Annotated in this window: 54 protein-coding genes (2 of these 54 running past the window's edge); 42 read left to right on the top strand and 12 right to left on the bottom strand. The window is 71.2% G+C overall.

All coding sequences use genetic code 11. The features are described 5' to 3' along the window. From AB0436_RS10295 to AB0436_RS10325, 7 genes are all read left to right on the top strand, one after another. Positions 1–544 carry the end of a sugar transferase gene (locus tag AB0436_RS10295; protein ID WP_366467306.1) on the top strand. 998 nt of this gene lie to the left of the window's left edge, so only the last 544 of its 1,542 coding nucleotides appear in the window; its start codon lies beyond the left edge, outside the window; its stop codon occupies positions 542–544. A gap of 95 nt (positions 545–639) precedes the next feature. Continuing rightward, on the top strand, positions 640–1,920 hold the full coding sequence (locus AB0436_RS10300; RefSeq protein WP_366467497.1) for an O-antigen ligase family protein: 1,281 nt from the start codon (positions 640–642) through the stop codon (positions 1,918–1,920). After that, positions 1,917–3,602 carry a lipid II flippase MurJ gene (locus AB0436_RS10305; RefSeq protein ID WP_366467307.1) on the top strand — a complete coding sequence of 562 codons (1,686 nt, stop codon included), beginning with the start codon at positions 1,917–1,919 and terminating at the stop codon, positions 3,600–3,602. The genes AB0436_RS10300 and AB0436_RS10305 overlap by 4 nt, the downstream gene beginning before the upstream one ends. After that, the gene (locus tag AB0436_RS10310; protein ID WP_366467308.1) at positions 3,592–4,365 is read left to right on the top strand and encodes a polysaccharide deacetylase family protein; all 774 of its coding nucleotides are present in this window, start codon (positions 3,592–3,594) and stop codon (positions 4,363–4,365) included. Before AB0436_RS10305 ends, AB0436_RS10310 begins: the two co-directional genes overlap by 11 nt. Continuing rightward, complete coding sequence (locus AB0436_RS10315; RefSeq protein WP_366467309.1) at positions 4,362–5,576, top strand: glycosyltransferase; 1,215 nt, start codon at positions 4,362–4,364, stop codon at positions 5,574–5,576. Before AB0436_RS10310 ends, AB0436_RS10315 begins: the two co-directional genes overlap by 4 nt. An 8-nt stretch (positions 5,577–5,584) precedes the next feature. After that, positions 5,585–6,370 carry a lipopolysaccharide biosynthesis protein gene (locus tag AB0436_RS10320; protein WP_366467310.1) on the top strand — a complete coding sequence of 262 codons (786 nt, stop codon included), beginning with the start codon at positions 5,585–5,587 and terminating at the stop codon, positions 6,368–6,370. Beyond that, the gene (locus AB0436_RS10325; protein ID WP_366467311.1) at positions 6,370–7,527 is read left to right on the top strand and encodes a GNAT family N-acetyltransferase; all 1,158 of its coding nucleotides are present in this window, start codon (positions 6,370–6,372) and stop codon (positions 7,525–7,527) included. Before AB0436_RS10320 ends, AB0436_RS10325 begins: the two co-directional genes overlap by 1 nt. A gap of 68 nt (positions 7,528–7,595) precedes the next feature. Here the strand turns inward: AB0436_RS10325 and AB0436_RS10330 are convergent, their stop codons facing one another. Further along, positions 7,596–8,912: a glycosyl hydrolase gene (locus AB0436_RS10330; protein WP_366467312.1), complete on the bottom strand. Its 1,317-nt coding sequence runs from the start codon at positions 8,910–8,912 to the stop codon at positions 7,596–7,598. A gap of 151 nt (positions 8,913–9,063) precedes the next feature. Here AB0436_RS10330 and AB0436_RS10335 point away from each other — a divergent pair, with 151 nt between their 5' ends. The 5 genes from AB0436_RS10335 (at position 9,064) to AB0436_RS10355 (ending at position 14,121) form a co-directional block, all read left to right on the top strand. Next, positions 9,064–10,398: an ATP-grasp domain-containing protein gene (locus AB0436_RS10335; protein ID WP_366467314.1), complete on the top strand. Its 1,335-nt coding sequence runs from the start codon at positions 9,064–9,066 to the stop codon at positions 10,396–10,398. A 64-nt stretch (positions 10,399–10,462) separates the two neighbouring features. Further along, entirely contained in the window at positions 10,463–11,725 is a 1,263-nt protein-coding gene (locus AB0436_RS10340; protein WP_366467315.1) for an NAD(P)-binding domain-containing protein, read from the top strand. Between the two features lie 54 nt (positions 11,726–11,779). Further along, complete coding sequence (locus AB0436_RS10345; protein WP_366467316.1) at positions 11,780–12,367, top strand: hypothetical protein; 588 nt, start codon at positions 11,780–11,782, stop codon at positions 12,365–12,367. Position 12,368: 1 nt separating this feature from the next. Then, on the top strand, positions 12,369–13,562 hold the full coding sequence (locus tag AB0436_RS10350; RefSeq protein WP_366467317.1) for an LCP family protein: 1,194 nt from the start codon (positions 12,369–12,371) through the stop codon (positions 13,560–13,562). Positions 13,563–13,629: 67 nt separating this feature from the next. Continuing rightward, complete coding sequence (locus AB0436_RS10355; protein WP_366467318.1) at positions 13,630–14,121, top strand: DUF5949 family protein; 492 nt, start codon at positions 13,630–13,632, stop codon at positions 14,119–14,121. Here AB0436_RS10355 and AB0436_RS10360 read toward each other — a convergent pair. Beyond that, a complete protein-coding gene (locus AB0436_RS10360) occupies positions 14,115–15,413 on the bottom strand; it encodes a cytochrome P450 (RefSeq protein ID WP_366467319.1) in 1,299 nt (432 codons plus the stop codon). The two genes, AB0436_RS10355 and AB0436_RS10360, sit on opposite strands and share 7 nt — an antisense overlap. A 359-nt stretch (positions 15,414–15,772) precedes the next feature. Here AB0436_RS10360 and AB0436_RS10365 point away from each other — a divergent pair, with 359 nt between their 5' ends. Further along, positions 15,773–16,105 (top strand): tyrosinase cofactor, encoded by a 333-nt coding sequence (locus tag AB0436_RS10365; protein ID WP_366467498.1) that lies wholly within the window; start codon positions 15,773–15,775, stop codon positions 16,103–16,105. An 18-nt stretch (positions 16,106–16,123) separates the two neighbouring features. Further along, positions 16,124–16,984, top strand: a complete 861-nt coding sequence (locus AB0436_RS10370) for a tyrosinase family protein (RefSeq protein WP_366467320.1) — start codon at positions 16,124–16,126, stop codon at positions 16,982–16,984. 88 nt (positions 16,985–17,072) lie between these two features. Here the strand turns inward: AB0436_RS10370 and AB0436_RS10375 are convergent, their stop codons facing one another. Continuing rightward, positions 17,073–17,351: a chaplin gene (locus AB0436_RS10375; RefSeq protein ID WP_366467322.1), complete on the bottom strand. Its 279-nt coding sequence runs from the start codon at positions 17,349–17,351 to the stop codon at positions 17,073–17,075. Positions 17,352–17,633: 282 nt separating this feature from the next. Between AB0436_RS10375 and dnaK the strand changes: the two genes are divergently transcribed. Genes dnaK through AB0436_RS10395 form a run of 4 tightly spaced genes read left to right on the top strand, consistent with a single transcriptional unit; the run spans position 17,634 to position 21,845 of the window. Next, positions 17,634–19,514, top strand: coding sequence for a molecular chaperone DnaK (gene dnaK / locus AB0436_RS10380; RefSeq protein ID WP_366467325.1), 1,881 nt, complete (start codon positions 17,634–17,636; stop codon positions 19,512–19,514). Beyond that, on the top strand, positions 19,511–20,182 hold the full coding sequence (gene grpE / locus AB0436_RS10385; protein ID WP_366467327.1) for a nucleotide exchange factor GrpE: 672 nt from the start codon (positions 19,511–19,513) through the stop codon (positions 20,180–20,182). The genes dnaK and grpE overlap by 4 nt, the downstream gene beginning before the upstream one ends. Before the next feature lie 21 nt (positions 20,183–20,203). Continuing rightward, entirely contained in the window at positions 20,204–21,385 is a 1,182-nt protein-coding gene (gene dnaJ, locus AB0436_RS10390; RefSeq protein WP_366467328.1) for a molecular chaperone DnaJ, read from the top strand. Position 21,386: 1 nt separating this feature from the next. Further along, positions 21,387–21,845, top strand: a complete 459-nt coding sequence (locus AB0436_RS10395) for a helix-turn-helix domain-containing protein (protein WP_365856518.1) — start codon at positions 21,387–21,389, stop codon at positions 21,843–21,845. Positions 21,846–21,873: 28 nt separating this feature from the next. On the opposite strand, the gene AB0436_RS10400 is transcribed toward AB0436_RS10395, so the two are convergent. Further along, complete coding sequence (locus tag AB0436_RS10400) at positions 21,874–22,857, bottom strand: helix-turn-helix transcriptional regulator (RefSeq protein WP_366467329.1); 984 nt, start codon at positions 22,855–22,857, stop codon at positions 21,874–21,876. Between the two features lie 477 nt (positions 22,858–23,334). Here AB0436_RS10400 and AB0436_RS10405 point away from each other — a divergent pair, with 477 nt between their 5' ends. Beyond that, on the top strand, positions 23,335–23,655 hold the full coding sequence (locus tag AB0436_RS10405) for a (2Fe-2S)-binding protein (protein WP_366467330.1): 321 nt from the start codon (positions 23,335–23,337) through the stop codon (positions 23,653–23,655). Between the two features lie 127 nt (positions 23,656–23,782). Here the strand turns inward: AB0436_RS10405 and AB0436_RS10410 are convergent, their stop codons facing one another. Beyond that, a complete protein-coding gene (locus AB0436_RS10410) occupies positions 23,783–24,187 on the bottom strand; it encodes a TIGR03618 family F420-dependent PPOX class oxidoreductase (RefSeq protein ID WP_366467331.1) in 405 nt (134 codons plus the stop codon). 114 nt (positions 24,188–24,301) lie between these two features. On the opposite strand from AB0436_RS10410, the gene clpB reads away from it, so the two are divergent. Continuing rightward, the gene (gene clpB, locus AB0436_RS10415) at positions 24,302–26,911 is read left to right on the top strand and encodes an ATP-dependent chaperone ClpB (protein WP_366467332.1); all 2,610 of its coding nucleotides are present in this window, start codon (positions 24,302–24,304) and stop codon (positions 26,909–26,911) included. Between the two features lie 131 nt (positions 26,912–27,042). Continuing rightward, a complete protein-coding gene (locus AB0436_RS10420) occupies positions 27,043–27,579 on the top strand; it encodes a YbjN domain-containing protein (RefSeq protein WP_366467333.1) in 537 nt (178 codons plus the stop codon). A 104-nt stretch (positions 27,580–27,683) separates the two neighbouring features. On the opposite strand, the gene AB0436_RS10425 is transcribed toward AB0436_RS10420, so the two are convergent. Beyond that, the gene (locus AB0436_RS10425; RefSeq protein WP_366467334.1) at positions 27,684–28,895 is read right to left on the bottom strand and encodes a pyridoxal phosphate-dependent aminotransferase; all 1,212 of its coding nucleotides are present in this window, start codon (positions 28,893–28,895) and stop codon (positions 27,684–27,686) included. Positions 28,896–29,038: 143 nt separating this feature from the next. Between AB0436_RS10425 and AB0436_RS10430 the strand changes: the two genes are divergently transcribed. The 14 genes from AB0436_RS10430 to AB0436_RS10495 all read left to right on the top strand — a co-directional run bounded on the left by AB0436_RS10430 (position 29,039) and on the right by AB0436_RS10495 (position 42,946). Next, on the top strand, positions 29,039–29,356 hold the full coding sequence (locus AB0436_RS10430; protein ID WP_366467336.1) for a hypothetical protein: 318 nt from the start codon (positions 29,039–29,041) through the stop codon (positions 29,354–29,356). Between the two features lie 447 nt (positions 29,357–29,803). Continuing rightward, on the top strand, positions 29,804–30,322 hold the full coding sequence (locus tag AB0436_RS10435) for a DUF2617 family protein (protein WP_366467337.1): 519 nt from the start codon (positions 29,804–29,806) through the stop codon (positions 30,320–30,322). A 54-nt stretch (positions 30,323–30,376) separates the two neighbouring features. Then, entirely contained in the window at positions 30,377–31,927 is a 1,551-nt protein-coding gene (locus tag AB0436_RS10440; RefSeq protein ID WP_366467338.1) for a polyamine aminopropyltransferase, read from the top strand. 118 nt (positions 31,928–32,045) lie between these two features. Beyond that, positions 32,046–32,870, top strand: a complete 825-nt coding sequence (locus AB0436_RS10445) for an SRPBCC family protein (RefSeq protein WP_366467339.1) — start codon at positions 32,046–32,048, stop codon at positions 32,868–32,870. A gap of 70 nt (positions 32,871–32,940) precedes the next feature. Further along, on the top strand, positions 32,941–33,738 hold the full coding sequence (locus AB0436_RS10450; RefSeq protein ID WP_366467340.1) for an aldose 1-epimerase: 798 nt from the start codon (positions 32,941–32,943) through the stop codon (positions 33,736–33,738). Positions 33,739–33,796: 58 nt separating this feature from the next. Then, the gene (gene pyrE, locus AB0436_RS10455; protein ID WP_366467341.1) at positions 33,797–34,339 is read left to right on the top strand and encodes an orotate phosphoribosyltransferase; all 543 of its coding nucleotides are present in this window, start codon (positions 33,797–33,799) and stop codon (positions 34,337–34,339) included. Positions 34,340–34,549: 210 nt separating this feature from the next. After that, positions 34,550–35,572: a class II fructose-bisphosphate aldolase gene (gene fbaA / locus AB0436_RS10460; RefSeq protein WP_366467342.1), complete on the top strand. Its 1,023-nt coding sequence runs from the start codon at positions 34,550–34,552 to the stop codon at positions 35,570–35,572. A 125-nt stretch (positions 35,573–35,697) separates the two neighbouring features. Beyond that, positions 35,698–37,227, top strand: coding sequence for an MFS transporter (locus tag AB0436_RS10465; RefSeq protein WP_366467343.1), 1,530 nt, complete (start codon positions 35,698–35,700; stop codon positions 37,225–37,227). A 19-nt stretch (positions 37,228–37,246) separates the two neighbouring features. Further along, a complete protein-coding gene (locus tag AB0436_RS10470; protein WP_365856554.1) occupies positions 37,247–37,660 on the top strand; it encodes a DUF3151 domain-containing protein in 414 nt (137 codons plus the stop codon). Positions 37,661–37,852: 192 nt separating this feature from the next. After that, positions 37,853–38,677, top strand: coding sequence for a tryptophan 2,3-dioxygenase family protein (locus AB0436_RS10475; protein WP_366467344.1), 825 nt, complete (start codon positions 37,853–37,855; stop codon positions 38,675–38,677). Continuing rightward, positions 38,670–39,923: a kynureninase gene (gene kynU / locus AB0436_RS10480; protein WP_366467345.1), complete on the top strand. Its 1,254-nt coding sequence runs from the start codon at positions 38,670–38,672 to the stop codon at positions 39,921–39,923. The genes AB0436_RS10475 and kynU overlap by 8 nt, the downstream gene beginning before the upstream one ends. Before the next feature lie 55 nt (positions 39,924–39,978). After that, positions 39,979–40,809 carry an alpha/beta hydrolase gene (locus AB0436_RS10485; protein WP_366467346.1) on the top strand — a complete coding sequence of 277 codons (831 nt, stop codon included), beginning with the start codon at positions 39,979–39,981 and terminating at the stop codon, positions 40,807–40,809. A 74-nt stretch (positions 40,810–40,883) separates the two neighbouring features. Continuing rightward, the gene (locus tag AB0436_RS10490) at positions 40,884–42,254 is read left to right on the top strand and encodes a histidine kinase (protein WP_366467347.1); all 1,371 of its coding nucleotides are present in this window, start codon (positions 40,884–40,886) and stop codon (positions 42,252–42,254) included. Then, on the top strand, positions 42,251–42,946 hold the full coding sequence (locus AB0436_RS10495; RefSeq protein ID WP_366467348.1) for a response regulator transcription factor: 696 nt from the start codon (positions 42,251–42,253) through the stop codon (positions 42,944–42,946). Before AB0436_RS10490 ends, AB0436_RS10495 begins: the two co-directional genes overlap by 4 nt. A gap of 244 nt (positions 42,947–43,190) precedes the next feature. Here AB0436_RS10495 and AB0436_RS10500 read toward each other — a convergent pair whose 3' ends face one another. Further along, complete coding sequence (locus tag AB0436_RS10500) at positions 43,191–44,045, bottom strand: diacylglycerol kinase (protein WP_366467350.1); 855 nt, start codon at positions 44,043–44,045, stop codon at positions 43,191–43,193. Positions 44,046–44,209: 164 nt separating this feature from the next. On the opposite strand from AB0436_RS10500, the gene AB0436_RS10505 reads away from it, so the two are divergent. Then, complete coding sequence (locus tag AB0436_RS10505; RefSeq protein ID WP_366467351.1) at positions 44,210–45,493, top strand: adenylosuccinate synthase; 1,284 nt, start codon at positions 44,210–44,212, stop codon at positions 45,491–45,493. An 85-nt stretch (positions 45,494–45,578) separates the two neighbouring features. Here AB0436_RS10505 and AB0436_RS10510 read toward each other — a convergent pair whose 3' ends face one another. The 4 genes from AB0436_RS10510 to AB0436_RS10525 all read right to left on the bottom strand — a co-directional run bounded on the left by AB0436_RS10510 (position 45,579) and on the right by AB0436_RS10525 (position 48,524). After that, a complete protein-coding gene (locus tag AB0436_RS10510; protein ID WP_366467352.1) occupies positions 45,579–46,754 on the bottom strand; it encodes a methyltransferase in 1,176 nt (391 codons plus the stop codon). A gap of 20 nt (positions 46,755–46,774) precedes the next feature. Then, on the bottom strand, positions 46,775–47,200 hold the full coding sequence (locus tag AB0436_RS10515; protein WP_366467353.1) for an SRPBCC family protein: 426 nt from the start codon (positions 47,198–47,200) through the stop codon (positions 46,775–46,777). Positions 47,201–47,340: 140 nt separating this feature from the next. Beyond that, the gene (locus AB0436_RS10520) at positions 47,341–47,934 is read right to left on the bottom strand and encodes a MarR family transcriptional regulator (RefSeq protein ID WP_366467354.1); all 594 of its coding nucleotides are present in this window, start codon (positions 47,932–47,934) and stop codon (positions 47,341–47,343) included. Next, positions 47,931–48,524: a DJ-1/PfpI family protein gene (locus AB0436_RS10525; protein ID WP_366467355.1), complete on the bottom strand. Its 594-nt coding sequence runs from the start codon at positions 48,522–48,524 to the stop codon at positions 47,931–47,933. Before AB0436_RS10525 ends, AB0436_RS10520 begins: the two co-directional genes overlap by 4 nt. A gap of 170 nt (positions 48,525–48,694) precedes the next feature. Between AB0436_RS10525 and AB0436_RS10530 the strand changes: the two genes are divergently transcribed. The 5 genes from AB0436_RS10530 to AB0436_RS10550 all read left to right on the top strand — a co-directional run bounded on the left by AB0436_RS10530 (position 48,695) and on the right by AB0436_RS10550 (position 54,199). Further along, positions 48,695–50,062, top strand: a complete 1,368-nt coding sequence (locus AB0436_RS10530; protein WP_366467356.1) for an aspartate aminotransferase family protein — start codon at positions 48,695–48,697, stop codon at positions 50,060–50,062. Between the two features lie 10 nt (positions 50,063–50,072). After that, positions 50,073–50,210, top strand: coding sequence for a hypothetical protein (locus AB0436_RS10535; protein WP_366467507.1), 138 nt, complete (start codon positions 50,073–50,075; stop codon positions 50,208–50,210). A 103-nt stretch (positions 50,211–50,313) separates the two neighbouring features. Then, a complete protein-coding gene (locus AB0436_RS10540; RefSeq protein ID WP_366467357.1) occupies positions 50,314–51,003 on the top strand; it encodes a GntR family transcriptional regulator in 690 nt (229 codons plus the stop codon). A gap of 20 nt (positions 51,004–51,023) precedes the next feature. Then, positions 51,024–53,447 (top strand): dolichyl-phosphate beta-glucosyltransferase, encoded by a 2,424-nt coding sequence (locus AB0436_RS10545; RefSeq protein WP_366467358.1) that lies wholly within the window; start codon positions 51,024–51,026, stop codon positions 53,445–53,447. 101 nt (positions 53,448–53,548) lie between these two features. Further along, positions 53,549–54,199 (top strand): hypothetical protein, encoded by a 651-nt coding sequence (locus tag AB0436_RS10550; protein WP_366467359.1) that lies wholly within the window; start codon positions 53,549–53,551, stop codon positions 54,197–54,199. A 160-nt stretch (positions 54,200–54,359) separates the two neighbouring features. On the opposite strand, the gene AB0436_RS10555 is transcribed toward AB0436_RS10550, so the two are convergent. Next, complete coding sequence (locus tag AB0436_RS10555; protein ID WP_366467360.1) at positions 54,360–55,124, bottom strand: SLATT domain-containing protein; 765 nt, start codon at positions 55,122–55,124, stop codon at positions 54,360–54,362. A gap of 324 nt (positions 55,125–55,448) precedes the next feature. On the opposite strand from AB0436_RS10555, the gene AB0436_RS10560 reads away from it, so the two are divergent. Beyond that, positions 55,449–55,574, top strand: partial view of a YbaB/EbfC family nucleoid-associated protein gene (locus AB0436_RS10560; RefSeq protein WP_366467361.1) — the beginning only. It continues 210 nt past the right edge of the window; the window shows 126 of its 336 coding nt (coding positions 1–126); the start codon lies at positions 55,449–55,451; its stop codon lies beyond the right edge, outside the window.

The raw sequence follows: 55,574 nt of genomic DNA on the forward strand, positions 1-55,574 counted from the left end.
TCTCGCCCTGCCGGTGCTGGCGGTGGCGGCGCCGGTGATGGCGCTGTGCGTGCTGGCCGTACGGGTCTGCGACGGGCCGGGCGTCATCTTCCGGCAGGAACGCGTCGGTCAGGACGGCCGCGCCTTCACCCTGCTGAAGTTCCGCACGCTGCGCCCGGCGGACGAGCACGAGTCGGCGACCCGCTGGAGCGTCGCCCGGGACCACCGGATGAGCCGCGTCGGCGGCCTGCTGCGCCGGACCTCGCTGGACGAACTGCCGCAGCTGTGGAACGTACTGCGCGGCGACATGAGCCTGGTCGGCCCCCGGCCCGAACGCCCCTACTTCGTGGCGAAGTTCTCCGGCGCGCACCCCGGCTACCCGGCGAGACACCGCATGCCGGTCGGTATCACCGGGCTCGCCCAGGTCAACGGCCTGCGTGGGGACACCTCCATCGAGGACCGCGCGCGCTTCGACAACCACTACATCGACACCTGGTCGTTCTGGCAGGACATCTGCATCCTGGCCCGCACCGCAACCTCTCTCTTCCGCCTGGGAGGAAGCTGACCGTGACCGTCCTGACCGGCACCGCACGGCCCCTCACCACCACCACCGCGCCGCCACCGAGCCGGGCGCGCCGACCCCTCGCGTACTGGTGGCCGCTGGCTCCGGCCGTCGCGCCCGTACTGCTGCTGGCCGTCCCGGTGTCGTACGGCAACGGGTCGAGCACCTCGACCAATGTGTCGGCGGCCGACGCCGCGTCGGCGTTCCTGGTGTTGTTCTGCGCGGTGCGCCTGTTGCGCCGCCGGGCCAGGCCGCTGACCCCGGCAGCCGCCGTGGTGCTGGGCGCCCCGGCGGTGGGGATCGCGGTCGCCACCGTGACCGCGGGGGACCCGTTCGCCGCGCTGCCCGGCTTCGTCCGCTACCTGCAGATCTTCGTGCTGGTCCCCGCCGCCGTCGTCCTGCTGCTCAGGGACGCCCGGGACTTCCGGGTGGTGGCCGGCTCGTTCGTGGTGCTCGCCGTGATCCAGGGTGGCTTCGGCGTCTACCAGTACGCCACCCGTACCGGCGCCTCCTACCGGGGCTCCGACATCCGGGCGGTGGGCACCTTCGGCCCCACCGACGTCATGGGCATGGCCACGGTGGTCGCCTACGGTCTGGTGATCGCGACCGCGATCGCCCTGCGTCCCGCCCGCGGCGCCCCGCGCCGGCTGCGGCCGGTCGCGATCGGCTTCGCGGTGGCGCTGATCGTCCCGCTGGCGCTGTCCTTCAGCCGGGGCTCGTGGATCGCCACCCTGCTCGCCTGCCTGGCGGTCGTGCTGTGCGCCGGTTTCCGCCAGGCATTCCGGGTGCTGCCGGCGGCAGTCGCCCTGGGGGTCGTCCTGGTCGGCGGATTCGGCGTCGGAACGCAGCTCATCCAGCAGCGGGTCAGCAGCATCACGCAGGTCACCGACGCCCCCGACCAGTCGGTCACCGACCGGTACACGATGTGGGCGGCGGCGGTGCGCATGTGGCGTGCCGAGCCGGTCACCGGGGTGGGCCTCAAGGGCTTCCCCGCGCACCGTGACGGCGACTCCTCGCTGGGCCTCTCCTCGGGCAGCGACACCGAGGGCGCCGGGCAGGGCTATCGGCGGCAGCCGCTGCTCTCGCCGCACAACATGTACCTGCTGGTGCTCAGTGAGCAGGGCCTGATCGGTGCCACGGCGCTGATCGGCAGCTGGGCGGCGCTCCTGGTGGGCACGGTGCGCCGGCTCGTCGCCGCGCGCCGGTCCCGGGACGCTGCGGAGGACTGCGGCCCGGTGGCGGCCGGGCTGATGATCTGGCAGGCCGTCGACTTCCTGTACGGGGACATCGGCGGCCCCTCGACCGCGCTCAGCGGCATCGTGTTCGGCCTGGTCGCCTGGTGGGCGCTGGCCGGGCCGAAGACGTCGAGCGGCGTATGAACGAGACGACCACGGACATCGAACCGTCCGCCGGAGCCGCCACGGCAGCCGGGCTCCCCGTCGTACCGCTGAGCAAACTGCCGGAGCCGTCGCAGGGGCCGCCGCGGCTGGGGAAGGTACTGGCCAGGGCGGCCGCCGTCACCGCAGCGCTGACGGTGGCGGGGTCGGCACTCGGCCTGGTCCGGGACCAGACCATCGCGCACCTCTTCGGCGCGGGCGCCGACAGCGACGCGTTCCTGATCGCCTGGACCGTGCCGGAGATGGCGGCCACCCTGCTCATCGAGGACGCGATGGCGCTGGTGCTGGTCCCGGCCTTCAGCCACGCCCTCGCCCGACGTGCGGCGGGCGACTCCCCGGACCCGGTCCGCAGCCTGGTCTCCGCCACGCTGCCCCGGCTGTTCGTGCTGCTCACCTGCACGACCGGGGCTCTGATCCTGGGCGCCCCGGTGGTCGTGGAGCTGCTGGCGCCGGGGCTCGCGAACCCCCAACTGGCCGTCGACTGCACCCGGCTGACGGCCGTCACGGTGCTGTCCTTCGGGCTCACCGGCTACCTCAGTGCCGCGTTGCGGGCCCACCGCAGCTATCTGCCGCCGGCCACCATCTACCTCGCGTACAACCTGGGCATCATCGTGACCATGCTGGTGCTGCACGCCCTCTGGGGGGTGCGCGCCGCGGCGGTCGGCGTGGCGGCGGGCAGCGTGCTGATGGTGCTGGCACAACTCCCCACCTTCTGCAAGCACATGAGGGCCGGTGGTCCGGCTGCCGGACGTTCGCCGCGGATCGAGCCCGCCGGGTCCTCGCCGCTCTCCGCTGCCCGCCCGGCCCTGCTGGGCTTCGGGGTGCTCGCGCCCGTCGTGCTCTTCACCGTCTGCCGCCAGTCCCAGGTGCTGATCGAGCGGTTCCTCGCCGCTTCGCTGCCGGCCGGGGCCATCTCGCACCTGAACTACGCGCAGAAGGTCGCCCAGATGCCGATGGTGCTGTCCCTGATGATCTGCACGGTGACCTTCCCGGTGGTCGCCCAGGCGGTGGCCGACGGGGACGAGGGGCAGGCCCGCCGCCGGGTCGAGCGGGATCTGGCGCTGGCCGGGGTCGTGGTGCTGCTGGGCTCCGCCCTGGTCGTCGCCTGTGCGCCGCAGATCATCGAAGTCCTCTTCCAGCGCGGCGCGTTCAGTGCGCGGGACACCGCGACCACCGCGGCCGTGATGCGGGTCTATGCGCTGGGGCTGCTGGGACACTGCCTGGTCGGCGCACTCGGCCGGCCGTTCTTCTCGGCGTCCCGGCCCACCTGGTACCCGGCCACATCGATGGCCGCCGGATTGCTGGTCACCACGGTGGCCGGCGCGCTCGCCGTCGGCCCCTGGGGGGTGTACGGCATCGCCGCGGCCAACGCGGCGGGCATCACCGTCACCGCGGCGCTGCTGCTCTGCGGCCTCGGCACCCGGGTGGTGTCCATCCACGTCCGCGGCGTCGCCACCACGCTGGCGAGGCTGGTCATCGCCGCCGTGGTGGCCTGCGCCGCGGGCCTGCTGCTCACCCCGCTGGTCCCGGCAGCCCTGCCGAGCCTGCTGCTCGGCTGCCTGCTCGTGCCGGGGGTCTTCGCCGTCACCGCGCTGGCCCTGCGAGCCCCCGAAGTCGCCGGTCTGCTCGGCCTCATCAAACAAAGGTTCCGTCATGTCGACTGACACGGCGTCGCGCCACGCCTCCGTACCGGCGCCGGGCCCCAGGGGCCCGCGCACCCGCCCCTGGATCCTGATGTACCACTCGGTGGGTGACGCCTCCGACGACCCGTACGGCATCACCGTCGCCCCGCAGCGACTGGACCACCAGCTCCGCTGGCTGACCCGCCGGGGGCTGACCGGTGTCGGCGTCGGCGCGCTGCTGCGGGCCCGCGCCGCCGGACGCGCTCGGGGCCTGGTCGGGCTCACCTTCGACGACGGTTACGCCGATTTCACCGAGCACGCACTCCCGTTGCTGAAGCGCCACGGGTGCACGGCGACGCTGTTCGTGCTGCCCGGCCGGCTCGGCGGCGACAACGCCTGGGACCCGCTCGGTCCGCGTAAACCCCTGCTGGCCGAGGCGGGCATCAGGGCCGCGGCCGCCACCGGGGTGGAGGTCGGCTCGCACGGCAAGTACCACCAGGACCTCACCGTGACGACCGACGACGTACTGCACGAGGAGACCAGCGGAAGCCGGATGCTGCTCCGCGAGATCACCGGAACCGCACCGCAGGGCTTCTGCTACCCGTACGGCACGCTCGACCGGCGGACGATCGGCGCGGTGCGCGACGCCGGTTACGCCTACGGCTGCGCCATCGAACCCGGGCCGCTCGACAGCGTCCTCGCGCTGCCCCGCGCCCACATCAGCCACGCCGACCGGGGGCTGCGCCTGCACACCAAACGGTTGCTGCACGACTTCCGGCAGCTGACCCGGGGTGAGCACCGATGAAGGTCCTGCAGATCATCACCGGCCTCGGCGTCGGTGGCGCGGAGCAGCAACTGCGCCTGCTGCTGCGCCGGATGCCCGTGGACTGCGATGTGGTCACCCTCACCGACCCCGGCCCGGTCGCCGCCGGGCTACGGGCCGACGGGGTGTCCGTCACCCATCTGGCGATGAAGGGCAACCGCGACCTCACCGCGCTGCCCCGGCTGGCGTCGCTGATCCGCCGCGGCCGGTACGACCTGGTCCACACCCATCTGTACCGGGCCTGTGTCTATGGGCGGATCGCGGCCAGGATGGCCGGTGTCCGCACCATGATCGCCACTGAGCACTCCCTCGGCGACCGGCAGATCGAGGGCCGCCCGCTCACCCGGGGCACCCGCGCGCTGTATCTGCGGACCGAGCGGCTCGGCACCGCGACGGTGGCCGTGTCGGCCACCGTCGCCGACCGGCTGCGTGCCTGGGGCGTGCCGACGCAGCGCATCCATGTCGTGCCGAACGGCATCGACGCCGGCAGTTTCCGCTACGACCCGGCGGTCCGCAGCGCCACCCGTGCGCGGCTCGGCCTACCCGGCGACGCCTTCGTGGTGGGCGGCGTGGGCAGGCTGGTGCCGGGCAAACGGTTCGATCTGCTGGTCCGGGCGGTGGCCGAACTGCCCGGCGCCCGGCTGCTGCTGGCGGGGGACGGGCCGCAGCGGGAGGCGCTGCGCCGGCTGGCGGGACGGCTGGGGGCCGAGGACCGTATCCACCTGCTCGGTGAGTGCGACGCGTTGGCCGACGGGCCGCACGGCAGCGCCCCCGGTGTGCCCGCCGTGCTGAGTGCCATGGACGTCTTCGTCTCGGCGTCGGCCGAGGAGTCCTTCGGTCTGGCCGTGGTGGAGGCACTCGCCGCCGGTCTGCCGGTCCTGCACGTCGCCTGCCCGGCCATCGACGACCTGCCCGCCGTGCCGGCCCCCGGCGCGGTCCGCGTCGAGTGCCGGGCCGACGCCCTGCACGCGGCGCTGGTGCGGCAGCGGTCCGCCGGGGCCGGCCGGCTGCCGCCGCCGCCGCTCGTCGGCCACTACGACATCGGGCGCAGCGCCGCCGACCTCCTCCAGGTGTACACCCGCGCGGCCGCCGGGACGACCGGCGCCGCGCCGCCCGCGAAGCCCGCGCCCGCACCGCCTGCAACCCCTGTGCTTTCCCCGCCCGTGAACCCCCGCCGCACCGAAGAGAAGTGAGCGCCGCCATGTCCGATTCGCCGTCCGATTCATCCCAGGAAGAGCGCCCCACCGGCCGGGGCAGGGGCGCCGCCCGGAAGTGGCTCTCCCCGGTGCTGCCCTGGTGGCCGTTGCTCGCGTGCACCCTCGTCGGTCTGCTGGGCGGCACCGCCTATGGGCTGCTCGCATCGCCGCAGTACGCCGCCACCACCTATGTCGTCGCGGTGCCCGCCGCCGGCTCCGACCCGGCCACCGCGCTCGGCTTCGCCCAGGCGTACGGCCGTATCTCCACCAGCACCGCCACCCTGGCCCACGCCCAGGACGACGCGGGCGTCCCGGCGCGGACGCTGGGCAGGCACGTGCAGACGGAGACCTCGCCGGAGTCCCCGATGATCGGCATCACCGGCACCGCGACCACCGCCCGCAAGTCCGCCGACATCGCCAACGCGGTCGCCGACGCCCTCACCGTCACCGGCAACGCCGCGGCCAAGAACACCGGGGTCCGGCTGGTGCTGTTCTCGCAGGCCGTCGCCCCCTCCTCGCGGATGTCCCCCTCGCTCCCGATCGGCATCGCCGTCGGCGGCTGCGGGGGCGGCCTGCTCGGCGCTCTGCTGCTCCTGGTGCGACGGCCCGAGCGCGAGCGGTGGGCCCCCGGTGCGTCGGTGCCCGCACCCGCCGGTCCTGCGGAGCCCGCACTGTCCGGTGAGGCCGCACTGTCCGGCGGAGCCGCGTCGCCCGGCGAACCGGCGTCGCCCGGCAAGGCCGCGGGCAAGGCGGCGGGCAAGGCCGCGGTCAAGGCGAAGGAACGCGTCTGATGACGGGAGCCACCAGGCCCCCGCGGGGCTGCACCGTGACGCTCTGCCGGAACGGCAGGCAGTTCGCGGAGCTGGATACGGAGTGGGCCGCGCTGCACCGCGGCTGTGCCACGGCCACCCCGTTCCAGAGCCACTCCTGGCTGCACTCCTGGTGGCTCTCGTACGGCACCGCCGCCCGGCTCCGGGTGATCCTGGTGCGGCGCGGCGGCCGACTGGTCGGCGCCGCACCGCTGATGCTCGTGCACCGCCCGCTGCCCCTGCTGGTGCCGCTGGGCGGCGGGATCTCCGACTTCTCCGACATCCTGGTGGACGACACCGACCGGGCCGACACGCTCGCCGCGCTGGCCAAGGGGCTCCACCGGGCCGCCCGGCACGCGGTGGTGGATCTGCGCGAGGTACGCCCGGGAGCAGCCGCCGAGGCGCTGTTCGACGTCTGGCCGGGGGTGCGGCGCAGACTCGACGACTCGGTCTGTCTGGAGCTGCCCGCCGAGCCGATCGACGCGCTGGTGAAGCGGCTCGCGTCCTCCCGGGCCCAGCGGGTGCGCGCCAAGCTGCGCAAGCTGGACGCGCTGAACATCGAGGAGCGGGCCGTGGCCGCCCACGAAGTGCCGTACTCCATCGAAGAGTTGCTGCGCCTGCACGAACTGCAGTGGCGCGGACGCGGGGTCACCCCGGAACATCTCAGGCCGCGCTTCGCCGAGCATCTGACCCGGGCCACCCAGCGTATGGTCAGGGACGGCGACGCGGCGCTGACCGAGTACCGGCTGGACGGCGCCGTGGTGGCGGCCAATGTGACCCTGCAGTCCGCGCGGCTCACCGGCGGCTATCTGTACGGAGCCGACCCGCAGCTGCGCAGCAGAAAGGTCGACGTCACGACCATGCTGCTGCGCCGCGACGCCCGGCACGCCGCGGAGTCCGGCCGGAGCGTCATCAGCCTGCTGCGCGGCACCGAGCCGTACAAGAGCCACTGGCGCCCGGCCACCGTCATCAACCAGCGGTTGCTGCTCGCGCCCGCCGCGCTCGGGCCGGTCCTCAGCCTCTACGCGGCGCAGCTGGGGGCCCGCGCCCGGGCCTCCGCATCGCTCCGCACCCTCCTGCCGGCGGTACCGGAGTGGCGGCAGCGGCTCAACGACTGGCGGGCGGGCAGCCGATGGTGACCGGCCACCCGCCGCCACGGGCCGCCGCTCCGCCGCCGGCGGCCGGTGCACCGGTGTGTCCCGGCCGGTCAGAAGTCCCAGCCGGTGGTGCTCAGCCGCCCGTCGCGATACCACACCGGGACATGGGCGCAGACCTTGGTCGGCCGGCCGCCGCCCAGGTCGATCGGCAGGCACCACTCGCCGGTGGGGGACGGATCGGGGTCCGGCCGGGGCCCGGTGCCGGTCCCCGGCGGCGGCTCGTTCGACTGTGCCGCCGGGTCCCCGCCGGTCTCCGCGGCGATCTTCGTGCGGAAGATCTTCGCGGCGTGCGGGTTGGTGCCGCACTGCCACACGCCGTGCGGGCAGTAGTCGGTGATGGTCTGGTAGAGCGGCTTGTGCTGGTCGAACCAGGCGAGCATCCGCCGCATGTAGTCGGTGTCGTCACCGTTCTTGAAGAGCCCCCACTCGGGGTAGGAGATCTGCTTCTTGTGCGCGGCCGCGAAATCGACCTGTGCCTGGAGCCCGTACGCCCCCTTCACCTGCTCGTCGAAGGTGTGTCCGGGCGGCTGGTCGTAGGAGTCCATGCCGATGACGTCGACGGTGTCGTCCCCCGGGTAGCACCGGGTCCAGGGGATGGCGTCGGGCCCGCGGTTGGGCGCGAAGTCGAATCTGAACTTCTGCCCGGGCACCGAGCGCATCGCGGTGACGATGCGGTTCCAGTACGTCTTCCAGGCCTGCGGATCCGGGCCGCAGCGATGGGTGTACGTGGTGCCGTTCATCTCCCAGCCCAGCACGATCACCGTGTCGGGCAGGCCGAGCCCGACCAGCCGCTTGGCCAGCCTGCGGTAGTGGCCGTCGAAGTCGCCGCGCGCGCCCTGCTTCAGCAGCCCGCGGACCTGGTCGTCGGAGACCCGGTCCTCGTTGTGCTGCTGCATGGGCACGTTGAGTACGAACATCCGGTCGGCCTCGGCGCGCCGCCAGCGGGCCCAGCTCTTCAGAAAGCCGACCCGGCCCTCGATACCGGCCCAGGTGTCGCCCGGCAGGTAGGTGTGACCGACGCGCAGATGCGCACCGCCCAGCCAGCGGGAAAGCCCGCCGATCCGCCGCACGCCCAGCGCACCGGAGTCCAGGAAAGCGCCCACCGCGGGCTCGGCGGCCCGGGAGGCGGCCCGGGAAGCGGGCGGAGGAGCGGCCGGAGGAGCGGCCGGGGGCGCGGCCGGGGATGCGGGCGGGGACGTGAGCACGGTCACGGCCGGGTTCGGAGCCCGGGCGGCGGCCGTGGCCGGGGCAGCCGCAGCGGGCGCGGGGACCGACGCGGTCGGATAGGCGATGCCCGCTCCGGCCGCTAGCAGACCGGCGGACATGGCCGCGATGCAGGCACCTGTCAGCCGGCGTCGATGAGGCATGAGCTCCTCCTCCTGAAGGCGACCGATTCGATGGATTCATCAGCCAGTACCGAAACAGTCCTATCAACGGGCTGTCTGGGCATTCCGCGGTAGGCCATTCGCGACCAGGTGACACCCAGTCAGCTCCCTACACGTGAAAGACGTGACGTAAATGCCACCGCTCGACGCCGGGCCGCCGGCCCTGCTTCTCCGGCTCGACCGGAACCCGCTGCACCACGGCACCCTCGGAGCCGTCAGGTCGCTGGGCCGGGCCGGGGTGGAGGTCCATGCCGTCATCGAATCGGCAGACTCCCCGGTGACCAGGTCGCGCTATCTGCACCGGGCCCACATCCGGCCGCAGGGCCGCATCACACCGGACCTCTTCCACCGGACCCTGCTGCAGATCTCCGAACGGATCGGCCGGCCGGCCGTGCTGATCCCGATGGACGACATCAGCGCCATCCACGTCGCGGCCATCGCCCCGCGCCTGGCCGGCCGGTACCTGCTGCCGCAGCAACCGCTCGATCTGCCGGAACGCGTGGCCGACAAGGCGGAACTGGCCGGTCTCTGCCAACGTATCGGCATCCCGCACCCCGCCACGCTGATCCCCGGCAGCGCCGCCGAGGCCGCCGCGGCAGCCGGCAAGCTGGGACTGCCGATGGTGGCGAAGTGGAGCAGGCCCTGGCTGCTGCCCAGCGGCAGCGGGCTGCGCAGTACCACCCGGGTGCGCACCGCGGCCGAGGCGGAGCGGCTGTACGAGCGGTCGGCGGAGGCGGGCAGCCCGCTGCTGCTCCAGCGCTGCCTGCCGTACGGACCGCGGAACGACTGGTTCTTCCACGGCTACTTCACCGATCAGGACCGATGCCTGATGGGCGGAACCGGCCGCAAGATGCTCTCCTGGCCGGTCCGCACCGGTCTGACCGCGATGGGCCGCTGGGAACCCAACCCGCAGGTGGAGCAGGCCGCACTGCGGCTGGCGGCGCACGTCGGCTACCGCGGCATTCTCGACCTCGACTTCCGCAGGGACCAGGCGTCCGGAGCGTTCCACCTGCTCGACTTCAATCCCCGCCCCGGTGCGCAGTTCCGCCTCTTCACCGACCGTGCGGGGTTCGACGTCGTACGCGCCCAGTACCTCGACCTGACGGGCCGTCCGGTGCCGCTTCCGAGCGGCGGACCGGGACGTCGCTTTGTCGCCGAGAACCACGCCGTGCTCTCCCTGCTGGTCTCCGGCGGCCGACCGTGGCCGTTCGGCTCCGGTCGCGCCCAGGGGGGCGCGGCGGACGCGGGTGGACGTGAGCGGACCGAGTACGCCTGGTTCGCCCAGGACGACCTGGCGCCCTTTCTGACCATGGCGGGGGTGTGGTGCGGCAAGGGCCTGCGCCGGGCGGCCGGCCGGCTGCGCGTTCGGCCGGTACGCGTGGCCGAAGCGGCGGTCCGTCTGCCGTCCGTACCCCCGTCCGAAGGGAGTTCCGCCCCGCGCCCGGACAGAGCACCGCTGTCCCGATGAGACACACCCCGGTCAGACACACCGCGGTCAGACACAGCCCGACAGAAAGAGCGAGGACCGAACCATGTACGACCTGACAGTTGTCGGCGCGGGCCCCTACGGACTCTCCATCGCCTCGCACGCCGCCACGGCCGGACTCACCACCCGGGTGCTCGGCAGACCGATGGCAGCCTGGCGCGACCATATGCCGCACGGCATGTTCCTCAAGTCGGAACCCTGGTCGTCCAACCTGTCCGATGCGGCGGGCCTGCACACCCTCGACGCCTACTGCGCGGCCCGCGAACTGCGCCCCAGCCACGGGAATCCGCTCGCCATCGGCACCTTCACCGAGTACGGCCTGTGGTTCGCCGAGCGGGCCGCGCCGCCGGTCGAGGACCTCACCGTCACCCGGGTGGTCCCCGAGCCGGCCGGATTCCGGGTGGAGACCGCCGAGGGTGAGCACTTCCGCACCCGCACGGTGGCGGTCGCCGTGGGGGTGCTGCCGTTCATCCATCTGCCCGCCGCACTGCGGGGGCTGACCGCCGATCGGTGCAGCCACAGCAGCAGCCACCGGGACCTGAGCCGTTTCAGCGGGCAGCAGGTCGCGGTGGTGGGCGCCGGCCAAGCCGCGCTGGAGACCGCCGCGCTGCTCGCCGAACAGGGCGCGTACCCCCGACTGATCGCCCGCCGCTCGCACCTCAACTGGAACTCCCCGCCGCAGCCGCTGCGCCGGAGCCTGCTGCGTGCCTGCCGCGACCCGCACAGCGGTCTCGGTACCGGCTGGCCCAGCTGGGTCTGGTCGGAGGCGCCGGGCCTGGTGCGGCACCTCCCGGGCAACACCCGCGTACGCATCGCGGCCACCGCGCTGGGCCCCGCCGGTGCCTGGTGGCTGCGGGACCGGTTCGAGCGGCAGGTACCGGTGGAGTCGGCGCAGGAGCTGCTGAGCGCCATCGACACCGGAGCCGGCGTGCGCCTCACCCTCCGCACCGCCAACGGCCGTACCGACTCGGGGACGGTCCGCACGGTCGAGGCCGACCACGTGATCGCCGCCACCGGTTTCCGGCCGGGCCTGGGACGGCTGGCGATGCTCGACGAGCAGCTGCGCCGTTCCCTCCTCACCGTCGGCCCGAGCAGTTCGCCGGAACTGAGCGCCGGATTCGAGTCCTCGTATCCCGGGCTGTTCTTCGCGGGGCTGCTCACCGCTCCGTCGTTCGGCCCGTCCATGCGCTTTGTGTACGGGGCCACCTTCACCGCGGGACGCCTGGTGCGCGGCGTACGCCGTCGGCTGACCTCGGCCGGGCCCGTCCCGGCGGAGCAGACGAGGACGCCCGAAGCACTGTCGCGGTAGGGGCGGAAACGCCATGCGGCTTCCACGGAGGACACAGGACAGAGGACAGAGGACATGAACCGTCTGAAATTCATCGTGCTTTCGATGCTGCTGCTCGGCCTCACGGCCTGCCAGAGCACCCATGCCGTCGGCAACGCAGCGCACGCCGACCGTGCGCAGCCGTCCGGCTCTCCGGCGGTCAACGCGAAGGGCAGGCCGGGACCCGGCGCCCAGCACGCGGCTGCGGACGGCGCGTTGCGGCTGGGGGACACGGCCGATCTGTACGGTGCCGGGTCGGCCGGGCACCTGAGGATTACCGCGGACGCGGTCGTCGACCCCGCGGTCGCGGTCCCGGCCGTGGCCGGACCGGTGACCGGGCCGCGCCGGGTGGGCATCGAGGTGGAGGCCGTCAATGTGGGCGGAACCACCTACGGCGCCACCCCCGGATCCTTCTGGGCCGTCGACAGCGCCGGGGTCCGTCACCTGCCGGTGCACAGCGGGGAACTGACCACCGGACCCCCGCTGGCGCTGAAGGCGCTGGCCGCGGGTGACACGGCCCGGGGTTGGCTGGTGTTCGAGATCCCCGGAACGGCTCGGCCGGTCTCGCTGCACTACCGCACCGCCGCGAACTACCGCAGCCGCACGCTGGTCTGGGGAATGTGACATGTCTGACTTCTTCGGGTCGCCGTCGTCACCGCCGCCCTCGTCATCGCCGCCTGCTTCGCCGACGTCCTCGAAACGGTGGACCGTTCGCGGCGTCAGGGTCTCCGGCCGGCAGCTGGCCGCCACCGCGCTGACCGCGGTGGTGGCCCTGGCGGTGTTCGAGGCCGTGCACACCGTGTCGAGTCCGGCCCCGACCGCGGGCCACGGCGGAGCCCCGCCGGGCGCCGCGGCCTCGGTGTCCGGCAACAGCGGCCCCGCGGCGGCGCGCGGCATGAACGTGCTGCTGGTCGGCCTCGACGCGCGGGACGGCGTCACCGCGCAGCAGAAGGCCGCATTCCACCTGGGCGGCGCGGCCTGTCACTGTACGGACACCATGATGCTGGTCCACGTCGCGGAGAACCGCCGGCGGGTGAGCGTCGTCAGCCTGCCGCGCGACTCGCTGACCAGGATCCCGGCGTACACCGACAAGAAGGGCAAGGCCCACCGGAGCCGAACGGCGAAGCTCAACGCGGCGTACGCGGAGGGGGGTGCGGCGCTCACGATGCGGACCGTCGAGCAGATGACGGGCCTGCACATCGACCGGTTCCTGCCCGTCGACTTCGCCCGCTTCATGAAGGCCGTGGACGGACTTGGCGGCCTCGACGTCTGCACCGACCGACCGCTCAAGGACTCGGCGACCGGGCTCGACCTCCCGGCGGGCACGACGCGCCTCAGCGGCGGCAGGGCACTGCAGTACGCCCGCTCGCGCCATGTGGACAACCAGGCGGATTTCGGCCGCATCCAGCGGCAGCAGAAGTTCGTCGTCTCCTTCGTCAAGGAGATCGCCGACGACGGAACGCTGCGCAGCCCGGCCCGGATGGCCATCCTGGCCTCGGTGCTGCTGCCCGAGACGACGGCGGTGCCGACGGAGCGGGCCTTCACCGTGAAGGACATGGTGCTGCTCGCCCGCGACCTGCGGAACATCGGCCTGGACTCGCTGGAATTCTCCACCGTCCCGGTCAAGGGATTCGTCACGGTCAAGGGCGTCGGCTCGACCGTCGCCTGGGACGCGGCCAAGTCCGCCGCCGTCTTCCGGGCGGTGCGCGCGGATCAGTCGCTGACCACCGCGACGGCGGCGATGCCCGCGGGGCACCGGACCGTCGCCCGGCGGAACGAGTTCGTACCCGTCAAGGGCTCCGAACTCGCTTGCCCGTGATCCTGATTGGGCCATCCAGGTGAACGCAGCTCCGGTGCCCGCCCGCCCGCAGCTAGGGTGCCGAGCCATGACCGCATCCGAAACCAGCACAAGCGGCGTCCAGCGCGGGCAGTTGGGCACGCTCTCGGTGCTCGCCTGGGCGGGCGAGCCCGAGACGCACCAGAACCCGTATCTGCTGGCCTACTCGCTCGGTGACGGGACGGACGGGCCCGCGGCCGGCACGGCTGCCGTCCGCACCCTCTTCGCCGAACTGGACATCCCGGTGGACGGCCAGGTGGTGGACGGCAGCCGGCCCGGCTTCCCGGTCCGGCTGCTGGTCGAGGGGGGTCAGGCGGTGCTCACCATGCCCTATCTGAACGCCCAGTGCACCGTCCCGCCGGAGTGGCTCCAGGCCGCCGCCGAGCAGTCCACGGTGCACTTCATGTTCGCGAGCCGGCCGTGGCCGCAGGCGGTGCCCGGCAGGCCGGTCTCCGAGGAGATGCTCACCGCGTTCGTCGACGACGACCTGCTCGCCACCTCGGCGCACTGCCTGCTGCCGGTCGGCCGACTGCGTCAGTGACCCGGTCGGGAGGCCGGCGGGTCGAAGGTGAACGGCAGGGCGAGCACCCGGTTGTCGAAGTTCGAGTACGCCGGCTCGGGCGGCCCCACCGCACGCAACGCCCGGGGCCGGCTCAGCAGTTCGCGGAAGAGCGCCTTGATCTCCTGGCGCGCCAGGTGCGCACCGAGGCAGAAGTGCGGGCCCCCGCCGCCGTATCCCAGGTGCGGATTGGGGCTGCGGGTGATGTCGAAGACGTCCGGGTCGGTGAAGACCGTCTCGTCGCGGTTGGCGGACGTGTAGTAGAGGACCACCTTGTCCCCGGGGCGGAAGGTGTGGCCACCCAGCGCGTGTTCCGCCCGCACCGTCCTGCGGAACTGGATGATCGGCGTCGAGTGCCGCACCACCTCCTCCACCGCGCCGTCGGCGTACCGGTCGAAGTCCGCGGCCAGCAAAGCCCGTTGCTCCGGGTGATCGGTCAACAGGGTCAGCGCGTGCGTGATGGCGTTACGAGTGGTCTCCACCCCGGCGACCATCAGCAGCGAGAAGAAGGCACCGAGCCGGCGGGCATCGAGCGCCTGGCCGTCGACGTCGGCGCGGACTAGGGCGGAGATCAGGTCGTCGGCGGGCCGGCTGCGGCGTTCGCGGGCCAGCGTGGCCATCATCAGATGCATCCGGGCCAGCGCCCGCAGCCCCCGGCCCGGCACCCGCAGCCGGGCGCGCAGCGGGCGGTCCACGCCCGCGTTCTGCGCGGCGTGGTCGACCCGCCCGGCGATCTCCGGGCGGTAACGCTCCGGGATGCCCATCAGGTTGCAGATCACCTCGAACGGCATCCGGGAGGCCACCGACGCCACGAAGTCGTCCGGCCGCTGCTCCAGCATGTCGTCCACGATGCGCGCGGCGACCCGGCGGATGTCCTCCTCCGCATGAGCCAGCAGCCGCGGGGAGAAGGCCCGGGAGACCACCCGGCGCAGCCGGGTGTGGTCCGGGGCGTCCAGATTGACCATGGAGTCACCGAACAGGAACCGCACCCAGCGGGCCGGCTCCGGCGTGGTCACGCCGGGAGCGCTGGCGAACACCTGCGGCAGCCGGCTCGCCTGCACCACGTCGGCGTGTTTCACCAGCGCGTAGAAGCCCCGCTCGGGCCGGCGCCGGGTGGCGGGCCGCTCCACGAAGTATGCGGGACGGTCGAGCCGTCTGAGCGCGGCGAAGGCGGCCAGCCGGGCGGAGTGCGGCAGTTGCCAGAACGACGGGTCGGCCGGATTCACCTCCGGTGGCTGGAGGCTCTCCACCGCGGACTGCGCCGGGACCGTCATGGGCCGGCAACCTCCCTTGCATCCGATCGCACCGGTGAATCCGGCGGCTTCGGCGGTCATCGTGGCGCATCGGCCGGGCCGGCCGCCCCGCGTTCCCGACGCCGGAGCGAAATTACTGCGGGTGGGCGCGCATCTTCGCCCGTACGGCCCCGTGGTCGGCAGATGGCTCTTGTCCGAAGAACTGTTTCGCGACGTCCTCGTTGTCCCCGACGAGGCGTGGCGGCTCGTGCACCACTCACGACGGCGCGCGCCGGTCAGCGGGCCGACATCGGAGGGAGCCGGGCATGACAGCAGCCACGCGGAACAGGGCGGGGTCGAGGTGGCGGTCGCTGCCGACCCGGCGCAATGTGCTGCGGGCGATGTTCGGGGTGGGGGTCGCGGGGGGCACCGCGGCGGCGCTCACTCCCGTCGTGACAGCGGACGAGGACGGCGTACAGGCCCCCGCGCAGCGGCTGCGGAACACCTTCGACGAGATGTACCGGGGACGGCGCATCCACGGCGGCAGCACCGCCGAGTACACCGAGATCTCGGTCGACGGCAGACCGCTGCACGTGATGCGGCGCGCCGACGGCAGCTACCTCAGCATGGTGGACCACTACCGGTCGTACCCGACGCCGCTCGCGGCCGCGCGCGGCGCCGTCGACGAACTCGGCGGGGCCCAGCTCTCGCCGGCATCCATGCAGCAGCTCTGACGGGGGAGACGCCCAGCCGTGTACACCCGCAAGAACCAGAAGCACCTGACCTCCGCAGAGAAGAAGCGGTTCGTCGGAGCCGTCCTCGCGCTCAAACGCTCGGGTCAGTACGACGACTTCGTCCGGACGCACGGCAAGTACTACGTGCCCGACGGGTCCCTGGGGCAACGGGTCGCCCATATGGCGCCGACCTTCTTCCCCTGGCACCGCCGCTTCGTCCTGGAATTCGAGCGTGCGCTGCAGGCCGTCGCCCCGGGCGTGACCGTCCCGTACTGGGACTGGACGGTGGACAGGTCGCCGGCCGCATCGCTCTGGGCCGACGACTTCCTGGGCGGGAACGGCCGCCGGGGCGACCAGCAGGTGATGACCGGTCCGTTCGCGTACCGGCAGGGGAACTGGGAGGTCCGGGTCGGCGTGACGAACCGCCGGTTCCTCACCCGGAACTTCGGGCGCCCCGCCGATCCGGTGTCGCTGCCGTCCAAGGCCGCTCTGGCGCGCGCGATCGAGCAGCCGGTCTACGACGCGTCGCCCTGGGACTCCACGGTGGCCAAGGGATTCCGTAACACCTTTGAAGGCTGGTCGGTCGGCGGCGGCCCGCAATGGCGCAACCACAACCTGGTGCACCGCTGGGTCGGCGGACTGATGAACTCGGCCACCTCCCCCAACGATCCGGTCTTCTGGTTGCACCACTCGTTCGTGGACCTGGTCTGGGACCGCTGGCAGCAGGCGCACCCGCACGCGGGCTTCCTGCCGAAGCACGAGCTGTCGGCCCGGGACCCGCAGTACGGGCGGATCTACAGCCTCGACGAGCCGATGCCGCCGTGGGACGTCCGGCCGTCGAGCCTGCTGAGCCACGAGGGGATCTACCGGTACGCGTAGTCGTTACACGCCTGCGGCCACCCCCCGGAGGGGATGGCCGCAGGGACATGGGACGGGAGCCCGCTTCGGGCAGCGCCCGGTGAGGCACTCAGCCGCCGTAGCCACCGTCGTCGCTGTCCTGGTGGCTGTCGGCGTTGACGCAGGTGTTGCCGAACGCCGGGTTCAGCGCGCCGATGACGTTCACGGTGTTACCGCAGACGTTGACCGGGATGTGCACCGGGACCTGGACGAGGTTGCCCGACACCACGCCGGGGGAGCCGGCGGCGGTACCGGCGGCGCCGGCGTCGGCCATGGCCAGGCCGGCCGAGCCGGCCAGCACTGCGCCGGTGCCTGCGAGTACGGCAGCGGCCTTCGCGATACGCGACATTACGTTCTCCTTGGAGCCTTGGATGGGGCCTTGGAACTGTGGAACATCGGGGTCAGCCGCAGAGCCTCGCGGCCTCGACACCCGGTTCAACGCCGTAGCGCATCCTCGGTAACGGTGGCGATCAAATCGGGTCGGCCAACCGGGCGTCGTCGGCGGCCCGCGACGGGGCTGCGCATAAGGCGAGGATAAAAGTTGAGCCGACCACGCTCAGGTCATTTGACTGACGGAGATCCTTCGTGCACTCTTGAGCCAGTTCCACTCAAGTCAGCTGGAGGATTCACCATGGCACGTGCGGTCGGCATCGACCTGGGCACGACTAACTCCGTCGTCAGCGTTCTCGAAGGCGGCGAGCCCACCGTCATCACCAACGCAGAGGGCGCCAGGACCACGCCGTCCGTCGTCGCCTTCGCCAAGAACGGCGAGGTGCTCGTCGGCGAGGTGGCCAAGCGCCAGGCGGTTACGAACGTCGACAGGACCATCCGGTCGGTCAAGCGCCACATGGGCACCGACTGGAAGATCGAGCTCGACGGCAAGAACTTCAACCCGCAGCAGATGAGCGCCTTCATCCTGCAGAAGCTGAAGCGGGACGCCGAGTCCTACCTGGGCGAGAAGGTCACCGACGCGGTGATCACCGTCCCGGCGTACTTCAACGACTCCGAGCGTCAGGCGACGAAGGAGGCCGGCGAGATCGCGGGCCTCAACGTCCTGCGCATCGTCAACGAGCCCACCGCCGCCGCGCTGGCGTACGGGCTCGACAAGGACGACCAGACCATCCTGGTCTTCGACCTCGGTGGCGGCACCTTCGACGTGTCGCTCCTGGAGATCGGTGACGGCGTCGTCGAGGTGAAGGCCACCAACGGTGACAACCACCTCGGTGGTGACGACTGGGACCAGCGCGTCGTCGACTACCTGGTGAAGCAGTTCGCCAACGGTCACGGCGTGGACCTGGCCAAGGACAAGATGGCTCTCCAGCGTCTCCGCGAGGCCGCGGAGAAGGCGAAGATCGAGCTGTCGTCCTCGACCGAGACCACGATCAACCTGCCGTACATCACCGCGTCGGCCGAGGGGCCGCTGCACCTGGACGAGAAGCTCACGCGCTCGCAGTTCCAGCAGCTGACCGCCGATCTGCTGGACCGCTGCAAGAGCCCCTTCCACAACGTCATCAAGGACGCGGGCATCCAGCTCTCCGAGATCGACCACGTCGTACTCGTGGGTGGCTCGACCCGTATGCCGGCCGTCGCCGAGCTCGTCAAGGAGCTCACCGGTGGCCAGGACGCCAACAAGGGTGTGAACCCGGACGAGGTCGTCGCCATCGGCGCCTCGCTCCAGGCCGGTGTCCTCAAGGGCGAGGTCAAGGACGTCCTGCTGCTCGACGTCACCCCGCTGTCCCTCGGTATCGAGACCAAGGGCGGCATCATGACCAAGCTGATCGAGCGCAACACGACCATCCCGACCAAGCGCTCCGAGATCTTCACCACGGCCGAGGACAACCAGCCGTCGGTGCAGATCCAGGTCTACCAGGGTGAGCGCGAGATCGCGGCGTACAACAAGAAGCTCGGTATGTTCGAGCTGACCGGTCTGCCGCCGGCCCCGCGGGGGGTCCCGCAGATCGAGGTCGCCTTCGACATCGACGCCAACGGCATCATGCACGTCGCTGCCAAGGACCTCGGCACCGGCAAGGAGCAGAAGATGACCGTCACCGGTGGCTCCTCGCTGCCGAAGGACGAGGTCAACCGGATGCGCGAAGAGGCCGAGAAGTACGCGGACGAGGACCACCAGCGCCGCGAGGCCGCCGAGTCCCGCAACCAGGGCGAGCAGCTCGTCTACCAGACCGAGAAGTTCCTCAAGGACAACGAGGACAAGGTTCCCGCTGAGGTCAAGACCGAGGTCGAGGAAGCCGTCACCGAGCTGAAGGAAAAGCTCAAGGGCGAGGACACCGCCGAGATCCGTACGGCCACCGAGAAGGTTGCCGCCGTCTCGCAGAAGCTCGGCCAGGCGATGTACGCGAACGCCGAGGGTGCGGCCGCCGCGGGCGGAGCCCCCGGCGCCGACGGCGGCGAGGCCCAGTCGGCCGACGCCGGTGACGACGTGGTCGACGCCGAGATCGTGGACGACGAGAAGGACAGCGGTCACCAGGGCGGTCAGCAGGGAGGCGCCGCATGACGGAGGAGACTCCGGGCTTCGAGGAGAAGCCCGACGTCCCCTCCGGCGCGACCTCCGACGACGCCGCGCCACAGGCGGCCGGGTCCGACTCCGACAAGGAGAAGGGCCCGGCGGCCCCGGCAGGGGACGCACAGCAGGACGTAGCACTCACCGCACAGCTGGACCAGGCGCGCACGGCGCTCGCCGAGCGCACCGCGGACCTCCAGCGGCTGCAGGCCGAGTACCAGAACTACCGCCGCCGGGTGGAGCGGGACCGGGTCCAGGTCAAGGAGATCGCCGTGGCGAGCCTCCTGTCCGAACTCCTCCCGACGCTCGACGACATCGGCCGGGCCCGGGAACACGAGGAACTGGTCGGCGGCTTCAAGTCGGTGGCCGAATCGCTGGAGACGGTCGTCGCGAAGATGGGCCTCCAGCAGTTCGGCAAGGAGGGCGAGCCCTTCGACCCGACGATCCACGAAGCCCTGATGCACTCGTACGCACCGGACGTCACCGAAGACACGTGCGTGGCGATTCTCCAGCCCGGGTATCGGTTCGGCGAGCGCACCATCCGCCCCGCGCGGGTGGCGGTGGCCGAGCCCCAGCCGGGTGCTCAGCCCGGCGCGCAGTCCGCCAAGGCGGACGAGGCTTCGGACGAGGACGACGGTGGCCCGGACAAGGGTCAGAAGTAACCGGAAGGAGGGACGTCGGGGATGAGCACCAAGGACTTCGTCGAGAAGGACTACTACAAGGTTCTCGGCGTCCCGAAGGACGCCACCGAAGCAGAGATCAAGAAGGCGTACCGGAAGCTCGCCCGCGAGTTCCACCCGGACGCCAACAAGGGTGACGCCAAGGCCGAAGGGCGCTTCAAGGAGATCTCCGAGGCGAACGACGTCCTCGGCGACACGAAGAAGCGCAAGGAGTACGACGAAGCGCGTGCTCTCTTCGGCAACGGCGGCTTCCGGCCGGGTCCGGGCGCCGGCGGCGGCTCCTTCAACTTCGACCTGGGCGACCTCTTCGGGGGCGCTCCGGGCGGACAGCAAGGAGGCGCGGGCGGTTTCGGCGGCGGCCTCGGGGACGTGTTCGGCGGCCTGTTCAACCGGGGCGGCCCGGGTACCACCCGTACCCAGCCGCGCCGCGGCCAGGACATCGAGTCCGAGGTGACGCTCAGCTTCACCGAGGCGGTCGACGGGGCCACGGTCCCGCTGCGGATGTCCAGCCAGGCGCCCTGTAAGGCGTGTTCGGGCACCGGCGACAAGAACGGCACGCCCAGGGTCTGCCCGACCTGCGTCGGCACGGGCCAGGTCTCGCGGGGCAGCGGCGGCGGTTTCTCGCTCACCGACCCCTGCGTGGACTGCAAGGGCCGCGGGCTCATCGCCCAGGACCCCTGTGACGTCTGCAAGGGCTCGGGGCGCGCCAAGTCGTCCCGGACCATGCAGGTCCGTATCCCCGCGGGGGTCGCCGACAACCAGCGGATCCGGTTGCGCGGCAAGGGCACCCCCGGCGAACAGGGCGGCCCGGCCGGTGACCTCTACGTGGTCGTCCATGTCGACGCCCACCCGGTCTTCGGCCGCAGGGGCGACAACCTCACCCTCACGGTGCCCGTCACCTTCACGGAGGCGGCACTGGGCGGCGAGGTGAAGGTCCCGACACTCGGTGGCCCACCGGTCACCCTGAAACTACCCGCGGGTACCCCCAACGGCCGTACGATGCGCGCCCGCGGCAAGGGCGCCGTACGCAAGGACGGCACCCGGGGGGACCTGCTGGTCACCGTCGAGGTCGCGGTACCGAAGGACCTCAGCGACAAGGCACGTGAGTCGCTGGAAACCTACCGCGAGGCCACCTCGGGGGAGGACCCACGGGCGGAGCTGTTCCAGGCCGCGAAGGGAGCTTGAGATGAACGGCCGGCGACATCGCGAGAATTCAATGGGTTACGAGCTGACCGACGAAACGCCCGTGTATGTCATCTCGGTCGCCGCTCAGCTCTCCGGCCTGCACCCGCAGACCCTGCGGCAGTACGACCGCCTCGGCCTGGTCTCACCGGGCCGCACGGCGGGCCGTGGCAGACGCTATTCGGCCCAGGACATCCAGCTGCTGCGTACGGTGCAGCAGCTGTCCCAGGACGAGGGCATCAACCTGGCCGGCATCAAGCGCATCATCGAGCTGGAACACCAGGTCGCCGCCCTGCAGGCGCGGGTGGCCGAGCTCTCGGCGGCGGTGGACGGCGCGGCCGTGGCGATGCAGCAGCGCGAGGCGCAGGTCCACGCCTCGTACCGCCGCGACCTGGTCCCGTACCAGGAGGTCCAGCAGACCAGCGCCCTCGTGGTGTGGCGGCCGAAACGGCCGTCGGACTGAGCCGTGCGGGCACGTCTGCCGGGGCCGGTCAGTTGTCCTGTTCCAGGATTCCGGACCGCGCGATGAGGTAGCCCAACTGGGCCCGGCTGCCGCTGCCGAGGGTGGCGGACAGTTTGGCGACGTGGGCCCGGCAGGTCCGTACGTTCATGCCGAGACGGCGGGCGATCGCCTCGTCGACGTGGCCCTCGACGAGCAGTTGGGCAATCGACCGCTGAACGCCGCTGACGCCCTTGGGAGTCGGGTTGTACGGGATCTCGTCCAGAAGCGGCACCGCGCGCTGCCAGAGCTGCTCGAAGACCTTGACGAGGTAGCTGACCAGGCCCGGGTGGCGGAGTTCCAGGGCCACTTGCTGATCGTCCCTGGCGGGTATGAAGGCCACCGTGCGGTCGCAGATGATGAGTCGCCCGATGAGTTCTTCTAGGGTGCGGATCTCCACCTTGCCGGTGGCCACCCGGTCCACATAGGCGAGCGTGCCAGGACTGTGCCGGACGGTGTGCTGGTACAGGGTGCGCATGCTGACGCCCCGGTCGACCAGTGGTCTGTCGCGTTCCAGTGCCTGGCTGAGCACGTGCTCCCGGCGGCCGCCTCCCGGCTGTACGGTGAGCATCTCGGTGTGGCACTCGGCGGTCGCGAGGTTGAGCGCGGCATTGATCCGGTCGACCCCTTCGAGGACCGTGATCGCGTGAGTGAGTGCCGGATTCTGGGCACTGATCGTCATGAACGGCTCGAATGATTCGCTCAGTTCGATCGAGAGTCGTCTACGGTCCTGGATGTCACGTTCGATCGGATGGAGACGCTGGGCCAGCGCAACGGACGGCGGAACCGGCCGCAGCCAGTTGGCGTCGTCCGGATCAGGGTGCAGCAGCGCGAATTCCAGCAGGCAGGGGGCAGCCTCCACCTCGGCACGGGCAATGCGCCCGGCGCTCAGCGCACTGGCGTAAAGCCGTGCTCCCTCGGCGCACAGTTCCGTGACGCCATGGTGATGTGTCGGTTGTGTGTTGTTCTGCGGCAAATCTCCACCCCCCAGGGTCCTGTACGTGCAAGAACATGATGCATCGTCCGTGTAGCGCTGACGTGCCGGAATGAGCCATCGTCTTGTGATGCGGGGGAGAAGACACCATCAAGTGAGGACGAAGCCGACTATGCGCAAGAAAATGCTTCGCTCGGTGCTTACCGCAGCTCTGACTGCCACCGTTGCCTTCGGGGGCGCGGCCGGCGTGGCCCTTGCCGCAGGCAGCGGGTCGCAGACGGCTCGGTCGGACAGTGGGTGGGGGAGCATCCACGCGGCGGCACCGAAGGACAGTGGTTGGGGCATCCTTGCCGCGGACAGCGGTTGGGGATCTCCCCAGGCCTCTGCTCCTCTGGACAGCGGTTGGGGCGTCGCGTCGGCGTCGCTTCCCCTCGACAGCGGTTGGGGAGCTACCCCGGCGTCGCTCCCCCTCGACAGCGGTTGGGGCGTCGCGCCGGCAACTACAGCGTCAGCAGAAGCATGACGGTCCCCCCGGACGACCGAGTCTTTCAGCGCGAGATGGCAGTCGCCTACCGCTCCGGGTGGCATTTCATCGACCTCGTCACGGCGATTCCCCACCGTGGTGACTCGTTGATGGTCACCCTGTTCGGCGAGCCGATCGTCGTCGTACGCGAAGAGGACGAGGACGTTCGTGCATACCGGTGCCTGCGCAGGCCCCGGGGCGCCCCACAGCCCGTCCGCTGTGCCATCCGGTACGGCATGGTGTTCGTCAACCTGGACCGGCGCGATCACGAACTGATCGAGCCGGAGCCACAAACAGCTATCCCCCACAGCGCCTGAAGCGATTCCCCCGTCGTAAAAGATCGCTCAGGTGCTTCCCCCACACAACGGCGCCATCGTGACCTGAACACGATGGCGCCGTTGTGCTGCCCGCGGTGAGTCGGCCGGTCCGGGCCGGCCGCGGACTTCAGGCGCGGCCCAGTGCCCGGTCGACGGTGATCTCGAGCAGCACCCGGTCCGGGTTGACGGACGGGGTGCGCCCGTACCGCTCCGCGTAGCGGCTTTCCGCGTCGGCGATGAGCTCGGGCTCCGTACGGACCACCGCGCGTCCCTCCAGCGTCGCCCAGCGGCGGCCGGCCATCTGACAGACCGCGACCCGCGCGCCGTCCGGTCCTGCGGCCAGCACATTGGCGATCTTCCGCGACGACTTGTTGGTGATGACCCGGGCGAGACCGGCCGCCGGCTCGTAGGTCACCCCCACCGGCACCACGTGCGGGGTGCCGTCCTGGCGCAGGGTGGTCAGGGTGCAGACATGGCGCTCGCGCCAGAAGCTGAGGTAGGTCGCGCCGGGGTTCCGTGGGTCAATGGCCATAGGGGCGAACCTACCGGGCGGCTCCCATTCTCATCTTGAGTGGATTAGACTCAACTTTGTGCACGCCGACCGAGTCACCTGGCCGAGTCATCTGCAAGGAGGAGAGCGCACACCGTGGACGCCGAGCTGACCAACAAGAGCCGGGATGCGATCAACGCGGCGAACAGCCGGGCCGTATCCGACGGGCACGCCGACCTGACCCCCGCACATCTGCTGCTGGCGCTGCTCGAGGGCCAGGACAACGAGAACATCGTCGATCTGCTGACCGCCGTCGAGGCGGACCAGGCCATGGTCCGGTCCGGCGCCGAGCGGCTGCTCGGCGCGTTGCCCAGCGTCACCGGGTCCACCGTCGCGCCGCCGCAGCCCAACCGCGAGACACTGGCCGTCATCGCCGACGCCTCGCAGCGGGCCAAGGAACTCGGCGACGAATTCATCTCCACCGAGCATCTGCTCATCGGCATCGCCGCCAAGGGCGGCCAGGCCGGTGAGCTGCTGACGGAGCAGGGCGCCGGCGCGAAGAAGCTGCTGGCGGCTTTCGAGACGACAAGGGGAGGGCGCCGGGTGACCACACCCGACCCCGAGGGTCAGTACAAGGCACTGGAGAAGTTCGGTACGGACTTCACCGCAGCAGCCCGAGAGGGCAAGCTCGACCCGGTCATCGGGCGGGACCAGGAGATCCGCCGGGTGGTGCAGGTGCTGTCCCGGCGCACCAAGAACAATCCGGTGCTCATCGGCGAGCCCGGGGTCGGTAAGACCGCCGTGGTCGAGGGGCTGGCCCAGCGGATCGTCAAGGGTGATGTGCCGGAGAGCCTGAAGAACAAGCGCCTGGTGTCGCTGGACCTCAGCGCGATGGTGGCCGGCGCCAAGTACCGCGGCGAGTTCGAGGAGCGGCTGAAGACCGTCCTCTCCGAGATCAAGGAGAGCGACGGCCAGGTCATCACCTTCATCGACGAGCTGCACACCGTGGTCGGCGCGGGCGCCGGCGGCGACTCGTCGATGGACGCGGGCAACATGCTCAAGCCGATGCTGGCCCGAGGCGAGCTGCGGATGGTCGGCGCGACCACCCTGGACGAGTACCGCGAGCGGATCGAGAAGGACCCCGCCCTGGAGCGGCGCTTCCAGCAGGTGCTGGTCGCGGAGCCCTCGGTCGAGGACACCATCGCCATCCTGCGCGGACTCAAGGGACGCTACGAGGCCCACCACAAGGTGCAGATCGCGGACTCGGCGCTGGTCGCCGCCGCGGCCCTGTCCGACCGCTACATCACCTCCCGTTTCCTGCCGGACAAGGCGATCGACCTGGTCGACGAGGCCGCATCCCGGCTGCGCATGGAGATCGACTCCTCGCCGGTCGAGATCGACGAACTGCAGCGCGCGGTCGACCGCCTCCACATGGAGGAGCTGGCCCTCAAGAACGAGTCCGACGCGGCGTCGAAACAGCGGCTGGACAAGCTGCGCCGCGACCTCGCCGACCGCGAGGAGGAACTGCGCGGCCTCACCGCACGCTGGGAGAAGGAGAAGCAGGGCCTCAACCGCGTCGGCGAGCTGAAGGAACGGCTCGACGGGCTCCGCGGCCAAGCCGAGCGCGCCCAGCGCGACGGCGACTTCGACACGGCTTCCAAGCTGCTCTACGGCGAGATCCCGGGCCTGGAGCGTGAGCTCGAGGCGGCCTCCGAGGCCGAGGAGGAAGCCGCCAAGTCCGCCGAGGCCAAGGACACCATGGTCAAGGAGGAGGTCGGCGCCGACGACATCGCCGATGTGGTCGGCTCCTGGACCGGGATCCCGGCCGGGCGCCTGCTGGAGGGCGAGACGAAGAAGCTGCTGCGGATGGAGGAGGAGATCGGCAAGCGGCTGATCGGCCAGCGCGAGGCCGTGCAGGCCGTCTCCGACGCGGTGCGCCGCACCCGGGCCGGCATCGCCGACCCGGACCGCCCCACCGGCTCCTTCCTCTTCCTCGGACCCACCGGGGTCGGCAAGACCGAGCTGGCGAAGGCGCTGGCCGACTTCCTCTTCGACGACGAGCGGGCCATGGTCCGTATCGACATGAGCGAATACGGCGAGAAGCACTCGGTGGCCCGCCTGGTGGGCGCGCCCCCCGGCTACGTCGGGTACGAGGAGGGCGGCCAGCTCACCGAGGCGGTGCGCCGGCGCCCGTACAGCGTGGTGCTGCTCGACGAGGTGGAGAAGGCCCACCCGGAGGTCTTCGACGTACTGCTCCAGGTGCTCGACGACGGGCGGCTCACCGACGGCCAGGGGCGGACGGTGGACTTCCGCAACACCATCCTGATCCTGACGTCGAACCTCGGCAGCCAGTACCTGGTCGACCCCCTCACCAAGCCGGAGGAGAAGAAGCAGCAGGTACTGGATGTCGTACGGGCGTCCTTCAAGCCGGAGTTCCTCAACCGCCTGGACGACCTGGTGGTCTTCTCCGCGCTGTCGAAGGACGAGCTGGCGCACATCGCGGGCCTCCAGATCGACCGCCTCGCGAACCGGCTCGCCGAGCGCCGGCTCACCCTGGACATCAGCCCGGAGGCCCTGGCCTGGCTGGCCGACGAGGGCAACGACCCGGCGTACGGCGCCCGCCCGCTGCGCCGGCTGATCCAGACCTCGATCGGCGACCGGCTGGCCAAGGAGATCCTGGCCGGCGAGATCACCGACGGCGACACGGTGCGGGTCGACCGCTTCGAGGACGGGCTGCTCGTGGGCCGTGCGGAGCAGCCGGCGTAGCGACCCGGCGGTCGTAGGCCCGACCGGTCTAAGCCCGCAGCGGATAGTCACCGATTGTGCGGGGCGGGACTTGCCATGCCCCGCCCGGCATGGGGGAGGATGGAAGGACTCGTAAGAAGGGCAATTCAAAGATGACCATCGACCCGTCCTCCATTCCGAACTTCGGGGGCCAGCCCGATCCGCAGGACGCAGGACCGGCGGGCCCCGTCGTCCCCGACCAGGATCTGGTCAAGCAGCTTCTCGAGCAGATGGAGCTGAAGTACGTCGTCGACGACGAGGGCGACCTCGCCGCGCCGTGGGAGGAATTCCGCACGTACTTCATGTTCCGCGGCGAGGACGACCAGCAGGTCTTCTCTGTCCGGACGTTCTACGACCGCCCGCACAAGATCGAGGAGAAGCTGCAGCTCCTCGAACTGATCGATGACTGGAACCGCCGCACGCTGTGGCCCAAGGTCTACAGCCACACCCACGACGACGGCAGCGTCCGCCTCATCGGTGAGGCCCAGATGCTGATCGGCACCGGCGTCGCGCTCGAGCACTTCGTGTCGTCCACGGTCAGCTGGGTCCGCGCCTCGATCGAGTTCGACAAGTGGCTCGTCGACCAGCTCGGTCTCGAGCAGGACCTGGAATCGGGCTCCGGCGACGACAAGCCGGGCGACGAGGCCTGAGCCGACCGCCGGACCGGCAGGAAGCCCGGCCGACCCAGCGCTTCGGCGCCGGAGCGGCCGGGCTTCTGCCCGCCGAGGCGATCGCCGCTGTGGGAGAAGGCCGGCTACCGCAGCGGCCGGCGGAGCCGTTCCGCCGCCTCCGTGAGTACGTCGTGCTTCTTGCAGAAGGCGAAGCGGACCTGGGTCCGTCCGACCTCGGGGTCGTCGTAGAAGACGGAGCTCGGGACGGCGACCACGCCGCAGCGCTCGGGGAGGGAGCGGCAGAAGGTGAGGGCGTCCTTTTCACCGAGTGGGGCGATGTCGGTGGTGATGAAGTAGGTGCCCTGCGGGCGGAAGACCTCGAAGCCGGCCGCGCTGAGGCCGTCGGCGAGGATGTCCCGCTTGGCGCGCAGCTCGTCGCGCAGCTCGGTGAAGAAGGAGTCCGGCAGCCGCAGTGCCTCGGCGACGGCGTACTGGAAGGGGCCGGCCGAGACGTACGTCAGGAACTGTTTCGCCGAGCGGACCGCCGCCACGAGTTCCGGGGAGGCCGTCAGCCAGCCGACCTTCCAACCGGTGAACGAGAAGGTCTTGCCGGCCGAGGAGATCGAGACGGTCCGTTCGCGCATGCCGGGGAAGGAGGCGAGCGGGATGTGCTCGCCGTCGAAGACCAGGTGTTCGTACACCTCGTCGGTGACCACCAGCAGATCGCGCTCCACGGCGAGCGCGGCGACCGTGGCGAGTTCGTCGCGGGTGAGGACCTTGCCGGTCGGATTGTGCGGGGTGTTGAGCAGGATGAGGCGGGTGCGGTCGGTGATCGCGTCCCGGAGTTCGTCCAGGTCGAGGTGGAAGCCGCCGTCGCGCGGGCGGAGCGTGACGGGGACCCGGGTACCGCCGGCCATGGCGATGCAGGCGGCGTACGAGTCGTAGTAGGGCTCCAGGGCGATCACCTCGTCGCCCGGTTCGACCAGTGCCAGCAGGGCGGCCGCGATGGCCTCGGTGGCGCCCGCGGTGACCAGCACCTCGGTGTCGGGGTCGGAGGTGAGGCCGTACCACCGCTGTTGGTGTTCGGCGACGGCCGTACGCAGCTCGGCGACCCCGGGGCCCGGCGGGTACTGGTTGCCGCGTCCGTCGCGCAGCGCCCGGACCGCCGCCTCCCTGACCTCGTCGGGGCCGTCGGTGTCGGGGAAGCCCTGGCCCAGGTTGATCGCCCCGGTCCGCGCGGCCAGCGCCGACATCTCGGCGAAGATCGTCGTGCCGAACTCGGCCAGGCGGCGGTTGAGCAGCGGTCGCCCGGTGGCGCCGCGCGTGGAGCTTCCGGTGGAGGTCATGGCCGCCATCCTGCGCCGAACCTCTGGACTTCCTCAACTCCTGCTTGGTCCGGCGCCGGCCGGGGGATCCCCCAGTCACGCACCAAGTCCGGCACCGGAGCGAGGGACCAACGGGGGACCCCGCTGCATCGGGCGAAAGGCAGGTGGGGGCCATGGCGCCGTTCATCTTCGTCGCAGTGATCGTGGGGGTCGTCCTGGTGGCTTCGGTCGCAGGCGGCAGCAAGGCGGCCAAGGGAGGTAAGCGCCGCGGCCGGAGCAGTGCGGCGGGCGGCGCCGCGGGCGGCAGCTGGTGGGCGGGGGACAGCGGGAGCGGTTCGGGCGGCGGCGGACACCACTCGGGCGGCGGACACCACTCGGGCGGCGGACACCATTCCTGCGGCGGGGGCGGTCACTCGTCCTGCGGCGGCGGTTCGTCCTGCGGGGGCGGGTCCTCCTGCGGCGGCGGAGGCGGCTGCGGCGGCTCCAGCTGAGGCGGACCAACCGGAAACGGCTGACACGGGGCAGCTTGTTTCCATCCAGGGAGGCGCCCGGCGGACCAACCACCGCCGGGCGCCCGCACCTTGGCGGACGGCGCCGATGGGCGGGTCACCGGAAGTTGAACGTATGAACAGCAAACCCCCCGAGGGATGGAAACCCCGTCAAGTTGGGTAAAAAGGCTGTGAGCGGCACGTACTTCGTGATTGCCTCCGTGTTGAGAAGAACATGGTGAGAAAGACACGCTGCGAAGAACCTGTTGCCTAGAACCTGCTGAGAAGAACCCCGCTGAGAACACACCAGACCGCCCTGCTGAACCCTGCTGAGAAGAAGCAGCCCTCGGACCGAGACCTGACCGTGGCCCTCGCCGGCGTCTCCTTCCCTGGCATCTGCTCCGGGGAGACCCCGTCCATCTGCCGATTGTCTGTTTGCGGAGCCCGCCCATGCTCACGACGCTCGATACTGCCTACACCGACACCCGCGCCGCCGATCTGGCCTGGGCGCTGGGCCGCGAGCCGCTGCCCGCCCTGGCTGTCCTCGATCTCGAACTGGGCGGGGCCAAGCTCCAGATGAGACTTCTCGGCGCCTCCCACCAGGTACTCCTGGAGGAAGCGGGCGGCGTCTGCTCGGAGACCGTCGCTTGTCTCCCGGGGGGCAGCACCCCCTTACCTCTGGGCGTCGCCGAGCGTGTCGGTGACTGGGGCTACGAGTTCGCCGCCTGCGTGGAGACGCTTTCGGTGTCTTCCTTCGCCGGCCGGGCTCAGGAACTCCTCGCCCTGGTGGCCGACCATCCGCACGGCCTGGCCGGTACGTTCCCCGGCTCGCCGCACGCGTTCACCGCGATGCTGGCGCAGCGCCGTGACGGCCAGGTGCACTGGCGCACCTGGCACGCGTACCCGCAGGAGGGTCAACTCGTGGTGACCCGCACGAAGGTGGGCGTGCGTACACCTGTCGTGGCCTGATTGCACTCGCCTGGGTGACGAATCGTGCGCGTGGTGTGACGTAGCGTTCTGTACGTGATCGACCTGCCCGTCTCCCCCGAATGTGAGCGGGCACGGCTGTCCGTACGTCCGGGCACCGGCAGGCTGTTCGTGCTCGCCACGGTCTTCCTCTGTGCCGCCTGCGGACTGGTCTACGAGCTCGAACTCGTCGCTCTGGCGTCCTACTTGATCGGTGACTCGGTCACCCAGGCCTCCGTGGTGCTGTCCGTGATGGTCTTCGCGATGGGCATCGGATCGCTGCTCGCCAAGCGACTGCGGCTCCGGGCAGCGGTGGGCTTCGGACTCATCGAGGCGATCCTGGCACTGGTCGGCGGCTGCTCGGCCCTGGTGCTGTACGCGGTGTTCGCCTGGGCCGGCGGCTCGCGGTGCGCCCTGGTCGGCTTCTCGCTGACGATCGGCGTGCTGATCGGGGCGGAGATCCCGCTGCTGATGACGCTGATCCAGCGGGTGTCCCGGCAGGACGCGGGCGGCGCGGTCGCCGACTTGTTCGCCGCCGACTATGTGGGCGCGCTGGTCGGCGGTCTGGCCTTCCCGTTCTTCTTGCTGCCGCTGCTGGGGCAGCTCACCGGGGCGCTGCTCACCGGGACGGTCAACGCGGTGGCCGGCGGCGCGCTGGTGCTCTGGCTGTTCCGGCACGATCTGACCCGGCGCTCGCGGTGGTGGCTGTTCGCCGTCAATGCGCTGGTGCTCGTGGTACTGGCCACTGCGGTCGCCCTGGTCGGCGACTTCGAACAGGCGGCCAGGCGCGCTGTGTACGGGGCGCATGTGCGGGTCGCCCTGCAGACCGACGTGCAGGAGATCGTCCTCACCCGGTCACCGCACGGCACGCTGGACCTCTTCCTGGACGGCCGACTGCGGGTCAACAGCCGGGACGAACAGCAGTACCACCGGGCCCTGGTCGACCCCGCGATGCGCGGACCGCATCGGCGGGTGCTGATCCTCGGCGGCGGGGACGGGCTCGCGGCCGCCGAGGTGCTGCGACACCCGGGGGTGACGTCGGTGACCGTCGTGGAGCTCGACCCCGGCGTCGAACGGCTGGCCCGCACGGATCCGGGACTCTCCGCACTCAACGACCACGTGTACCGGGACCCGAGACTGCGGGCGGTCACCGGCGACGCCTTCGCCTGGCTGCGGTCGCCCCGGCCGCGCTACGACGTGATCATCTCGGATCTGCCGGACCCCGGCATCACCCCGAGCACCAAGCTCTACTCGGCGGAGTTCTACGGCCTGGCGGCGCGGGTGCTGGCGCCCGGTGGCCGGCTCGCCGTCCACGCGGGGTCGGTGGGCGCCCGCTCCCGCAGCTTCTGGACGGTCGAGGCGACGGTACGGACAGCCGGCCTGCAGACCGTTCCCTATCGGGCGACGGGCCGGGCGCCCGGGTCCGCGGAGGGCCCGGACCGCACGAACGGCGCCGCCGGAACCCCCGGCGACTGGGGTTTCGTGCTGGCCTCCCGCGCACGACAGCGACTGAGCGCTCCCGGTACGACGGGGCCCTGGGCGGTGGTGCCGGGCCGGCCCACCGGTGTGCCGCCCTCGACGCTGGTGCATCCGCGCTACGGGGACTGACGCGCGTGCGTGACCGGGCGCCCGGCGCCGGGAGCCGGCGACCGCCGAGTCGCCGCGTGAGATCCAGTGGTGGCCGAAAGGCAGACGTGTCGGCCGTGGCTGAGTACGCTCGGTTCCTATGGAGCATGAGGTGTTCGTTCCGGTTCCGGCAGAGTCCGTCCGCCAGGTGTTGGCGGACCCCGCGCGGGTGGCCCGCTGCGTACCCGGCCTCCAACAGGCCGCGGACGCCACCGAGGGCGGTCCGCAGGGGCGCCTGAAGGTCCGTATCGACGGCCATACGATCACCTACCGCGGGGCGCTGCGCATCACCGCCCAGGAGGACGGCTTCACCATCGAGGGCGAGGGTGCGGAGGCCCGCGGCACCGGTTCGGTGAAGCTCTCGCTGACGCTGGCCCTGGCGGAATCCGCCCCCGGCACCACGCTGACCTTCGCCGGTACCGCCCATGGCGAGGGCCGGCTGACGGACCTTGCCCCGGAGGCGGCGCTGGCAGCGGCGCACCGGCTGCTGGACCGGTTCGGGAGCCGGCTCGAGACGGAGGCCGCGGCGCCCGCGGAGGCCGCGCCCGCGGGGGCCGCCGAGGCGGATGACGCCACCGGGACGGACGGCGGCGCAGCCAAGACCGCCGAGACCGAAGCCGCGCAGGACGCCTCCGCGCCGTCCGTGTTCGACGCGGAAGTACCGCCGCCCTCGCTCGACCCGGTGTCCGAGGCGGAGTTCATCGCCGCGGCGGACGCCCCGGTGGAGGCCGCGCACGCCCGTCGCACGATGATCGGCCGCAGCGCGGAAGAGGTCGATCACGCGCCGCCGCGCGGCCGCTATGCCCCCGTGCCGGCCCCGTCGAGCAGCAGCGCGGGCGCGACGCTGCGCTGGGCCGCCCCGGCGGCGGCGCTCGCGGTCGCGTCGGCCGTCGTGGTGGGCCGGGCACTCCGGCGTCGCCGCTGACGACGACGCGGACGGAGCACCGGTCCCGTCGTCAAACCGCCTGACGTCTCGACCCCGCTAGGGTCGAGACGTGAGTAGCGAAGAGGTCCGGCTGACCGCCGGCGACGTCGAATTGACCGTGACCCCCGAGAACGGCTGCCGGATCAGCAGCCTGCGCATCGCCGGTACCGAAATCCTTCGACAGGGCGCGAAGTTCGGTTGCTTCCCGATGGTGCCGTGGTGCGGGCGCACCAGGGAAGGCCGGTTCAGCAGCGGTGGGGTGGCGCACCAGCTGCCGATCAATTCCCCGCCGCACGCCATCCACGGAACCGGCCGCAACACCGCCTGGAAGACGCTGAACGCCACCCCCACCGCGGCGGCCTTCGCGTATGAGCTGGGCGATCCCTGGCCGTACCGGGGTCAGGTCACCCAGACGTTCGAGCTCACCGAGGACGCCCTCTCCCTGGCCTTCGGCGTGGAGACCGCCCGGGACTCGTTCCCGGCGCAGGCCGGCTGGCACCCCTGGTTCCACCGCAATCTCGGCACCGGCGACGACGTACGGATCGATTTCGCACCCACCTGGCAGGAGGAGCGCGGCGAGGACCACCTCCCCACCGGCCGGCGGATCGATCCCCTCCCCGGGCCCTGGGACGACTGCTTCGGGATGCCGGACGGCGTGGACGTCACCCTCACCTGGCCGGAACAGCTGGAGCTGAGGGTGCAGAGCCGTGAGGAGTGGGTCGTGGTGTACGACGAACAGCCGGAAGCGGTCTGCGTCGAGCCCCAGACCGGGCCGCCCAACGGCCTCAACACCACCCCGCGTCTGGTGACCCTCATCGACCCCCTGGAGATCGGGGCCACCTGGACCTGGCGCCGGCTCCGCCCCTGAGCACCGTGCCGTGCGGCCGCGCCGGGTCGTTGAGACCGGTCGGTCTAAGCTCGGTGGCATGACTGACGTACGCGCTGATCTGCTCCAGCACATCAAGGACAAGGCCGTGGTCCACGGCAGGGTGACGCTCTCCTCGGGCAGGGAGGCGGACTGGTACATCGACCTGCGCCGGATCACCCTGGACGGCGCTGCCGCGCCCCTGGTCGGTCAGGTGATGCTGGATCTGACCGCGGATCTGGACTTCGACGCGGTCGGCGGTCTGACCCTCGGCGCGGACCCCATCGCGGACGCGATGCTGCACGCCTCCGCCGCCCGCGGAAGGACGCTGGACGCCTTCGTGGTGCGCAAGGCCGCGAAGACACACGGGATGCAGCGCCGTATCGAGGGCCCGGACATCAAGGGCCGCCGGGTGCTGGTGGTGGAGGACACCACCACCACCGGCAATTCTCCGATGACCGCCGTGGAGGCCGTCCGGGAGGCCGGCGCCGAGGTGGTGGCGGTGGCCACCATCGTCGACCGCGACACCGGTGCCGATGAGGTCATCGCCAAGGCCGGGGTGCCGTATGTCTTCGCGTACACCCAGGGCGACCTGGACCTCTGAGGCCCGCAAAGCGGCTCTGACCTGCGGCGATGGTGGCAGCCACGTGGGCGCCGACGGCGTTTCACGTGAAACACCGCCAGCGCCGTGCCTGTCAAGCCCCCACGCCAAGTGGAGTCGCGCCAAGAGTCTGGAAAGATGGGCGGCGACGATGACGTCGCCCCCAGGTCAGGGAACCCGCAACGCAACCCGCACATCCCAAGGAGCGGACAGATGCCCATCGCAACCCCCGAGGTCTATAACGAGATGCTCGACCGGGCGAAGGCAGGCAAGTTCGCCTACCCGGCCATCAATGTGACCTCGACCCAGACCTTGCACGCGGCGCTGCGTGGCTTCGCCGAGGCCGAGAGCGACGGCATCATCCAGATCTCCACCGGTGGTGCGGAGTTCCTGGGCGGTCAGTACGCCAAGGAAATGGTCACCGGTTCGGTCGCGCTCGCCGAGTTCGCGCACATCGTCGCCGAGAAGTACCCGGTCACGATCGCCCTGCACACCGACCACTGCCCGAAGGACAAGCTGGACGGCTACGTACGTCCGCTGCTCGAGGTCTCCCGCAAGCGGGTCGAGGCCGGCGGCAACCCGCTCTTCCAGTCCCACATGTGGGACGGCTCCGCTGAGACCCTCGCGGACAACCTGGCCATCGGCCAGGAGCTGCTCGCGCAGGCCGCCGCCGCGAAGATCATCCTTGAGGTCGAGATCACCCCGACCGGCGGCGAGGAGGACGGCGTCAGCCACGAGATCAACGACTCGCTGTACACCACCGTCGACGACGCGCTGCGCACCGCCGAGGCCCTCGGTCTTGGGGAGAAGGGCCGCTACCTGCTGGCCGCCTCCTTCGGCAACGTGCACGGCGTTTACAAGCCGGGCAACGTCGTGCTCCGCCCCGAGCTGCTGAAGGACCTCCAGGAGGGTGTTGCCGCCAAGTACGGCAAGACCTCCCCGTTCGACTTCGTCTTCCACGGCGGCTCCGGCTCCTCCGAGCAGGAGATCGCCACCGCGCTGGAGAACGGCGTCGTGAAGATGAACCTCGACACCGACACGCAGTACGCCTTCACCCGTCCGGTCGTGGATCACGTCTTCCGCAACTACGACGGTGTCCTGAAGGTCGACGGTGAGGTCGGCTCGAAGAAGACGTACGACCCGCGCACCTGGGGCAAGGCCGCCGAAGCCGGCATGGCCAAGCGAGTCACCGAGGCCTGCGCGAACCTGCGCTCCACCGGTACCCGCCTGAAGTAATCCGTGCGCGCCTGAAGCAGCCGTACGCGCCTGAAGCAGCCGTACCAGCGGGCCCGGTACTCCGACCACGGGGTGCCGGGCCCGCTGCTATGGCCTGACGCCGCCGCACCGGCCATGCTGCTCGCATGGCCGATTCGCCCCCGGACACCGGATCCGCACGCACCACGACAGACCCGGGCCGCGCACAGGGCATCCTGCGCGCCGCGTCCCCGGCCGGCCGCTGGGTCCTGCTCACCACCGTGCTCGGCTCGAGCATGGCGCTGCTCGACTCGACGGTGGTGAACGTCGCGCTGCCCCGGATCGGCACCGATCTGAACACCGACATGGCCGTTCTCCAGTGGACGGTGACCGCCTACATGCTCAGCCTCGCCGGGCTGATCCTCCTCGGCGGGGCGCTCGGCGACAGGTTCGGGCGGCGCAAGGTGTTCGTCATCGGGGTGATCTGGTTCGCCGCCGCCTCACTTGCCTGCGGGCTCGCGCCGAACGCGGGAGTGCTGATCACCGCCCGCGCGCTCCAAGGCGTCGGCGGTGCGCTGCTGACGCCGGGCTCGCTGGCACTGATCCAGGGGTCCTTCCACCCGGACGACCGGGCCCGCGCGGTCGGGCTCTGGTCCGGGTTCGGCGGCGTCGGCGCCGCGATCGGACCGTTCCTCGGCGGCTGGCTGGTCGACGGACCCGGCTGGCGCTGGGTGTTCCTGCTCAATGTGCCGCTGGCCGCGCTCTGCGTGCCGATCGCGCTCCGGCACGTACCGGAGACGCGGGACCCCGCGGCGCACGGGCGGTTCGACGTGCTGGGCGCCGTGCTCGGGGCGGCGGCGCTCGCCCTGGTCACCTATGCGCTGATCGCGGCACCGGGGCACGGCGCGTCCCCGGTGGTGCTGGGTACGGCCGCCGTCGGGCTGGCCCTCGGCGCGGCGTTCGTCCGGGTCGAGCGCGTCAGGCCGGATCCGATGCTGCCACCGTCGATCTTCACCGTACGGCTCTTCACCGCGGTCAACCTGGTCACGCTCTGCGTCTACGCGGCGTTCGGCGGGTTCTTCTTCCTCACCGTCCTGCAGCTCCAGGTCGTGGCGGGCTACTCGGCACTCGGCGCGGGCACCGCGATGCTGCCGACCACCGTGCTGATGCTGCTCTTCTCCGCGAAGTCGGGCGCTCTGGGACAACGCATCGGACCCCGCATCCCGCTCACCGTGGGGCCGCTGTGCTGCGCCGCCGGGATGCTGCTGATGATGCGGGTCGGTACGGACGCCTCCTATCCGGCGGATGTGCTGCCCGCGCTGCTGGTGATGGGGCTCGGCATGGTCATTCTGGTGGCGCCGCTGACCGCCACCGTGCTGGCGTCGGTGGACGTCGGCAGGGCGGGACTCGCCAGCGGGATCAACAACGCGGCGGCCCGCGCCGCCGGGCTCATCGCGGTGGCCGCGCTGCCGCTGCTGGCCGGGATGGGCCCGGAGGCATATCGCTCGGCGACGGAGTTCGCCGCGACCTTCCGGCGGGCGATGCCGCTGTGCGCGGGCGTGCTGGTGCTGGGTGCGCTGATCGCCTTCTGCACGGTGCGCACGCCCCACGACAAGCGCTGCGGCGCCGAGTGCCGGCTGCACTGCGGGGTGGCGGCGCCCCCGCTGGAGGCCGGCGAGTCGGCACGGGAGGCCTGAGCCAGGCAGACTGGCCCCCATGTCCATTCACGAGAACCTGCTCGGGGGCCCGCCCCCGACCCATCTCCCCGACGACCCCGAGCCCCGCGAACTGCTGGCCGGTGGCGCCGCGCCGTCCGACGTCGCCGCGAAGTACCCGACGTCCTGCCTCGCCTGGGCGCAGCTGGCCGATGACGCCTTCGAGCACGGTCGCGTCGTCGAGTCGTACGCCTATGCCCGTACCGGCTACCACCGCGGCCTCGACTCGCTGCGCCGGGCCGGCTGGAAGGGGCACGGCCCGGTGCCCTGGGAGCACGAACCGAACCGGGGCTTCCTGCGGGCCCTGCACGCGCTGGCCCGGGCGGCCCAGTCGATCGGCGAGAACGCGGAGTACGAGCGGTGCACCGTCTTCCTGCGGGACTCCTCGGAGGCCGCCGCGGACACGCTGGGCTGACCGCCACCGCAGCGACGCGGTACCGGCACAGCCAGAGGCCCGGCCCACGACCTGACCCGCCGAAACGTGGGCCGGGCCCTTGCTTGTCTTGCCGTCGAGCCCGCAGGGCACCGATGATGAAGGTGGGGACCGGGGCCCACCTGTCGACGGAAGGGGCGGACCGCTACCTGGAGCACCACCGAGGAGACAGCGATGTCTACGCCTTCGCATGAAGCCCCGAACCTCGACTTCGCGGGCACCACCCCGTACGAGGACTACGTCCGGGCGGACGTCCTCACCCATCTCCAGCACCTTCTCTCCGAGGACCCGGGCGAGATGGTCTTCCTGGTCACCACCCAGGTGATGGAGCTCTGGTTCACGGTCATCGTCCACGAGTGGGAGACCGCGTCGCAGGCCCTGCGCCGTGACGATCTGCCGGTCGCGCTGGCCGCGCTGAAGCGCTCCACCTACGAACTGCAGTCGCTCAACGAGTCCTGGCGTCCGCTCGCCCAGCTCACGCCGGCCCAGTTCAACGCCTACCGCGGGGCACTCGGCGAGGGCTCCGGCTTCCAGTCCGCGATGTACCGCCGTCTGGAGTTCCTGCTGGGCGACAAGTCCGCGTCGATGCTCGTCCCGCACCGGGGCGCGCCGCGGGTGCACGCGGAGCTGGAGAAGGCACTCCAGGAGCCTAGTCTCTACGACGAGGTGCTCCGGTTCCTGGCCCAGCGCGGGCAGCCGGTGCCGGCCGCCGTACTGGACCGCGACTGGGCGCAGAAGTACGAGCCGTCCACCGAGGTCGAGGCGGTCTGGACCGCCGTATACACGGGGGAGCAGGACAGCGACCTGGTGCGGCTCGGCGAAGCGCTGACCGATGTCGGCGAGCTGGTCTGGCGATGGCGCAACGACCATCTGGTGGCCACCCGCAGAGCGATGGGTTCCAAGACCGGCACCGGCGGTTCGGCCGGGGTGGCCTGGCTGGAGAAGCGCGCCACGAAGAACGTTTTCCCCGAGCTGTGGACGGCCCGAAGCCATGTCTGAGCGCATCATGACCGAGCCGACCGAGCCGACCGAGCCGACCGGGCCGACCGGGCCGACCGAGCCGACCGGGCCGACCGGGCCGGCGGGTCTCGCCGGGAAGGCTGCCGAGCTCGACGCCGCCGACCCGCTCGCCGCCTGCCGCGAGCTGTTCACCCTGGACGCCGGCACCGTCTACCTCGACGGGAACTCCCTGGGCGCCCTGCCGAGCCATGTCCCGGCCCGGATGCAGGAGGTCATCACCCGCGAATGGGGCGCGCTGCGCATCCGTTCCTGGGAGGAGTCCGGCTGGTGGACCGCTCCCGAGCGGATCGGCGACCGTATCGCACCGATCGTCGGCGCCGGCCCCGGCACGGTGGTGGTCGGCGACTCGACGAGTGTCAACGTCTTCAAGGCCCTGGTCGCCGCGGTCCGGACCGCGGTAGCCGACCGTGACGAGATCCTGGTGGATGCCGCCACCTTCCCCACGGACGGCTACATCGCGGAGTCGGCGGCCCGGATGACGTCCCGGCGGCTGGTCCCCTACACCCCGGGAGACCCGATCGGTCCCCGTACCGCGGCCGTGCTGATCAACCATGTCGACTACCGCACCGGCCGCCTGCACGACCTGCCCGGGCTGACCGCGGCGGCGCACGCGGCGGGCGCCAGGACGGTCTGGGATCTCTGCCACAGTGCCGGCGCGCTGCCCGTCGGGCTCGCCGCGCACGGGGTGGACTTCGCGGTCGGGTGCACCTACAAGTACCTGAACGGCGGCCCGGGTTCCCCGGCGTTCCTGTATGTGCGCCCCGGCCTCCAGTCGTCCTTCGACTCCCCGCTGCCCGGCTGGAACTCGCACGCCGATCCGTTCGGCATGACCCCCGAGTACCACCCCGCGACCGGCGCCCCGCGCGGCCGGGTCGGCACCCCGGACATCCTGTCGATGCTGGCCCTGGAGTCGGCGCTCGACGTCTGGGACGGCGTATCGATCAAGGACGTGCGAGCCAAGTCACTCGTCCTGACGGACTTCTTCCTGGAATGTGTGCGGCATCTGCCGGTGGAACCGGTGACTCCGGCCCCGCACGCGGAGCGCGGCAGCCAGGTCTCGCTGCGGTGCGACAACGCCGGCGCGGTCATGAAGGAGTTGATCTCCAGGGGCGTGGTGGGCGATTTCCGGCAGCCGGATGTGCTGCGCTTCGGATTCACCCCGCTCTACGTCGGTTTCGGCGATGCGCTGCGCGCCGCGCGCATTCTGGGTGAGGCCCTGGGCTGATAGCGTCCCCGCTGGTCAGGGCAATTCGGCCCGTGTGACGAGAGGTTGGAGCAGTATGTCGGACGACGCCGAGGCCGATGCGGTCTTCGCGTATCCCGCTGTCGCCCCCGATGCCACCGCCGCATACGGCGATCACCCCGACCAGATCATGGACTTCCACGCGCCGCACGACGGCGAGGGGACGGCCGCCACGGCCCCCCTCGTCGTCGTGCTGCACGGCGGAGTCTGGCGCGAGCGGTACGACCGGCAGCACATCGCCCCGTTCGCGGGCTTCCTGGCCCGCCGGGGCTTCGCGGTGGCCAACGTCGAGTACCGGCGTGGCGGGATTGAGCCGGGCAGCGCCGGTCGCTGCCCGGACACTCTCGACGACGTCGCCGCCGCCCTGGACGCGCTCCCCGGTCTTGTGGCGAGCCACCTGCCGCAGGCGGATCTGCGGCGCACGGTCGTCACCGGTCACTCCGCGGGCGGCCACCTCGCCCTCTGGGCGGCAGCCCGGCACGTGCTTCCGCCGGACGCGCCGTGGCACCGCTCCACGCCGCCGTTCCGCGGGGTGGTGGCGCTGGCGCCGATCGCACACTTCGGCGTCGCGCGGGAGCTGAAGGTGTGCGGAGGCGCGGTGGACCAGTTCCTCGGCGACGGCGGGAACGAGGCGTGGACGGACCCGGCGGTGCTGCTGCCCACCGGCATCGCGACCACGGTGGTCCAGGGCCGGGCCGACGAAACCGTTCCGCCGCAGGTCACCGAGGCGTTCGCGGACGCTACGGCCACGGAGGGCGAGCCGGCCGGGCTGACGCTGCTCGACGGGGTCGGTCACTTCGCGCTGATCGATCCGGCCGCCGACGCCTGCGCGGTGGTCGCCGCGGAGATCGAGCAGCTGGCCTGGTAGTCCCTGAGACGGACCTCGCAGGATCAGCATCAGTACGGACGACCCCGGCCGACAGGGCGCCTACCGTGCTGTATGTGACCGAGACCAAAACCCACAGCCCCGAGTACCGGCTGGCGCAGGGCGCCCTGGCGGGGCTCCGCCAGGACCTTTTCACGGACGCCTTCGCCTACCGTCCGCTGGCCCCGATGCGGACCGACGGGCCGATCACCCGGCGGTTGCCCGGCCGGATACGGATCCGCGCCGGATGGGCCCCGCACGCCGTGGTGCTGGGCGTGGCCCTGTTCACGCTGCTGCTCGCGTACACGACGGGGGGCGGCACGCTGTCTCTGCTGGCTGCCCTGCTGCTGGCGGGCGCCGTGGCGATGACTCTGGTGAGGCCGGTCGGCGCCTGGTGGTTGGTATTGGCGGCCACCCCGGTGAGCTGGGTGATCGGCAGTTCGTCCGAGGACTGGCCCTGGCCGCCCGGCGCCTTCCTGGCTCATCTCGCGGTGGTGACGGTGGTCGCGGCCAGGACCCGGCCGCGTACCGCTGGGTGGATGTGGCTGGGCACGGCGGTGTACGGGATGTTCGCGGGGGCGCTGCACGACTCCTTCGGTACCGACACCCTGGAAATGTTGTTCTTCGCCGCCGTGGCTCTGCTGATCACCACCACGGTGCACGTCCGCCGGGAGGCGACCCACGAGGTCACGGTGCAGCGGACGGTCACCGCCATCGAGCGCGACAAGCGCACGCTGCTCGAGGAGCGCACCACCATCGCCCGTGAGCTGCACGACGTGGTCGCCCATCACATGTCGGTGGTGGCCATCCAGGCGGAGGCGGCGCCCTACCGGGTGACCGACCCGCCGGCTGAGCTGACCAGGTCCTTCGAGGTGATCAGGGAGAACGCGGTCGCCGCCCTGACCGAACTCCGCCGGGTCCTCGGTGTCGTACGGGCGGAGGATTACGAGGCCCCCGACGCCCCGCAGCCCACCCTCGCCGAACTCGAGGGCCTGCTCGCGAATGTGCGCGGCGCGGGCCTGAGCGTCGAGAAGACGGTGACCGGCGCGGTGCGGGAGCTGCCGCAGGGCGTCGAGCTGTCGGCGTACCGCATCGTCCAGGAAGCCCTGAGCAACGCGCTGCGGCACGCACCGGGCGCCGAGGCCCGGGTGGAGGTGGCCTACGTGCTCGGCGGCATCGGCTTGCGGGTGGTGAACGGCCCGCCCCGGGGCCTGGTCAAACCGTCCCCAAGCTCTCAACTCCTTCCCCGAGCTCTCGGCTTCGCTCGAGCAGGGGAGACCCCATTGAGCGGGGGATGCCCCAATCCCGGGGCAGGGCACGGTCTCACCGGGATGCGGGAGCGGGTCACCATGCTGAACGGCGAGCTGACGGCCGAGCCCACCGACGACGGCGGCTTCGAGGTCGCCGCTTTCCTTCCGGTGCGGCGTTCCACCGAGGAGTCCGGATGACCGCGCAGACCGAGGGCGCAGCCGCCATCGGCGGAACCATCAGGGTGCTCGTCGTCGACGACCAGATGATGGTCCGGGAGGGTTTCTCCGTCCTGCTCAACGCGATGCCCGGCATCGAGGTCATCGGCGAGGCGGTCGACGGCCGGCAGGCCATCGCCCAGGTCGCCGCCCTGCGCCCCGACGTGGTGCTGATGGACATCCGGATGCCCGAGCTCAACGGCATCGAGGCGACCCGCGAGATCGTGGCGGCCGACTCGGCGGCGAAGGTGCTGGTCCTGACGACCTTCGACCTCGACGAGTACGTCTACCAGGCCCTGCGGGCCGGTGCCTCCGGCTTCCTCCTCAAGGACGCGTCGGCGCGCCAGCTGGCCGACGGCGTACGGGTGGTGGCGTCCGGCGAGGCCCTGCTCGCGCCCACCGTCACGAAGCGGCTGATCTCCGAGTTCTCCCGGCTCTCGGACACCCCGAGGCAGCCCTCGCTCACCCAGCTCGGCGACCTCACGGAGCGCGAGACCGAGGTACTCGTACTCATCGCGCAGGGCCTGTCGAACGCCGAGATCGCCTCCCGCCTGGTCGTCGCCGAGTCGACGATCAAGACGCATGTGAGCCGGATCCTGGTGAAGCTGGGCCTGCGCGACCGGACCCAGGCAGCGGTCTTCGCGTACGAGACGGGGCTGGTCAGGCCAGGGTGATGATCACCCGTGGGGGGTGACGCCTGCCTGTTTTCGGTTTGTTTCGCTGCAGGCACGATCACACTGGTGCTCACACAGACGGGGGTGCACCATGACGCTTATGGCAGAGCACGTCGCAGGTGACGGTCGAGGAATTCGAGAAGATCGCCGCGTTCGCCGCTGTGGAGTCCGACGCCTTCAGGCCGGAGTTCATCAACGGGCGGATCGAGGACAAAGGCACTTCGGGTGAGCCGGGAGTCCCGCCTCACCCCATCGGCAGCGTCAGCCCCCACGCCCCCGCCCGGACCTGCCAGGTCCGGGTCCGCACCGGGCCGGTGACCACGCCGTCCCGCCGGTAGCGGAAGTCCGGCCCGGACACCGTGACGGCCAGCGCCTCGGCCGTCACCTGGCGTCCCGACGACATCACGACGGCCACCTCGGCCTTGCCGGCACCGCTCCGGGAGGACACCGTCACGGCGGAGAGCAACTCGTCGAGGTCGGTGAGGAGCGCCCCGTCGGCCTCCACCCGCAACCGGTGCACCGCCGCCGGGGCGCTGGGCGGTGCCGGGCGCACCAGGGTCCGGACCAGGGAGCGGCAGGTGGTCCAGACCGACGGCGGGGCGGCCCGGTCCACGCCCATCTGGCCGGGGACCGCTCCGTTCGCGGGGCCCGCCGGGATCCGCAGATCGCCGAGCACCACGCCGTCACTGTCGTCGACCAGCAGGTCCAGCCACCGGACGACCCCGTCCAGTACCGAGCGGGCTGCGGCGACCGCACCCACCGGGACGCCGAGCGACCGTGCGACCTCCAGGGCCGCCGGAGGGCCGACCGGAACCAGCGACAGGGCGCGGCGGGCCGGGTTCCGCTCCCGGTGCAACAGGGTCACCGCGCGGAGCAGCGCCCGGTCGTCGCCCACCACCACCAGGCGCCGGTTGCCCCGCCGGGCGAGCGCCCGCGCGAATTCCTCGGGACCGTCCGGCAGGCACACCTTGGTGTGCGCGCCGGCGCTCAACACGTCCTTCGCGATCCGCACCGACTCGCCGTCCGCGCGCCGGGCGACCGGGTCGATGACCACCAGCAGCTGGTGCTCGGTGCTCGCTGCGGGATCTGGAGCCGACACCTCGGTCCTTCCTCGGGTAGCATCTTTGTGCAAGAGCCCCTTGCGCTATTGCGCCAGGGGCTTCGTCTATTCCGGGGCAGCCGGTCCGACGTTCGGGTATCGGCGCACGACACACGTGCGCCCCCTGACCTTGGACATGCCCCGCCCGGAAGGGGTGTACGCCTGTGCCCGCACTTGTGCTGCTCGGTGCTCAGTGGGGTGACGAGGGCAAGGGAAAGGCCACCGACCTCCTCGGTGGATCCGTGGATTACGTGGTGCGCTACCAGGGCGGCAACAATGCCGGCCACACGGTCGTCGTAGGCGACCAGAAGTATGCGCTCCACCTCCTCCCTTCCGGAATCCTCACACCGGAGTGCACTCCGGTGATCGGAAACGGAGTCGTCGTCGACCCAGCGGTCCTGCTCTCCGAGCTGAGCGGACTCAACGAGCGCGGCGTTGATACGTCCAAGCTCCTGATCAGCGGTAACGCTCATTTGATCACGCCGTACCACACCACCGTCGACAAGGTGACGGAGCGGTTCCTCGGCAAGCGGAAGATCGGCACCACCGGCCGGGGCATCGGCCCGGCCTACGCCGACAAGATCAACCGCGTCGGCATCCGCGTCCAGGACCTCTACGACGAGTCGATCCTCGTCCAGAAGGTCGAGGCCGCGCTCGACGGCAAGAACCAGATGCTGGCCAAGCTCTACAACCGGCGGGCCATAGAGTCCGGCCAGATCGTCGAGGAGCTCCTCGGCTACGGCGAGCAGATCGAGCAGTACGTCGCGGACACCGCGCTCGTCCTGAACAACGCGCTCGACGCCGGCAAGGTCGTCCTGATGGAAGGCGGCCAGGGCACCCTGCTGGACGTCGACCACGGCACGTACCCCTTCGTCACCTCGTCGAACCCGACGTCCGGCGGCGCCTGCACCGGCACCGGCGTCGGCCCGACGAAGATCAGCCGGGTGATCGGCATCCTCAAGGCCTACACCACCCGGGTGGGCGCGGGACCGTTCCCGACCGAGCTCTTCGACGAGGACGGCGACAAGCTGCGCTCGATCGGCCGCGAGTACGGCGTCACCACCGGCCGGGACCGCCGCTGCGGCTGGTTCGACGCGGTCATCGCGCGCTATGCGACCCGGGTCAACGGCCTCACCGACTTCTTCCTCACCAAGCTCGACATCCTGACGGGCTGGGAGCAGATCCCGGTGTGTGTGGCGTACGAGATCGACGGCAAGCGTGTCGACGAACTCCCGTTCAGCCAGACCGACTTCCACCACGCGAAGCCGGTGTACGAGTACCTGCCGGGCTGGACCGAGGACATCACCAAGGCGAAGACCTTCGCCGACCTGCCGAAGAACGCGCAGGCCTATGTGAAGGCGCTCGAGGACATGTCCGGCGCGCCGATCTCGGCGATCGGCGTGGGCCCCGGCCGTACCGAGACGATCCAGATCAACTCGTTCGTCTGACCCGCGGCACACAGCACGCAGCACGTAACAAGGACGCGGCGCCCCGGCAGAATCCGTCTGCCGGGGCGCCCCGTTATCGCTTCACCTAGCGTTTCACCGCGCGCAGGATCACGAACTTCGGATCGCTGGTCACCACCTGCGCGTTGCCGAAGATCCGGCGCAGCATCACGTGGTAGCCGAGGTGCCGGTTCCCGACCACCCACAGTTCGCCGCCCTGACGCAGCGCCTCGCGCGCACCGGTGAACATCCGCCGGGACGTCCGGTCGCTGGTCGCCTGGTGGGTGTGGAACGGCGGGTTGTTCAGTACGAGATCCACCGAACCCGGCGCCACCCCGGCGAGCGCGTCGCCCACCCGGAACTCGGCCTTCGCGTCGGGCCCGGTGTTCTTCCGGAAGGTGGCCTCGGCGGACGCCACCGCCTGGAACGACTCGTCGGTGAACACCACTTCCGCCTCGGGGTTGGCGAGTGCGGCGGCCGTACCGACGACGCCGTTGCCGCAGCCCAGGTCCACCACCCGTGCCGGGCCCCGGCGCTGGGGCAGGTGGGGCAGGAAGAATCGGGTGCCGATGTCGAGGCGTTCGGCGCAGAAGATCCCGGCGTGGTTGACGACGGTGCGCCCCGACACGATGCCGACCCCGTCGGGCAGCTCGTAACTGCGCGGCCAGGGGCTCGGGGTGGGGGCGATGGCCCGATCAGGCGTGCAGAAGATCAGCCGGGCCTTCTTCACCGCAAGGGACGTCCTGGTCGGCCCCAGAATCCGCTCGAAGAGGTTCAGGGTGGAGGTGTGGATCTCCTTCACCATCCCGGTGCCCACCACCACCGTCCCGGCGTGCACGGCCGGTGCGATCCGGTGCAGCTGGTCCTCAAGCAGCGCCAGGCTCTTCGGCACCCGCACGATCAGTACGTCGGCCCGCTCCGGCGGGGCGTCCCGGGTGGACAGCAGTTGCGCCGCCCCGCGCGGGATGGCGTTGCGCACCAGATTGGTCCAGGTCGCTTCCTGCGCGAGGAAGGAGTCGGTGATCTGGACGAGCTCCGGCCCCTCCGGGACGCCTTCCCGCTCCCGGGAGGCGGCGAGCGCGGTGGTCAGCGCACCCCAGCGATCTCCGAGCACCACGACATCCCCCGTGACCGGCGTCCCGCTCGTGTCGAGGTGCTGCAGCAGGTACTCGTCGGCGGCGTCCCAGGCCCGCAACTGGTCGCGGGGGTCCTCGGGGAAGCGGGTGAGGGCGAGCGTGCCTGATGACGTCGGCAAATGGTTCATTGCCGGTCAGGCTAGTCGCCTCAGTGAGCGAACGTCGTCTCGGCCAGTTTCTGGAACTCGCCCAGGTCGTAGTTGGCCAGCGTCGCATCGAGGTTGGTGAGGGCGCCGAGGTGTTCCACGAAGCCGTGGGGGTCGTACTCGATCTGGAGGGTGACCCGGCTCGACGTGTCGGTGAGGTGGTGGAAGGTGACCACACCGGCGTGATGCACACCTTCGGTGGTTCGCCAGGCGATCCGGTCCTCCGGCACGACCTCGGTGAGCTCGGCGACGAAGTTCTTGTCCGCGCCCGGGAGGGAGAGCTGCCAGGCGAAGCGGCGCCCGTCGATCGGCTCGACGAGCCGCACATGGCTCAGAAACGCCGGCCAGCGGGTGACATCGCTCCACAGGGCGTAACTCACGGAGACCGGGGCGTTGATGTCCACGGTCTCGACCAGCGATGACGACATGGGGTCACTCCTCTTCGGTATCTTTTCGTGTCTTCCGTCCCGCGTCCGGATACCCGGAGAGTCGTCGGCCACACGACATGCCGGCGGTCGGAAACGGAACGGAAGCGGCCGTCTGCCGGCCCCCGGTACCGCGCCCCCGGTCAGCGCGTCTTCGGCGACGCGGCGGTACCCCGTACCGCGGCGGTCGCCTCGGCCGGGGCGGCCAGCGTGGCCATGGCGTCCGAGAGCCGCTCCAGCACCCGTGCCGTCTCGGCGAGCTCCGCCTCCCCCAGCTCGCCCGCGAGGCGGGCGGCCAGTCCGGCGTGGCCAGGGTCGATCTTCGCCACCGCGGACCGGCCTTCGTCCGTGGGGTGAAGCAGCTTGGCGCGGCGGTGCGCCGGATTCGGCAGGTACTCCGCGAGTCCCTGGGCCACCAGCAGATCGGCGACCCGCTGCACGCTCTGCCGGGTGATGCCCATGGCCCGGGCGATCCCGGCGACGGGCAGCGGCTCGTGCAGTACCGCGCCGAGCACCTGCCACCGGGCCGCGGTCAGTCCGGCCGGGCGGGCCAACTCCTCCGATACGGCGAGGAACTGACCGTTCAGCCGGAAGACCCCCACAGCGGTCCTGCTGAGCGCTTCCCGGATTGCTGCGTCCCGGTCTGCTGCGTCCCGGTCTGCTGTGTCCCGGTCTGCTGTGTCCCGGTCTGCTGCGTCCCGGTCTGCTGCGTCCGGGTCTGTTGCTGCCCGGTTCATGAATTCAGTACCTGGTAAGCGGCGGGGTCCGAGTCGTGGAAGAGCCGGTACCAGGCGTCCAGCTTCTCCGGCCCGTACACCCCGAGCCGCCCGAAGATCTCCCGGCCGAACGCGACCGGCTCGGTGGGACCCGCGGTGATCAGGTCGCCGTCGGTGACCGCGTCCGCCTCGATGTACCGCGCGCCGCCCCGGTAGCCGGTAGCGGCGAGATAGGCCGCGACGGCGCTGGTGTGTGTCCGCTCGTCGAGCAGTCCTTCGCGGGCGAGCCCGGCGGTCGCACCGCAGATCGCGGCGACCGGCACCCCCGCTTCCAGGAAGGCCCGCGCCTTGCGGGCGAAGGGCGCGAGCTCGTCCCCCGCGTCCCACAGGTCGGCGCCGGCCAGGATCAGCAGCGCACTGTCCTCGGGGTGTACGTCGTCGAGCGTCAGGTCGGGCACGATGCTGAGCCCGCCGATGGTGGTGACGGGCTCCAGGGTCGCCCCGACAGTCCGGACCGTGTAGCCGTTCCGGGCGAGGTAGGCGGTGGTGTGTCCCGTCTCCCAGTCGGCGAGGCTGGGATAGACGGCCAGATGCGCGGTCGTGCCGTTCATGGCGTTCTCCTCAGCGGACGGAAACCGCTCCATTGACAGCATTCTGTCCTTATGACAGCAAGCTGTCAACAGGATTCCTCCGCGGGGGCGACATCCTGCCGACCATTCCCGCCGAGGCCGTACACGATGGCCATGTCCGTCCCCACCTGCGGTTCCCTACGCTGGAACGCATGACCCCTCAGATCCAGCAGCCCGATCCCCGGACAGGTGCGGCAGTCAAAGCCGCCGACCGCGCGCATGTGTTCCACTCCTGGTCCGCCCAGGACCTGATCGACCCGCTCGCCGTCGCCGGCGCCGAAGGTTCGTACTTCTGGGACTTCGACGGAAACCGGTACCTCGACTTCTCCAGCGGCCTGGTCTTCACCAACATCGGCTACCAGCACCCGAAGGTCGTCACCGCGATCCAGGAGCAGGCGGCCCGGATGACGACCTTCGCGCCCGCCTTCGCCATCGAGTCGCGCTCCGAGGCCGCACGCCTCATCGCCGAGCGCACCCCCGGCGACCTCGACAAGATCTTCTTTACCAACGGTGGCGCCGAGGCGGTCGAGAACGCGGTCCGGATGGCCCGGCTGCACACCGGCCGGACCAAGGTGCTGAGCGCCTACCGCTCGTACCACGGCGCCACCGCCGCCGCGATCAACCTTACCGGTGACCCGCGCCGCTGGCCCTCCGACACCGCGTCCGCCGGAGTCGTGCACTTCTGGGCGCCGTTCCTCTACCGCTCGCCCTTCCACGCGAGCACCGAGGCCGAGGAGAGCGCCCGCGCCCTCCAGCACCTCGAGGACACCATCGCCTTCGAGGGCCCGCAGTCCATCGCCGCGATCATCCTCGAGACCATCCCGGGCACCGCGGGCATCATGCCGCCGCCGCCCGGTTACCTCGCGGGCGTCCGGGAGATCTGCGACCGCTACGGCATCGTCTTCATCCTCGACGAGGTGATGGCGGGCTTCGGCCGGACCGGTACCTGGTTCGCCGCCGAGCTGTTCGGCGTCACGCCCGACCTGCTGACCTTCGCCAAGGGCGTCAACTCGGGCTACGTACCGCTGGGCGGCGTGGCGATCTCCGCCGAGATCGCCGAGACCTTCGCCCGGCGGCCCTACCCGGGCGGCCTCACCTACTCCGGCCACCCGCTGGCCTGCGGGGCCGCCGTCGCGACCATCCGGGCGATGGAGGACGAGGACGTCGTCGGCCACGCGGCCCGTCTCGGCCGGGACCTCTTCGCCCCCGAACTGACGGAGCTCGCGGCCCGGCACCCCTCGGTCGGCGAGGTCCGCGGCGTCGGCGCGTTCTGGGCCCTGGAACTCGTACGGAACCCGGAGACGCGGGAGCCGCTGGTGCCCTACAACGCGACGGGCACGGACGCCGCGCCGATGGCGGCGTTCGGTGCGGCCGCGAAGGCGCGGGGCCTGTGGCCGTGCATCAACATGAACCGGACCCACGTGGTGCCGGCCTGCAACATCTCCGAGCCGGAGGCGAAGGAGGGGCTGGCGGTACTGGACGAGGCGCTGTCGGTGGCGGACGAGTACGTGACCGCGTAGCGGGACGGGGGTGGCTGATTTTGGCTGCGGGGGCTGCTGGTCCGGCCACACCGGCACGGTGACCGTGCTGCTCACCCGGGTGGAAATGACCGGCCCGACCCCGACACCCGTCATGCGGGACTTCTGGCGTTACGCGGCCGGCGCCTGAGCCGACGGGGCAGCTCCGCTCCGATCAAGGTCGCGCCCGTCCCGGAAACCGCCCCCGCCCCCCGTCGTAGGGTGTGCGGAGTCGGACGAGGGGAAGGCCCACCATGCCCGCGAGCGGAGCGGTCACCCGCAGCACCCTGCGGCAGCAGATCGCGGATGCGCTGCGTGACGAAGTACTCGCGGGGCGTCTCCAGCCGGGTGAGGAATTCACCGTCAAACAGATCGCCGAGGGGTACGGGGTCTCCGCCACCCCGGTCCGCGAGGCGCTGGTGGACCTCTCCGCTCAGGGGTTGCTCGACTCCGACCAGCACAAGGGGTTCCGGGTCCACGAGTTCTCGGTCGACGACTACTGCGGCATGGTCGAGGCCCGGTCGCTGATCGTGGACGGGATCTTCCGGAACCTGACGCACCACAGCATCTGCCGGGAGCCGCTGCTGTCCGTCCGCCGCCGGGCCGAGGAGGCCGGGCAGGCCGCCAGGGCCGGGAACCTGGACATCCTCATCGGCTACGACCTGCGGTTCTGGCGGGAACTCGCCGCGCTCACCGGCAACCGGTACATCGCCGACTTCCTGCACCGGCTGCGGGTGCAGTGCTGGGTCTTCGCCGTGCCGCATCTGCGTGGACGCACCGACATCTCCGACGGGCTGTGGCAGCGGCACGAGCAACTGGCCGACGCGGTGGTCCGCGGGGACGCCGACACCGCGCACACCGTGATCAGGCAGGCCAACGCGCACGGTCTCGCCTGGGCGAAGAAGCTGAGAGACCTGACCACGCCCGGCCGGCCCGGCGAGTGACCGCGGTGGGAGACGCAGCCATGAGAGATACGGCCGTGGCGGCTGTGCAGCTGTCCGTCGTCGTCCCCGCATACAACGAGGAAGGGCGGCTGCGCCCCACCCTGGACGCCATCCGGGCCCACCTCGACGGCCACCCGGGCGGCTGGGAACTCATCGTCGTGGACGACGGATCGTCCGACGGTACGGCCGGTATCGCCGGCCAGGCAGCGGCGGCCGACGCCCGCATCCGGCTCGTCAGCAGCCCGGCGAACCGCGGCAAGGGGCATGCGCTGCGGCTCGGCGTGGCCGCCTCCGCCGGTGAGCGGGTGCTGGTCACCGACGCCGACCTGGCCACCCCGATCGAGGAACTCGACCGGCTCACCAAGGAACTCGAGACCGGCCACGACGCGGCGGTCGGCTCGCGCGCCCATCCGGAGTCTCAGGTCGAGGTGCACCAGCGGCGGCTGCGCGAATGGCTGGGTCGGATGGGCAACCGCCTCATACAGGCCGTCGCCGTCCCCGGTATCCGCGACACCCAGTGCGGGTTCAAACTGCTGGACGGGGACAAGGCGCGGGAGGCGTTCGCCGACGCCCGGCTCGACGGCTGGGGGATCGACGTCGAGATCCTGCAGTACTTCCGCCGACAGGGCTGGCCGGTCGCCGAGGTCCCGGTGCGCTGGGCGCACCAGGAGGGATCCAAGGTCGGACCGCTCGACTATCTGCGGGTGCTCGGCGAACTGGCACGGCTGAAGACCCGCGCGATACGGCGGGTCGATCTGCTGGTCTGCGGGCTCTTCCTGCTCGCTTCGGTGCTGCTCTACAAGAACCTCTGGGCGGACCTGGGGCACGGCTACCTCGCCGATTCGCTGCAGGACCAGAACCAGTGGGAGTGGTTCTTCGCGGTCACCGCGGACAACGTCGCGCATCTGCACAACCCGCTCTTCACCGCCGCGCAGAACTACCCGGCCGGGGTGAACCTGATGGGCAACACCCCGATGCTGGGGCTCTCCGTCCCGCTGACCCCGGTGACCCTGGCTTTCGGCCCGACGGTGACCTGGGCGCTGGTCCTGACCGGCGGCCTGACCGCGACGGCGGTGGCCTGGTACTGGCTGATCGCCAAGCGACTGGTGCGCAACCGCTGGGCGGCCGCGCTGGGTGCGGGGCTGGCCGCGTTCGCCCCGCCGATGATCTCGCACGGCAACGCACACCCCAACTTCCTGGTTCTCTTCATGATCCCGGTGATCATCGACCGGGCGCTGCGGCTCTGCACGGGGGAGCGGGTCGTCCGGGACGGGGTGCTGCTGGGCCTCTTCGCGGCCTACCAGATCTTCCTCGGCGAAGAGCCCTTCCTGCTGGCCTCGATCGGCATGCTGCTCTTCGCGCTGTGTTACGCCCTGGCCCGCCGGGACGTGGCGCGGGCCGCGGCCCGCCCGCTGCTCCAGGGGCTCGGCGTCGCGGCACTGACCGCGCTGCCGCTCGTCGCGTACCCGCTGTACTGGCAGTTCTTCGGCCCGCAGAGCTACCACAGCGTGCTGCACGGCGACAACGCCGGCAACAGCTCACGGGCGCTGCTGGAATTCTCCGGCCGGTCCCTTTTCGGCAGCGATACGACGGCGGACCCGCTGGCGCTGAACCGGACCGAGGAGAACGCCTTCTACGGCTGGCCGCTGGTGGCGCTGGCCTTCGCGATCACCGTACGGCTGTGGCGGCACGCCCTGGTCAAGGCGCTGGCCTGCACCGCGGTGGCCGCGGCGGTGCTCTCGCTGGGCCAGAAGATCCGTATCCCGTACACCGACGTGGTGTTCCCCGGCCCCTGGCGGGCGCTGGCCCACCGGCCGCTCTTCGACTCGGTGATCGAGGGCCGGCTCGCGATGATCTGCGCCCCCGCGCTCGGCATCCTGATCGCGCTGGCAGCCGACCGACTGGTCCGCGCCCCGGTCCACGTGTACCGGGTCGTGGGCCTGACCGCGGTGGCCGCCGCGCTGCTGCCGATCGTGCCGACGCCGTACCCCGTCCAGGTGCGCCCCGACGTGCCTGCCTTCATCGCCGACGGCATGTGGAAGCAGTACGTCGCTCCCGGGGAGTCGGTGGTCCCGGTCCCGCTGCCCGACCCGGGCAGCGCGGAGGCTCTGCACTGGCAGTCGGCCACCGGCATGGACTTCCCGGTTCCTGGCGGCTATTTCAACGGGCCGTGGGGCCCGGACCGTATCGGCATCTACGGGGCGTCGCCCCGCTACACGTCCAATCTCTTCCACGACGTCCGTTACGGCGGCAAGGTGCCGGAGATCGGCGCCCAGTGGCGGGCGCAGGCGCGGTACGACCTGGCGTACTGGAAGGCGGGGGTGGTCGTGATCCCGCCCGAGGACAATGACGCGGCGCTCTACGTCACGGTGGAGAAGCTGCTGGGGCGCCCCGGCAAGCAGGTCGGTGGGGCGTGGATCTGGCCGGTGGGCAAACGCAGCTGACCACGGGGTCGACCGGGGTCTTCGCGCAGCGTGCGCGGCGGACTACGCTGGTCCGACGAGCCCGCTCGGGGGGTGACCCCCGAACCCCGCTAGGAGCACCGTTGGCCTGTGACCTGTGGCTTGTCCCCCTCGTCGATGTGCTGTGCCACAGCCCTGACAACCCCTTCGCGGAAGAGATAGCCGGCTACGACCAGGCCCTCGGCGCCGCCGGCCTGCCCTCCGTACCGGTCTTCGCCTACATGCCCGGCCTCGCGGGAGACGTCGCCCCCGTCGCGGGCTTCGACTACGACGCGCTGCACTTTCTGCGGCGTGCGTACCTGCTGAAGATGTGCGGCCTCGAGGTCGCGCCGGTCGACGAACTCGGCGGTGACTACGAACAGCTCCTGGAGATGTTCGAGGCCACGGCCCAGCAGTCGCATCTGGTCTGGCACTACGACCACGCCGGCGCCTATGTCCCCGTCGACTTCGCCGCCCCCCTCTCCAACGACGACCTCCTGGCGGGCGGCGGTCCGCTGGGCTCCACCCAGGGACTCCTGCGTGAACTCGAGTTCGTCGCCCCGTCGATCGGCATCGACCCCGCCAACCCACCGGCTGCGCCGGAGCCGCCGGAGCGGCCCACGTCGTTGGAGGAACCGGCGGGGGCGGTACCGGTGGGGGGCGGGCCGTTCGGGCGGGAGCGGCATGTTTGGCTGGGGTTGCATGCGGCTGCTACGCGGAGTCTGGGGCAGGGGTCGATGATCGTCTTCAGCTGAGCGGTGGGGGCGCCGTGCCCCCAGGAGGGGCGGGGGTTGGCTGAGCTGTACAGCTGACGCAAGCCAGAACCAAGCCCGTCCGGCGATTGAGGCCCGGGGGACCGGGGGCAGCGCCCCCGGTCCGGGAAGGGGCGGGCGGGGAGAAGGCACGCCGCAGGCGCTATCGCGGGGGCGAGTCCGGCGGCCGCTGCCGCGGCATGTGGGGGCGGGCCAGCACCGTGGACACCCCCCGCCCCGACAACGGCTCCGTATCCCCCCGAGCCACCCCCACCCGCACCCCCGCCGGCACCGACCCCACCCGGAACCCCACCATCCACTCCACCGTCTCCCCCTGCACCAGCTCCGTCACATCCTCGGAGAACCGCCGCAGCACCCCCAGGCACCGCTCGGCCGCCTCGCTCGCGGTGCCCTCCACGGGGCCCAGTACCTCGCGCACGCTCTCCGAGGCCCAGTCGAACTGGAGGGACTGCAGGCGTCGCTGCACGGCCTGTGCGGCGGCCACGTCCCGCATCCACCCGGCGGTCAGGCCGAACCAGCGGTCGCAGGCCGCGCAGGCGGCTCCGCCGAGCAGCGCCAGATAGCCCCAGGGGGCGGCGCCGTCCCAGCCGGCCGCCAGGTCGAGCAGCGGGAGCGCGGCCCCGGCCAGGCCGCCGGCTGCCGTGCCGAGCCGTAACGCCCGGGCGCCGCGGCGCTTCCAGCGGCGGTCCGCGAGGTACCAGCGGGCCGTTCGCAGCGCATCCGTCTCCACGAAGCGGTACAGCTCGTCGAGGCGCACGGCAGGTTGCGCCCAGTCGCCGTGCGGGAACGGCTGCCCGGCCAGATCGGGCCCCGTAACGTCGGTCGGGGCGGACCCGGGCCCCGGCCCGGGCGCGGTCCCCCGCCGTCCGGTGTTCTCCTCGGGCTGTGGCATGTCCGGGTGGCCCACCAGACGCTCCCCTCCGTGACGTACGGTGCGCGCGTGGCTACCGCGGCGCCCGTTCTTCCTACCGCCGAATGGTGGGTCCTGGCGCCGTTATGGCGGGGTCGACCCACGGAAGTAGCCTGTGATCAGGTAATGGAGTCCGCGCGTCTCACCCGAAAGAGTTGCTCCCTTCGGGTTTCTCCCGGTATCCATCCGGCTTCCTCAGGTCTTCCCGGGCGAAGCGCGGCGCGCCCGGCGACCACGTAGGCTCGTTTCACCGGGGATTGCCCGTAGCAGCACCCGGAGAAGTGCCCGTCAGAACGTCGTCGAACAGCCTCGGAGTGACCCGTGATTCCCGGTGGTGGCCAGCCCAACATGCAGCAGTTGCTTCAGCAGGCCCAGAAGATGCAGCAGGACCTCGCGCAGGCGCAGGAGGAGCTGGCGAGGACCGAGGTCGAGGGGCAGGCCGGCGGC

It is taken from the genome of Streptomyces sp. NPDC051322, assembly GCF_040689485.1.
GTDB lineage: Bacteria > Actinomycetota > Actinomycetes > Streptomycetales > Streptomycetaceae > Streptomyces.

What these genes read in the sequence shown, in the direction of transcription:
- AB0436_RS10305 (WP_366467307.1), top strand. Translation starts at nt 1,917, where the DNA reads ATGAACGAGACGACCACGGACATCGAACCGTCCGCCGGAGCCGCCACG.
- AB0436_RS10310 (WP_366467308.1), top strand. Translation starts at nt 3,592, where the DNA reads ATGTCGACTGACACGGCGTCGCGCCACGCCTCCGTACCGGCGCCGGGC.
- AB0436_RS10315 (WP_366467309.1), top strand. Translation starts at nt 4,362, where the DNA reads ATGAAGGTCCTGCAGATCATCACCGGCCTCGGCGTCGGTGGCGCGGAG.
- AB0436_RS10320 (WP_366467310.1), top strand. Translation starts at nt 5,585, where the DNA reads ATGTCCGATTCGCCGTCCGATTCATCCCAGGAAGAGCGCCCCACCGGC.
- AB0436_RS10325 (WP_366467311.1), top strand. Translation starts at nt 6,370, where the DNA reads ATGACGGGAGCCACCAGGCCCCCGCGGGGCTGCACCGTGACGCTCTGC.
- AB0436_RS10330 (WP_366467312.1), bottom strand. Translation starts at nt 8,912, where the DNA reads ATGCCTCATCGACGCCGGCTGACAGGTGCCTGCATCGCGGCCATGTCC.
- AB0436_RS10335 (WP_366467314.1), top strand. Translation starts at nt 9,064, where the DNA reads ATGCCACCGCTCGACGCCGGGCCGCCGGCCCTGCTTCTCCGGCTCGAC.
- AB0436_RS10340 (WP_366467315.1), top strand. Translation starts at nt 10,463, where the DNA reads ATGTACGACCTGACAGTTGTCGGCGCGGGCCCCTACGGACTCTCCATC.
- AB0436_RS10345 (WP_366467316.1), top strand. Translation starts at nt 11,780, where the DNA reads ATGAACCGTCTGAAATTCATCGTGCTTTCGATGCTGCTGCTCGGCCTC.
- AB0436_RS10350 (WP_366467317.1), top strand. Translation starts at nt 12,369, where the DNA reads ATGTCTGACTTCTTCGGGTCGCCGTCGTCACCGCCGCCCTCGTCATCG.
- AB0436_RS10355 (WP_366467318.1), top strand. Translation starts at nt 13,630, where the DNA reads ATGACCGCATCCGAAACCAGCACAAGCGGCGTCCAGCGCGGGCAGTTG.
- AB0436_RS10360 (WP_366467319.1), bottom strand. Translation starts at nt 15,413, where the DNA reads ATGACGGTCCCGGCGCAGTCCGCGGTGGAGAGCCTCCAGCCACCGGAG.
- AB0436_RS10365 (WP_366467498.1), top strand. Translation starts at nt 15,773, where the DNA reads ATGTTCGGGGTGGGGGTCGCGGGGGGCACCGCGGCGGCGCTCACTCCC.
- AB0436_RS10375 (WP_366467322.1), bottom strand. Translation starts at nt 17,351, where the DNA reads ATGTCGCGTATCGCGAAGGCCGCTGCCGTACTCGCAGGCACCGGCGCA.
- dnaK (WP_366467325.1), top strand. Translation starts at nt 17,634, where the DNA reads ATGGCACGTGCGGTCGGCATCGACCTGGGCACGACTAACTCCGTCGTC.
- grpE (WP_366467327.1), top strand. Translation starts at nt 19,511, where the DNA reads ATGACGGAGGAGACTCCGGGCTTCGAGGAGAAGCCCGACGTCCCCTCC.
- dnaJ (WP_366467328.1), top strand. Translation starts at nt 20,204, where the DNA reads ATGAGCACCAAGGACTTCGTCGAGAAGGACTACTACAAGGTTCTCGGC.
- AB0436_RS10395 (WP_365856518.1), top strand. Translation starts at nt 21,387, where the DNA reads ATGAACGGCCGGCGACATCGCGAGAATTCAATGGGTTACGAGCTGACC.
- AB0436_RS10405 (WP_366467330.1), top strand. Translation starts at nt 23,335, where the DNA reads ATGACGGTCCCCCCGGACGACCGAGTCTTTCAGCGCGAGATGGCAGTC.
- AB0436_RS10410 (WP_366467331.1), bottom strand. Translation starts at nt 24,187, where the DNA reads ATGGCCATTGACCCACGGAACCCCGGCGCGACCTACCTCAGCTTCTGG.
- AB0436_RS10420 (WP_366467333.1), top strand. Translation starts at nt 27,043, where the DNA reads ATGACCATCGACCCGTCCTCCATTCCGAACTTCGGGGGCCAGCCCGAT.
- AB0436_RS10425 (WP_366467334.1), bottom strand. Translation starts at nt 28,895, where the DNA reads ATGGCGGCCATGACCTCCACCGGAAGCTCCACGCGCGGCGCCACCGGG.
- AB0436_RS10430 (WP_366467336.1), top strand. Translation starts at nt 29,039, where the DNA reads ATGGCGCCGTTCATCTTCGTCGCAGTGATCGTGGGGGTCGTCCTGGTG.
- AB0436_RS10435 (WP_366467337.1), top strand. Translation starts at nt 29,804, where the DNA reads ATGCTCACGACGCTCGATACTGCCTACACCGACACCCGCGCCGCCGAT.
- AB0436_RS10445 (WP_366467339.1), top strand. Translation starts at nt 32,046, where the DNA reads ATGGAGCATGAGGTGTTCGTTCCGGTTCCGGCAGAGTCCGTCCGCCAG.
- pyrE (WP_366467341.1), top strand. Translation starts at nt 33,797, where the DNA reads ATGACTGACGTACGCGCTGATCTGCTCCAGCACATCAAGGACAAGGCC.
- fbaA (WP_366467342.1), top strand. Translation starts at nt 34,550, where the DNA reads ATGCCCATCGCAACCCCCGAGGTCTATAACGAGATGCTCGACCGGGCG.
- AB0436_RS10465 (WP_366467343.1), top strand. Translation starts at nt 35,698, where the DNA reads ATGGCCGATTCGCCCCCGGACACCGGATCCGCACGCACCACGACAGAC.
- AB0436_RS10470 (WP_365856554.1), top strand. Translation starts at nt 37,247, where the DNA reads ATGTCCATTCACGAGAACCTGCTCGGGGGCCCGCCCCCGACCCATCTC.
- AB0436_RS10475 (WP_366467344.1), top strand. Translation starts at nt 37,853, where the DNA reads ATGTCTACGCCTTCGCATGAAGCCCCGAACCTCGACTTCGCGGGCACC.
- kynU (WP_366467345.1), top strand. Translation starts at nt 38,670, where the DNA reads ATGTCTGAGCGCATCATGACCGAGCCGACCGAGCCGACCGAGCCGACC.
- AB0436_RS10485 (WP_366467346.1), top strand. Translation starts at nt 39,979, where the DNA reads ATGTCGGACGACGCCGAGGCCGATGCGGTCTTCGCGTATCCCGCTGTC.
- AB0436_RS10495 (WP_366467348.1), top strand. Translation starts at nt 42,251, where the DNA reads ATGACCGCGCAGACCGAGGGCGCAGCCGCCATCGGCGGAACCATCAGG.
- AB0436_RS10510 (WP_366467352.1), bottom strand. Translation starts at nt 46,754, where the DNA reads ATGAACCATTTGCCGACGTCATCAGGCACGCTCGCCCTCACCCGCTTC.
- AB0436_RS10515 (WP_366467353.1), bottom strand. Translation starts at nt 47,200, where the DNA reads ATGTCGTCATCGCTGGTCGAGACCGTGGACATCAACGCCCCGGTCTCC.
- AB0436_RS10520 (WP_366467354.1), bottom strand. Translation starts at nt 47,934, where the DNA reads ATGAACCGGGCAGCAACAGACCCGGACGCAGCAGACCGGGACGCAGCA.
- AB0436_RS10525 (WP_366467355.1), bottom strand. Translation starts at nt 48,524, where the DNA reads ATGAACGGCACGACCGCGCATCTGGCCGTCTATCCCAGCCTCGCCGAC.
- AB0436_RS10530 (WP_366467356.1), top strand. Translation starts at nt 48,695, where the DNA reads ATGACCCCTCAGATCCAGCAGCCCGATCCCCGGACAGGTGCGGCAGTC.
- AB0436_RS10540 (WP_366467357.1), top strand. Translation starts at nt 50,314, where the DNA reads ATGCCCGCGAGCGGAGCGGTCACCCGCAGCACCCTGCGGCAGCAGATC.
- AB0436_RS10545 (WP_366467358.1), top strand. Translation starts at nt 51,024, where the DNA reads ATGAGAGATACGGCCGTGGCGGCTGTGCAGCTGTCCGTCGTCGTCCCC.